Origin of the sequence: Desertivirga arenae (genome assembly GCF_017355785.1) — a bacterium.
Taxonomy (GTDB): Bacteria; Bacteroidota; Bacteroidia; order Sphingobacteriales; family Sphingobacteriaceae; genus Desertivirga; species Desertivirga arenae.
The window spans coordinates 1-57,671 of record NZ_JAFEWE010000007.1; the positions used below are offsets into that span (position 1 = coordinate 1).

49 protein-coding genes (1 of these 49 running past the window's edge) are annotated in these 57,671 nt (G+C 40.5%); 42 read left to right on the forward strand and 7 right to left on the reverse strand.

Going from position 1 to position 57,671, the window contains the following annotated elements:
• Nucleotides 1-111 precede the first annotated feature (111 nt).
• The 8 genes from J4N24_RS14785 to J4N24_RS14815 all read left to right on the forward strand — a co-directional run bounded on the left by J4N24_RS14785 (nt 112) and on the right by J4N24_RS14815 (nt 3,941).
• Nucleotides 112-414 (forward strand): hypothetical protein, encoded by a 303-nt coding sequence (locus J4N24_RS14785; RefSeq protein ID WP_207534481.1) that lies wholly within the window; start codon nt 112-114, stop codon nt 412-414.
• A 235-nt stretch (nt 415-649) separates the two neighbouring features.
• Nucleotides 650-784, forward strand: a complete 135-nt coding sequence (locus J4N24_RS25735) for a hypothetical protein (protein ID WP_256439379.1) — start codon at nt 650-652, stop codon at nt 782-784.
• A gap of 3 nt (nt 785-787) precedes the next feature.
• Nucleotides 788-1,309, forward strand: a complete 522-nt coding sequence (locus J4N24_RS14790; RefSeq protein ID WP_207534482.1) for a hypothetical protein — start codon at nt 788-790, stop codon at nt 1,307-1,309.
• A gap of 88 nt (nt 1,310-1,397) precedes the next feature.
• Nucleotides 1,398-1,613, forward strand: a complete 216-nt coding sequence (locus J4N24_RS14795) for a hypothetical protein (RefSeq protein WP_501981603.1) — start codon at nt 1,398-1,400, stop codon at nt 1,611-1,613.
• Between the two features lie 79 nt (nt 1,614-1,692).
• A complete protein-coding gene (locus tag J4N24_RS14800) occupies nt 1,693-2,157 on the forward strand; it encodes a hypothetical protein (protein ID WP_207534484.1) in 465 nt (154 codons plus the stop codon).
• 156 nt (nt 2,158-2,313) lie between these two features.
• Complete coding sequence (locus J4N24_RS14805) at nt 2,314-2,634, forward strand: hypothetical protein (protein WP_207534485.1); 321 nt, start codon at nt 2,314-2,316, stop codon at nt 2,632-2,634.
• 7 nt (nt 2,635-2,641) lie between these two features.
• On the forward strand, nt 2,642-3,367 hold the full coding sequence (locus J4N24_RS14810) for a hypothetical protein (RefSeq protein WP_207534486.1): 726 nt from the start codon (nt 2,642-2,644) through the stop codon (nt 3,365-3,367).
• Nucleotides 3,368-3,461: 94 nt separating this feature from the next.
• A complete protein-coding gene (locus J4N24_RS14815; protein WP_207534487.1) occupies nt 3,462-3,941 on the forward strand; it encodes a Riean_0653 family protein in 480 nt (159 codons plus the stop codon).
• A 17-nt stretch (nt 3,942-3,958) separates the two neighbouring features.
• Here the strand turns inward: J4N24_RS14815 and J4N24_RS14820 are convergent, their stop codons facing one another.
• Nucleotides 3,959-4,585 (reverse strand): hypothetical protein, encoded by a 627-nt coding sequence (locus tag J4N24_RS14820; RefSeq protein WP_207534488.1) that lies wholly within the window; start codon nt 4,583-4,585, stop codon nt 3,959-3,961.
• Between the two features lie 422 nt (nt 4,586-5,007).
• Between J4N24_RS14820 and J4N24_RS14825 the strand changes: the two genes are divergently transcribed.
• The 4 genes from J4N24_RS14825 to J4N24_RS25895 all read left to right on the forward strand — a co-directional run bounded on the left by J4N24_RS14825 (nt 5,008) and on the right by J4N24_RS25895 (nt 7,018).
• Nucleotides 5,008-5,367, forward strand: coding sequence for a hypothetical protein (locus J4N24_RS14825; RefSeq protein ID WP_207534489.1), 360 nt, complete (start codon nt 5,008-5,010; stop codon nt 5,365-5,367).
• A gap of 234 nt (nt 5,368-5,601) precedes the next feature.
• Nucleotides 5,602-6,228 carry a TetR/AcrR family transcriptional regulator gene (locus J4N24_RS14830; RefSeq protein WP_207534490.1) on the forward strand — a complete coding sequence of 209 codons (627 nt, stop codon included), beginning with the start codon at nt 5,602-5,604 and terminating at the stop codon, nt 6,226-6,228.
• A 191-nt stretch (nt 6,229-6,419) separates the two neighbouring features.
• On the forward strand, nt 6,420-6,845 hold the full coding sequence (locus tag J4N24_RS14835) for a hypothetical protein (protein WP_207534491.1): 426 nt from the start codon (nt 6,420-6,422) through the stop codon (nt 6,843-6,845).
• A 59-nt stretch (nt 6,846-6,904) separates the two neighbouring features.
• Nucleotides 6,905-7,018 (forward strand): hypothetical protein, encoded by a 114-nt coding sequence (locus J4N24_RS25895; RefSeq protein WP_369806235.1) that lies wholly within the window; start codon nt 6,905-6,907, stop codon nt 7,016-7,018.
• A gap of 129 nt (nt 7,019-7,147) precedes the next feature.
• Here J4N24_RS25895 and J4N24_RS14845 read toward each other — a convergent pair whose 3' ends face one another.
• A complete protein-coding gene (locus tag J4N24_RS14845) occupies nt 7,148-7,798 on the reverse strand; it encodes an HD domain-containing protein (protein WP_207534492.1) in 651 nt (216 codons plus the stop codon).
• 119 nt (nt 7,799-7,917) lie between these two features.
• On the opposite strand from J4N24_RS14845, the gene J4N24_RS14850 reads away from it, so the two are divergent.
• The gene (locus tag J4N24_RS14850) at nt 7,918-8,778 is read left to right on the forward strand and encodes a helix-turn-helix domain-containing protein (RefSeq protein WP_207534493.1); all 861 of its coding nucleotides are present in this window, start codon (nt 7,918-7,920) and stop codon (nt 8,776-8,778) included.
• Nucleotides 8,779-8,851: 73 nt separating this feature from the next.
• On the opposite strand, the gene J4N24_RS14855 is transcribed toward J4N24_RS14850, so the two are convergent.
• The gene (locus tag J4N24_RS14855; RefSeq protein WP_207534494.1) at nt 8,852-9,058 is read right to left on the reverse strand and encodes an ester cyclase; all 207 of its coding nucleotides are present in this window, start codon (nt 9,056-9,058) and stop codon (nt 8,852-8,854) included.
• Nucleotides 9,059-9,660: 602 nt separating this feature from the next.
• On the opposite strand from J4N24_RS14855, the gene J4N24_RS14860 reads away from it, so the two are divergent.
• The 3 genes from J4N24_RS14860 to J4N24_RS14870 all read left to right on the forward strand — a co-directional run bounded on the left by J4N24_RS14860 (nt 9,661) and on the right by J4N24_RS14870 (nt 14,085).
• The gene (locus tag J4N24_RS14860; RefSeq protein ID WP_207534495.1) at nt 9,661-10,752 is read left to right on the forward strand and encodes a substrate-binding domain-containing protein; all 1,092 of its coding nucleotides are present in this window, start codon (nt 9,661-9,663) and stop codon (nt 10,750-10,752) included.
• Nucleotides 10,753-10,965: 213 nt separating this feature from the next.
• The gene (galE, locus tag J4N24_RS14865) at nt 10,966-11,997 is read left to right on the forward strand and encodes a UDP-glucose 4-epimerase GalE (RefSeq protein WP_207534661.1); all 1,032 of its coding nucleotides are present in this window, start codon (nt 10,966-10,968) and stop codon (nt 11,995-11,997) included.
• Between the two features lie 75 nt (nt 11,998-12,072).
• Nucleotides 12,073-14,085, forward strand: coding sequence for a hypothetical protein (locus tag J4N24_RS14870; protein WP_207534496.1), 2,013 nt, complete (start codon nt 12,073-12,075; stop codon nt 14,083-14,085).
• A gap of 316 nt (nt 14,086-14,401) precedes the next feature.
• Here J4N24_RS14870 and J4N24_RS14875 read toward each other — a convergent pair whose 3' ends face one another.
• Genes J4N24_RS14875 through J4N24_RS14885 form a run of 3 tightly spaced genes read right to left on the reverse strand, consistent with a single transcriptional unit; the run spans nt 14,402 to nt 18,299 of the window.
• Nucleotides 14,402-15,709, reverse strand: a complete 1,308-nt coding sequence (locus J4N24_RS14875) for a sugar MFS transporter (protein WP_207534497.1) — start codon at nt 15,707-15,709, stop codon at nt 14,402-14,404.
• A 7-nt stretch (nt 15,710-15,716) separates the two neighbouring features.
• The gene (gene nagB / locus J4N24_RS14880; protein WP_207534498.1) at nt 15,717-17,636 is read right to left on the reverse strand and encodes a glucosamine-6-phosphate deaminase; all 1,920 of its coding nucleotides are present in this window, start codon (nt 17,634-17,636) and stop codon (nt 15,717-15,719) included.
• Between the two features lie 24 nt (nt 17,637-17,660).
• A complete protein-coding gene (locus J4N24_RS14885) occupies nt 17,661-18,299 on the reverse strand; it encodes a carbohydrate-binding family 9-like protein (RefSeq protein ID WP_207534499.1) in 639 nt (212 codons plus the stop codon).
• Between the two features lie 419 nt (nt 18,300-18,718).
• Here J4N24_RS14885 and J4N24_RS14890 point away from each other — a divergent pair, with 419 nt between their 5' ends.
• Together J4N24_RS14890 and glmM are read left to right on the forward strand one after the other, a co-directional pair.
• Nucleotides 18,719-19,855 (forward strand): phosphotransferase enzyme family protein, encoded by a 1,137-nt coding sequence (locus tag J4N24_RS14890; protein ID WP_242691638.1) that lies wholly within the window; start codon nt 18,719-18,721, stop codon nt 19,853-19,855.
• Between the two features lie 13 nt (nt 19,856-19,868).
• Nucleotides 19,869-21,266 carry a phosphoglucosamine mutase gene (gene glmM / locus J4N24_RS14895; protein ID WP_207534500.1) on the forward strand — a complete coding sequence of 466 codons (1,398 nt, stop codon included), beginning with the start codon at nt 19,869-19,871 and terminating at the stop codon, nt 21,264-21,266.
• A 68-nt stretch (nt 21,267-21,334) separates the two neighbouring features.
• Here glmM and J4N24_RS14900 read toward each other — a convergent pair whose 3' ends face one another.
• Nucleotides 21,335-22,363, reverse strand: a complete 1,029-nt coding sequence (locus J4N24_RS14900; RefSeq protein WP_207534501.1) for a LacI family DNA-binding transcriptional regulator — start codon at nt 22,361-22,363, stop codon at nt 21,335-21,337.
• Between the two features lie 862 nt (nt 22,364-23,225).
• On the opposite strand from J4N24_RS14900, the gene J4N24_RS14905 reads away from it, so the two are divergent.
• The 24 genes from J4N24_RS14905 to J4N24_RS15020 form a co-directional block, all read left to right on the forward strand.
• Complete coding sequence (locus tag J4N24_RS14905) at nt 23,226-24,371, forward strand: phosphotransferase enzyme family protein (protein WP_207534502.1); 1,146 nt, start codon at nt 23,226-23,228, stop codon at nt 24,369-24,371.
• A gap of 38 nt (nt 24,372-24,409) precedes the next feature.
• The gene (locus J4N24_RS14910) at nt 24,410-27,616 is read left to right on the forward strand and encodes a SusC/RagA family TonB-linked outer membrane protein (protein ID WP_207534503.1); all 3,207 of its coding nucleotides are present in this window, start codon (nt 24,410-24,412) and stop codon (nt 27,614-27,616) included.
• A 22-nt stretch (nt 27,617-27,638) separates the two neighbouring features.
• Complete coding sequence (locus tag J4N24_RS14915) at nt 27,639-29,102, forward strand: RagB/SusD family nutrient uptake outer membrane protein (RefSeq protein ID WP_207534504.1); 1,464 nt, start codon at nt 27,639-27,641, stop codon at nt 29,100-29,102.
• A 29-nt stretch (nt 29,103-29,131) separates the two neighbouring features.
• Complete coding sequence (locus J4N24_RS14920; RefSeq protein ID WP_207534505.1) at nt 29,132-30,517, forward strand: DUF4832 domain-containing protein; 1,386 nt, start codon at nt 29,132-29,134, stop codon at nt 30,515-30,517.
• A 23-nt stretch (nt 30,518-30,540) separates the two neighbouring features.
• A complete protein-coding gene (locus J4N24_RS14925) occupies nt 30,541-31,401 on the forward strand; it encodes a PKD domain-containing protein (RefSeq protein ID WP_207534506.1) in 861 nt (286 codons plus the stop codon).
• 212 nt (nt 31,402-31,613) lie between these two features.
• The gene (locus tag J4N24_RS14930) at nt 31,614-32,963 is read left to right on the forward strand and encodes a Gfo/Idh/MocA family protein (protein WP_207534507.1); all 1,350 of its coding nucleotides are present in this window, start codon (nt 31,614-31,616) and stop codon (nt 32,961-32,963) included.
• Complete coding sequence (locus J4N24_RS14935) at nt 32,947-33,099, forward strand: hypothetical protein (protein ID WP_207534508.1); 153 nt, start codon at nt 32,947-32,949, stop codon at nt 33,097-33,099. Before J4N24_RS14930 ends, J4N24_RS14935 begins: the two co-directional genes overlap by 17 nt.
• Nucleotides 33,100-33,106: 7 nt before the next feature.
• Nucleotides 33,107-34,651, forward strand: coding sequence for a DUF4832 domain-containing protein (locus J4N24_RS14940; RefSeq protein WP_207534509.1), 1,545 nt, complete (start codon nt 33,107-33,109; stop codon nt 34,649-34,651).
• Nucleotides 34,652-34,723: 72 nt separating this feature from the next.
• Nucleotides 34,724-35,842 (forward strand): acyltransferase family protein, encoded by a 1,119-nt coding sequence (locus tag J4N24_RS14945; protein WP_207534510.1) that lies wholly within the window; start codon nt 34,724-34,726, stop codon nt 35,840-35,842.
• A 500-nt stretch (nt 35,843-36,342) separates the two neighbouring features.
• The gene (locus tag J4N24_RS14950; protein WP_207534511.1) at nt 36,343-36,906 is read left to right on the forward strand and encodes a Crp/Fnr family transcriptional regulator; all 564 of its coding nucleotides are present in this window, start codon (nt 36,343-36,345) and stop codon (nt 36,904-36,906) included.
• Between the two features lie 65 nt (nt 36,907-36,971).
• A complete protein-coding gene (locus J4N24_RS14955; protein WP_242691640.1) occupies nt 36,972-37,898 on the forward strand; it encodes an alpha/beta fold hydrolase in 927 nt (308 codons plus the stop codon).
• A gap of 10 nt (nt 37,899-37,908) precedes the next feature.
• The gene (locus tag J4N24_RS14960) at nt 37,909-38,805 is read left to right on the forward strand and encodes an NmrA family NAD(P)-binding protein (protein ID WP_207534512.1); all 897 of its coding nucleotides are present in this window, start codon (nt 37,909-37,911) and stop codon (nt 38,803-38,805) included.
• Between the two features lie 113 nt (nt 38,806-38,918).
• Nucleotides 38,919-39,791 carry an SDR family NAD(P)-dependent oxidoreductase gene (locus tag J4N24_RS14965; RefSeq protein WP_207534513.1) on the forward strand — a complete coding sequence of 291 codons (873 nt, stop codon included), beginning with the start codon at nt 38,919-38,921 and terminating at the stop codon, nt 39,789-39,791.
• 34 nt (nt 39,792-39,825) lie between these two features.
• The gene (locus tag J4N24_RS14970) at nt 39,826-40,665 is read left to right on the forward strand and encodes an AraC family transcriptional regulator (protein WP_207534514.1); all 840 of its coding nucleotides are present in this window, start codon (nt 39,826-39,828) and stop codon (nt 40,663-40,665) included.
• 234 nt (nt 40,666-40,899) lie between these two features.
• Nucleotides 40,900-41,721, forward strand: a complete 822-nt coding sequence (locus J4N24_RS14975) for an SDR family NAD(P)-dependent oxidoreductase (protein ID WP_207534515.1) — start codon at nt 40,900-40,902, stop codon at nt 41,719-41,721.
• 83 nt (nt 41,722-41,804) lie between these two features.
• Entirely contained in the window at nt 41,805-42,347 is a 543-nt protein-coding gene (locus J4N24_RS14980) for a carboxymuconolactone decarboxylase family protein (RefSeq protein ID WP_207534516.1), read from the forward strand.
• 313 nt (nt 42,348-42,660) lie between these two features.
• Nucleotides 42,661-43,248 (forward strand): RNA polymerase sigma-70 factor, encoded by a 588-nt coding sequence (locus tag J4N24_RS14985; RefSeq protein WP_207534517.1) that lies wholly within the window; start codon nt 42,661-42,663, stop codon nt 43,246-43,248.
• Nucleotides 43,249-43,522: 274 nt separating this feature from the next.
• Nucleotides 43,523-44,659: a FecR family protein gene (locus J4N24_RS14990; RefSeq protein WP_207534518.1), complete on the forward strand. Its 1,137-nt coding sequence runs from the start codon at nt 43,523-43,525 to the stop codon at nt 44,657-44,659.
• Nucleotides 44,660-44,926: 267 nt separating this feature from the next.
• Nucleotides 44,927-48,286, forward strand: coding sequence for a TonB-dependent receptor (locus J4N24_RS14995; protein WP_242691642.1), 3,360 nt, complete (start codon nt 44,927-44,929; stop codon nt 48,284-48,286).
• A gap of 11 nt (nt 48,287-48,297) precedes the next feature.
• The gene (locus J4N24_RS15000; RefSeq protein WP_207534520.1) at nt 48,298-50,205 is read left to right on the forward strand and encodes a RagB/SusD family nutrient uptake outer membrane protein; all 1,908 of its coding nucleotides are present in this window, start codon (nt 48,298-48,300) and stop codon (nt 50,203-50,205) included.
• A gap of 20 nt (nt 50,206-50,225) precedes the next feature.
• Entirely contained in the window at nt 50,226-51,416 is a 1,191-nt protein-coding gene (locus J4N24_RS15005) for a DUF5000 domain-containing lipoprotein (protein ID WP_207534521.1), read from the forward strand.
• A gap of 29 nt (nt 51,417-51,445) precedes the next feature.
• Complete coding sequence (locus tag J4N24_RS15010) at nt 51,446-52,648, forward strand: DUF4998 domain-containing protein (protein WP_207534522.1); 1,203 nt, start codon at nt 51,446-51,448, stop codon at nt 52,646-52,648.
• Nucleotides 52,649-52,746: 98 nt separating this feature from the next.
• Entirely contained in the window at nt 52,747-55,713 is a 2,967-nt protein-coding gene (locus tag J4N24_RS15015) for a discoidin domain-containing protein (protein ID WP_207534523.1), read from the forward strand.
• Nucleotides 55,714-55,787: 74 nt separating this feature from the next.
• Nucleotides 55,788-57,671 carry the 5' portion of an alpha-galactosidase gene (locus J4N24_RS15020; RefSeq protein WP_242691643.1) on the forward strand. Its footprint extends 321 nt past the window's final position, so 1,884 of the gene's 2,205 nt are visible here — the first part of the coding sequence; its start codon is at nt 55,788-55,790; its stop codon lies off the right edge, out of view.

Consider the following 57,671-nt stretch of genomic DNA (forward strand, 5'->3'; position numbering starts at 1 on the left):
TACCAGTGGTTAAAATACGCCTTGGAGAATATCATGACGATCAACCATAAGAATATCAGAGATCTCTATCCACAAAACTTTAAGAAATTAGTGGAGCTTTAAAAGACGTGCTTGGTCGGGCGAATACAGCTAGTAGATAGATTAGGGCATAAGTATAAAATAAATAAAGCTTTTAAAGTTAAGTATCTTGGATTGTGGGGATTAAATCCCCTTTTAAAAGGACGACAAATTCTTATTGACTTTGAATACGATCCAGAAATACAAAGTGTGTCATTGGATGATTTTAAAGAAGAAATCATTAAAAGGCTGGAAAAGAAAAAGAGGTTTTGGGAGACAAGTTGGAATGTTGAAGAATTAAAGCAAAAAGTGTTTAATAGTCCAACCTTTAGTGGAATAGCAGAGCTTCTGAAATAGTTTTATACATTCATTAGAGTCTAGATCTAAAACGAACAAAGCCAATTTCTTAATTGAATCGGGCTTTGTTCGTTTTAGAAGCTTTCAAGAATCTTATATTAGGTTAATCTTACTAGCTTTAATAAAGTGGTCAACGGTAGTAAGGAGAAATTCTTTTTCTTGTTCAGGCAAAACGGCAATATCCTTAAAACGTTGGAGCATCTTAGGGTCTTTGAATAAATCAATTAGTTTAAATATGGCGCTTTTTGGGGCAGGTTTAAATCAGGTGTCAAGATGGGACGGAGGTATAGCAAATTTCAAAGGATGGTTTGATCAGAAACGTGATAATGAAATGATAATCAAGGGTTATAACATGAAGTTTAAATACTAGGAAATGAAATTTTGGAAACTTTTTGCATTTGTAACAATTCTTTCATCTATCTACTCCTGTTATAAAAATCCTCCGGAAAGAAATAAGATTGTTTTTGAAGATGAAATTAAGAATGTACAAGATTCTTTATTAATGATGAAAGCATTGTTAATAAAGCTTCCTAAAAGAAGTGATATTCTTAATATAAATTATAATATTAAAGATGGTAAATTGTACGTAAACGATAGTTTGTTAAATTTTGATTATAGAGATGCTCTGGGAAATCTAACTGCTTTTGAAAAACGACGCTTCATTATGCTTTCATTTTACTTAAATAAAAGACATATTTCATCTGGTTATTTTGATGAAGGATCTAATATATGGCGTTTTATATATCGGGATCTTCCGGATATTACCTATAATGATTCAAGGAATATTGTTTTACTTACAAATGAGCTAGCTAATTCTATTATATCAACAGATACTATTTTAGACCAGAAAGGTGAACTTTATTTATTAGCCCCAAAAGATGCCAAAATCCGATAGATAAAGGAGTGTCCCGATAGCGAGCGCCAAAAATATAATCAGTGATTGTGAAATACTAACGCCAGTTACTAAAGACGGATCATCCTACATCCAGATATCTAATTTGGGTATAAACTATTATACTAGTGAAAGTCTTCAACGAATTGCAAACAAATGGGCGGCGAAGGAATATAAGGCCTACGAACCCTCAGATAAGTTATACTTGATGAAAGCTCTGGATTTCTATAACAGCAAGGAGTTGAATAATTACATTGATTCAATAAGGAAGATTGAGTATGGTAAACTGTGGGAGGCTTCAGATTAATCTAGCTGCCTACGGGAATCAATATAGGCAAAAGCTTCGCGGCAGCAAGAAGTTTTAATGTAAGAAAATGATGCAAGTTATGAAACACAAAGCTCTAATTTTAATAGGCTTTTCAGTGCTGGTAGCAGTAAGGGGTATTTGCCAGGACAGGGTGCCTTATTACAAAAGACTTCCGAAAGCAAACTATTCAGTTGTGAATGAAGCTGGAGAAAAACTGGATGCTCTTGTTTTTCAAAATGATAAGACAATTAAGCAGGAAAAAGCAAAGGAGCTTTTTGTCTACTTTAAGACTGATCCTAAACCAATTGTAATAGTAATTGCAATTCCTCCTAGGTTGATCGGTATCCCGGAAAGAAGCAGCACGATGAAAATTGTTAAAGATCAATTGCTTATCCTGCGCGAGTCTCTAGTGTTTACACCTGTAAACGTGGGCATTGAAAAGATGCTTAATGAGTATACCATTGCGGATGACCTTATTTCCTTTGATGCTTTCGCTGAGTTAAAATCATTCGGAAGGAAAATTTTTGTCAAAAAAACTGGATAGGAATAATCATTTGCTATGTTTTTTAATATGGAGTACTATTCGGGGGATAAGTGCCATTTAGTTACTTACAACAGGCAGAATTTCCCAATTGCCACAAGTATAATTTGGGGTTATTGCTGCTTTTTCTTATACTTTTATGCTTTAAAATCAAAGCCGATGTCAGCAATTATTAAAAAGTTAAGTAATGCGGAGATAGTGTTTCTTATCTATTATATCCTCTGGTGGCTTTACCTGGTGTATTGGATTAATTCAGAAAAGTACGATAATAACCCAGCAGGGGGAATAGCTTCTGTGGGTATGGGTTTCCTAACCTTTTCTATTTTCCTTTTATACCTCATTTCCTTCTCCATTGCGGCCATTGTATCCAGGAAAAAGCGATTCTTATATCTATTGATCATCCTATTTCTTTTTTTGCCAATAGCAGTATCTTTTTTGATTGCTACTATAGCTAGTCCTAATATTTTATCTCTAAAGTGAAAGTAAGATGGATAAAATAATCGACTGGGAGGCGCAATATGATTTTGATTTTATTATCCCCCAAAGTTTCAATGAATATAAAGCTTGTAATATAATTAATCAGGGCAAAGAGCTCAGACCTTTAAAAAAGGAAGATTTAATTTTTTTGATAAAAAGTCTTCCTCAAGATCGAAATGAACTGGTAGCTAAACCTGACGAAGTTGTCAGTCTTTTTTTTGGAAGTGATAAACAGACTTTTATTCAAAATGAAGATTCTGATTTTGAATATACATACGAAATTCTCTCATCTGCATTGAAGGATTTGGAAAGTAACGAATTCCTCGATCCGTCTTCTGAAGTTTTTATAAGGGTTCTTTATTTTCGAAAATTAACCACCTTGTTTAGCCAGGGATGGTACCTTTCAAAGAGAGTTAATTTCTCCAGGGAAATACTTTCAGACCAATTGCGAAGGTTTGGAGAGATACTTTATAATGAAGAATATATCTCTACAAGTAAAACACTTTATAAGGTAGACATTATCAATCGGTTTGATGAATCATCGGTGTCGATTGAATCCCTGATTGGAAATGATTATTTACATTATGACTTTTATGCTTGTGAAAAAAAGCTTTTAGCTTCAATACTTTCTGAAGGAAACCATACTGCTCATTCTATCGATAATGAGTTTCGTTTAATTAGACCCTTACTCTCACAGGCCGAAGAGGGGAAGCTCCTTTTTTGTCTTTTTAAATAGATACGTCCTTTGTTGTAAATGGACGAAAAAATGCAATTTCTGGAATCAGGGACTTTAATAGCCCGCTAAACCTTTAAGGAAATAAACCAGCCAAGTGAAAAAAATAAAAAGTTGGATGCTCTTGATCGTAACATTCGCTTTTACCAATGTCCAATGTGAAAAAAGCAGTGTGGAAAAAAAAGATAAGCTACCCGCCCAAACGCAGGAAGGTAAAAATACTTTTGGATGTTTGGTAGATGGGAGAGTATGGATCCCGGAAGCTTCAACCATTTACCCTGCAGTATTTACTTCTGTAGTTGACAATCTAGTAAGTCTTGCCGCATTTAAAGATAAAGAATCCATTGTGTTGAGAATTGATAATTTAGCCAAACCTGGAATCTATCATTTAAGTGATGCTGCAAATGAATTCACTATTGGTGGGGTAGAATATTTGTTAAAAGAAGGAGAGCTAATCATTACCAATATAGATCGGCAACGGCGTATTATTTCAGGGCGATTTAATGCCACTGGAGAAAATGGTGGTAAGCAAGTTGTCTTAAGTGAAGGTCGTTTTGATTTAGCATATCATGAATAGTAATGGTTTTTTCCTTTCTATTCCTTTCCAGATTTATGAAAATTTATCTTTCGCTTATTTGAGTTGTAATTGTTTTCATAAAAATGGTAATGCGAATAAAATACATGGTCGAATAGGGTATGGCCATATTTTCGGAATTCAAAAGCGCCTGTAGTTTTTAACTTTCTATAAATATCAAGGAGTTTTTGGATGATTAATTCCTCATCTTTCTTTTCACAACGCAATCCAAATAGGAACATGTCGTTCTGGTCGGTGGGATCCTTATCCAGATCAAAATAAGCAAAAACCTGAATATCATTCGCACTATGAAAAACCTCTACATCCGAATTGTGGAGATCTTCAAATTGCTTTATTAAAAGCTCCCTGTCTGCAGTAATGCTAAGAAGCGCGAGGGTGTCGAAAATCTCATTCCCATTAAAATCGGTTTCCCAATCACTGTCTTCAATATTCAAAAGTTCCGGCAGGCAGGCGGCAAAAGTGAATTCTACATAACCAACATGCGATCGCGGAGCCCTAGTCTTCTGGGGAATATCTGGATTAATTTCAGACTGCGTAAATGCTTCTTTTTCCTCCCCGACAGCGTTTTCCTCTCGTTCCCTTTCTGAAGATTTTATACTGGAGAAGATCCTTCCAAAAATGTTCATAGGCCAGATTTTGGTTTTACCAAACAAGGTAAGAACTTTATGGAGCGATGCGAAAATCAAGGGCAGAATTTCCCAATTGCATAAGTATAATCTTGGGTTATCGCTGCTTTTTCTTATACTTATGTGCTTCAAAATCAAAGCCGATGTCAGCAATTATTAAAAAGTTAAGCATCTCTGTTCAATTTAATGCAAGAGGCCAAAATGATGGTAAAAAGGTTATATTAAGTGAAGGTCGTTTTAATCTTAAATATCATGAATAGTAGTGCCATACTTATTAAAGATCAACTCACATGAAAATCTTATCAATACTCTTAGTATTTCTGATAAACTTTTTTCTTCAAGTTACCAAGCCCTGTAAAGTAGAGACCATCTTTGAGTTAGGTGAAAAGTGTTATTCTACTACAGATTACAAATGGATTAGAATGACACATTTTAATCGTGGAAGCAAGGTTGCAACAATTCCTGCTGAATGGCAACAATCTACCTATGATGGCGACGCAGAAGCAGTTGTTGAGATTCAAAAACAAAACAAAGCTGGTAGGTATGAGAAATTGCAGCTTCAAGATATAGATGTCGACTATATGGTTGGAGATAGAAAATTAACGTCTTTGAAACCTGGAGATAAATCGAAGCAAGAATTAGACTTTGGGATGTTATATGACCTGACTGTCGCGGGGAATTATAAGGTTAGAGTCTGTATACCTATGCAGAAATTTAACGCTGATTGCTGCTCTAATTATTCTTCATGGATGTACTTTCGAATTTCAGATAATTGTAGATAGTGTGTTTGAGGTAGGCATTTAATAGTTCTTCCTCTACATGTCTGTGCTTCTTTTTTCTCATATACCTATGAGATGTACTAAATGGCTTATATTTATTTGATCTCTGAGATAACTTGTGGTGTTCTTTGTATTTAATATTTATTTTTTTTGTTAAAATAATTACAAAAAAGTGATTTAGGTCCTATTTTTTTCTTTCATGACTGTCTAAATTTAATAAAAACAAAAATTAAGACAATGGTTAATCAAGAAATTGCGAAAAAAACGATCTTGGAGGCTGCAAGGACTCTAATTAAAAAGTTTGGTTGGAAGAAATTAACGGTTGCGATGCTGTTAGCGGAGGCAAACGTTAGTGATTCAGCTTTTAAAACTTGTTTTGATGACTTGGATGAGCTTAAAATGGCATATATCCAAAGTCAGGATTTCTGGTTTAAGCAACTTGGAAAATTGAGTAAGCCTGAATTCAATATTAACTCAAGCAAAGAGGTAAAGGAATTCGTGAGATCATTGATGGTTGAACGGGTCAATTTTATTTTTGAAAGTGAAGAATGGCGCGACATTCTTCAGGAACAGTTACGTACTAATGACCCCTTATTTAGTATTGTTGATGAGACGAGAGAAAAAGCATTATCCATGCTGCTGAACATTGTAAACCCATTTTTTCCAAATTCGGATTGTGGAATTGGAGTTGCTATGGCTATACTATTTGGCTCAATAGATTACTTCAGCCTTCCAGGAGCTCCTCATAGTATTCTTGGTTTTGATCCCGACAGCCAGACGCCAGAACATCGGCAGCAATTAATAAAAACAATTGATTTAGTAATAGAAGGAGCGTTTTCACAAAGTCCGGAATTAGTTAATTGACCAAATCTAGTCTTAGAGTAAGCGATGCAAAGCTCAGCTAATAGTCGCTATAATAGGTCGAGATATATCTTTAATTAGGAGAGATGATAGATGAAAGCCGTTCTAATTAAGTTCGGCTTTTGTGTTTTAAATCATTTTTCTTGTTCTGTTTAGCCTTTAAATTAAGCTTCTATTATTTAAACCTTTGGAACATGGACAACCTACCCGAAAATGGAAATTTTGTCGATACTATTTTATCAGATCTTGAGGCTGAGCAATACGTCAAGGCTTTTTGGCGGGAGCCTACAGATGAGGAATTGAAAGAGTTGGCACTGCATATGGCTACAGATTACGTTAAAGGGATGAGTAATTATATGGAACCTGAGATGGACGATGTCGAAAAGATTCTAATGTTGGAAGAACAGAAGCAGAAGAACCTGAAAGAGCTCAAGGTCTTAACGAGAGTAATGGAGATGCCAGGGGTAAATGCTATAGTGTTTTATACCCTGGCCTTTTGTTTTTCTAGAACTCGAAAAGACAATAAGATCTGGTTTGGGGACGGTTTTATACGATATATTAAGCGAGATGGAGTTTTGTGGTGGCACGATGAAGAGAAGGATGTTTTGTTTGAGTTTTAAAAAGCATTTTAACCCAGCATGATGATGGCACATTTGAATATCAGTATCATCAGACATGGATAGAAGACAACTCGAAACCAGCTATCAGTTTAACTTTACCTAAAAGTATCGAGGCCTATAAATCACCATACCTATCCCCTTTTTTACAATATGTTACCAGAGGGGTCAAATAAATAGGTGGTCTGTAAAAATAAACGATTAGACGGAGACGATTATTTCGGTTTGTTACTCTCCATATTAAAATAGGAAGCCTGGCTAATCTAAGCCTGGCTTTGAACTTTTAAAGCTTCACCTATTATTTTTTACTCTGACCAGGGTGAATGGAGGATGCAATCGCAGAAGTTCTTTCTATGGAAGTTCGGTATCATGTAGGCGCAGACGTCGGCCTTGATGTTCCCGAAAGTTGTTTCGGTTTTATGTTCGAATCCGCCAAAAAAAGTTGGAATGATTTTCTTTTTGAAGTCATTACGCGGGAAGTAAGAAATGATCTCCTCCCGGTTTGCTGCACTTAAATTTTCGTATCCTTCTCCCATTACGTCGAGCCCGACTCCACTATACATTAATGCAACTTCATTCTCTTTGTGCTCAGCGATACCAATAGTAGTGTGCAGGGCGATAGTATCCCATACCAACTGCAGCTTATCTTTTGCTATTCCATGACTCTTAAGAAAATCACGGGCTGCATTTGCGCCGGCGACTTCAAACCTTAGGTCAGGACTGCTGTACTGCGGTACCAGGCCAAGGTCATGGAACACAGAGGCGACATAAAGTAGCTCGCTGTCGTGCTCGAGATCATTCCGTTTCGCATTCAGTGAGGAGAACAGAAAAACCCGCAGTGAGTGGTTAAAGATAAATTCTGTACCGTGTTCAAGCAAAAGCTCGGTTGCCTGACTTGCAATGGTACTATCTGGAATAAGGATTCCAGCTACTGATTTGAGACGATTAACTGACATAACGTAAAATTTTTATTAGGTCAAAATTAGTTTTGCTGGTATCGGCAGAGAATATCAATAATGGCCTTTCACATGTCAATATTGACAGGCGAAATTTTTACCTTTAAATTTCTTCGATTATGGGGGCGTCAAAAATTTTTGTAGAAACAGCTATCAAGGATTCATTTTCCATTTGTCGCTTGGATAAGGCTGGCTTGGATACAGATTTCGCAAACCGGCTTATTTACAACCGTGTTCTCCTAATCGAGAATGGTTCCGGCACGCTGACTGTTGATGATCATTCCTTCGAAGTTTCAAGCAATACCGCATTTCTACTGGCAAAGGGGCAGCTATATGTTTTTAAACAAGCATCGGTTGTTACTGGATATCTTTTATGCTTTGGGGATTGTTTTTGGGAAAAAGCCCCTTCTAGTGCCAGCAATTGCAAAGCAGTACTTTTTAATAATGCGGCTGCTAACCAGAAACTCCAACTTAGTGATACGGAACTGCGGGAGCTTTCTTCGCTGTTTAAGGCGATGCTTGAAGAATTTGAACAGGCTCCTTATAATAATCAGATGGATGCTCTGGCCGCCTACCTCAAAATTATTATGATAAAGCTGGCGAATATAAAGTTAACGGATGAAACGATGTTTGATAGTCAGGATTATATCTTGTACCGGCAATTTATGGAAATACTTACTTCGCACTTCAAAAGCTACCGGGAGGTAAGTGATTACGCTAAGCTGATGGGAATTACTGCCCGGCGTTTGAGCGATTTGTGCAGGCGATGCAGTAACAAAAGCGCTAAAGAGATCATAAACGGACAACTGGTTGCAGAAGCCAAACGTTCACTGCAATTCAGCTCCATTCCGGTAAAAGAACTAGCCTATGAGCTCAATTTCAATTCCCCCGAACAGTTCAGCCATTTCTTTAAGAAGAATACAAAATTCTCGCCGGCGAGTTACCGCGATCAATTTCTGAATATTGGCGTTAATGTTTAAGAAATAGGTCTGGCAGCTAAGTCAATAGGTTTATCGGTTGTTTTGCAACGTGCCACTTGTGTTTTATCTGATCTCAGCGAGTTCCTAGATTAGGCTTCGGTTCTTTAGATACAAAATTATTCTCACCCCAGTGATCGCAGATTTTGCCATTCTCCAGTGCAAGGATATCGATCACTTTTAAAGTGATAGTTTTGCCTGTGGCGGGAATGCCCATTAGTTCCCCGGTATGAGTTGCAGAGATTTCTTTCCTGGAAACTACCTTGTCGCCTTCGGCCAGCATTCTTTGATCCCAACATTACTTTTTCCCCTTCAGTGATCAGACTGATCATGTGTCTGTTCAGTGTTGCCCTGCCTTTAATAACCGCCGTTTCCGATACATAAGGTACGAAATCGACACCTCTATTAATGGGGGGGGTCTTTAAAAAAGAATCAGGAATAGGTACCGTCCCCATGATCGTAATTTTACCGCAAATATTTATTGTGCAAAACAGCACAATTGGGTGTATATTTCTTCCTGTTGAAGAAGTTATGGTATCAAAAAAAGTTACTTTAAAAACGACGAGCCCTGGTCTGACAGGAACAGTATCGAGTTGAAGGAGAGGTTTGGGAAGCTTTGATGTAAGAGGTATTTAATTAGGCACCCGATAACTATATATATTCATAGAACGAGGGCTATTTCGAGCCATGGTTGATTTACCTAAGTATGACGTTGATGAGTGTACAATCCCTTGCGTTGTTATTGTATGACTTAAAAAGATATGAATATCAGAGAAGGAATTATGAAAACGTTTTTATCAGCCAGCCTCGGCAAAGTTTAATTATCTGGATCCATAGGAAGCCTCGTATTTTAAAAATGCTTTTATTTGTATTTTAGGTCAGAAAATGAAGGATAAGAACGTCCGCATAAAAGATATTGCGAGTAAAGCGAATGTTTCCGCTGGAACAGTTGATCGTGTATTGCATAACCGGGGAAGAGTATCCGAGAAGGTCAAAGAAAAGATCCTGAAAATAATAAAGGAGATGGACTACGAACCTAATCTGATGGCTAGGGCTTTGGGCTCCAATAAAGTGTTCAGGTTTGCTACATTAATCCCCGATGAACAGTTCGATTCTTACTGGCACGCTCCTAGAATCGGAGTACTAAAGGCTAGCAAGGAAGTTAAACAGTTCGGAGTTCAGGTAACCGAATTTCTATTTAATCCCTACGATGTAAATTCTTTTATTGAACAAGCAAATCTGGTGACAGAACAACAGGTAGACGGCGTTTTATTGTCTCCTATATTCTATCGGGAGGTTCTTCCTTTTCTTGAGAAATGGAAGTCGGATAAAATACCCTTTGTGCTATTTAACACTCAAATAGCTGATTACGAACCACTAAGTTACATAGGTCAGGATTCTTACCAGAGCGGCTTGTTAGCAGGTAAATTGATGCATTACGGTTTACCCAATCCCTGTTCTATACTTATTGCTCATTTTGATGAAGATATAAGCAATGCAGCCCACCTTAAGAAGAAGGAGCAAGGGTTTAGAAATTACTTTGCGCAAGGGCAGATAGGGCAGAAGTATCGATTGGATAAGATAGAACTTAACAGCTCAAACTTTTCCTCTTTTATTAAACAACTGGAAGATGCCATCGAAAACATAAGCGATTTAGAGGGTATCTTTGTGACCACCTCCAAAGCTTTTGAAATTGCGTCCTACCTTAAACAAAGGCGAATAAAGAATATCAAAATAGTTGGATACGATCTGCTTCCAAAAAATGTTCACTTCCTGAACACTGGTGAGATTAGTTTTCTGATAAATCAAAATCCTAAAGGACAAGGCTATTGGGGAATACAACATCTTGCGAATCACCTTGTATTTAAAAAAGATGTTCAGAAGCTGAAATATCTTCCCCTGGATATTATTACGAAGGAAAATGTAAATTATTTCCTGGATGACGAAGATGAGTCTGCTTATCTGGGCTTCATTTAATCTATTATTCCTGCTACTTAGCTTATTATTCTGCTGTTTTACGAGCGTTGTTCCTTAAAAACCAACGCCCTTTTCCTATTATTCATTTTTTATTTGCTTTTGTGTGTGCGCGCACGCTATCTTTATATGGCGGTTTGAGCGGGGATGGTAATACCTTGGTGATCGCTAATTCCTGATGATATTAAAAAGGTGAAGCCTTAGAAAATAAGCATGATGAAAAAAAGATTATTAGTTACAGGCGGAGTAGGATATATCGGTTCGCACACAGTAGTAGAGCTGATGAACGCCGGATATGATGTAGTAATTGTAGATAACCTTAATAACTCAAGTATTTCTATACTTGATCAGATCTTTGAAATTGCTGGTCAAAAACCGGAGTTTCGTGAGCTTGACCTGTGTGAGGAAGCCAAAGTAGCCCAATTCGTGAAAGATAACCCTTCTATCTCCGGAGTTATCCATTTTGCAGCCCACAAAGCCGTAGGGGAATCTGTTCAAAACCCCTTGAAATACTATCGTAATAATTTTTTTTCCATACTTAATCTTCTAACGGCATTTGAAGGAAGAAAGGTGAACTTTGTTTTTTCATCTTCCTGCACCGTCTACGGTCAGCCTACTCAATTGCCGGTAACAGAAAATGCTCCGGTCCAAAAAGCAGAATCTCCCTATGGAAATACCAAGCAGGTTGCTGAAGAGATATTGGCAGAAGTGGCAGCCGCAAATACAAACTACAATATAATTTCCCTTAGATATTTTAATCCTGTTGGAGCTCACGAATCAGCTTTAATCGGTGAACTTCCTATTGGAGTTCCCCAGAATTTAGTTCCTTTTATTACTCAGAGCGCTATTGGAAAACGGGGCCCGATTACGGTATTTGGTGACGATTACAATACACCGGATGGAAGTTGTATCCGCGACTATATTCATGTAGTTGACTTGGCCAAGGCTCATATTGCAGCTTTGAAAAGACAAGAGCAGGATAAAATGATGAGCAAGTATGAAGTTTTTAACGTTGGAACAGGCAAGGGAAGCTCAGTATTAGAAGCGATAACAACATTTGAAGCTGCAACAGGGGTAAAGCTTAATTATGTAATCGGTCCACGTAGGCAGGGAGATATTGAGCAGGTTTGGGGAGATGTTGCGAAGGCAAGCTCGGAGTTAAATTGGGAAGCGCAGTTAGGGTTGCCGGAAATGATGAGATCTGCCTGGGCATGGGAAAATTATATATCCAATAAGAAATTCAACTAATTATTCTTACGAGTCTCCTTTTATTACAATCCCTATGATAGTAGCCAGGGAGATTAATAACCAAATTATAATAGCATGAAGAGACATCTCCTTTGCGGACTTTTACTAATTGCAGGATTAAATATCCCTGCAAAAGCTCAACTAACATATCCGGCAACAAGCCCTGGAAAACCAATAGTTAAAATATCAGATAAGACCTTAAGTTTAGGCAATGCGGCCCTAAATATTCAATTTCGCCTCACGGGAAACCGGCTTGATTTATCCAGATTTGAGGACAAAGGAAGAGGAGAAAGTCTTACCCTGAATACTTCCCTTTTTCAACTCACCTTAGACAATAGTAAAATCTTATCGTCAAACTCCTTCGTGCTGAAAGGAAAGGTTCGGCAAGCTGATGTTAACTCGAATATTCAAAGTACTGCTTACGCTGCCAGTCTGAACGGTAAAAAACTTATTGCTGAGATGGAAGAACCCCAAACCGGTATAAAGGTGGTTTGGGAAGCCATGTTGACCAATAACGCTAACTATGTAAGACAGAAAATTACTTTAAGTACCCCAACTCAAGCTTCAATAAAGGATATTCAAATGCTGAAGCTGCCTGTGGCAATAGGAGTGAAGAAAGTTGGAACGGTGGATGGTTCACCTCTGGTTCATAACAATATGTTTTTTGCACTGGAGCATCCTATGAGTCAGGTGAATCAAACCCGTTCTTCGATCGCCGCCTCTCTACCTCGTTTAAATCCTTTGGTAAAAGGGCAAACTATTACGGTATCATCAGTTTTAGGTGTAGTTCCTACAGGCCAGTTAAGAAGAGGTTTTTTATATTACGTAGAACGTGAGAGGGCGCAGCCTTACAGGCAGAAACTCCACTACAATTCCTGGTTCGATATTTCTTATGCTACTCTGAAACTTAACGATAGTGTATGTCTTGACCGCATAAAAATGTTTGGTGACAGCCTTGTGCAGAAAAGAAAGGTTAAGTTGAACGCTTATTTATTTGATGACGGCTGGGATGATAACCGAACCCTCTGGCAGTTTAATTCTGGCTTCCCTGCCGGATTTAAAAATGTAAAGAACCTGGCTCAAAAGTACGGGGCAGGCATCGGCGTTTGGGTTTCTCCCTGGGGTGGTTATGATGAGCCGAAACAGCAGCGATTGGATTACGGGAAGAAACAATCTCCTCCGTTTGAAACGAACGCAAACGGCTTCTCACTATCGGGCCCTGTATATCGAACAAGGTTCAAATCCGTAACGGACATGTTTATTAAAGATTATAGTGTAGAAATGTTCAAGTTCGATGGCGTTGGAGCTGGGAACGGTGCTAGTGGAGCGAGTATCTCCTTTCAAAGTGATATTGAGGCATTGTTAACCCTGATTACGGATATGCGCTCTGTAAAACCAGATCTATATTTCAGTCTTACCGTTGGCACCTGGCCCTCTGTTTATTGGTTGAACTATGGAGATGCGATATGGCGCGCAGGCGATGATACCGGTGTAAGCGGCACCGGAACTAAAAGGCAGCAATGGATGACTTACAGAGATGCGCAGGTTTTTAAAAATGTTGTCAAACGTGCTCCGCTTTACCCACTGAATTCGCTGATGAACCATGGAATTTGTATCGCAGATCATGGCCTTCCAGGCACCCTGGAATTGGATGACAAGAACATTGAAGATGAAATCTGGTCTTTCTTCGGTACCGGTACTAGTTTACAAGAACTTTATGTTAATCCTCACAAATTAAATACCCGTACCTGGGATTGTCTTCGAGATGCGGCAAGCTGGTCAGTAGCTCATAAAGATATTTTGAGAGATGTACATTGGGTAGGAGGAGATCCTGATAAAGGGGATATTTATGGCTTTGCAGGATGGGACAATAACAGGGGAGTACTTACTCTTAGAAATCCTTCGTCAGTACGAAAAGAATATAAGCTGAACGTGCAGGAAGCATTTGAACTCCCTACAGGATTAGAAAGTGAATATAGCTTCTACAATGCCAGGGCTGAAAAGGCAGATAAAGTATATTCTGGTAAAGTTATAACGATAGTATTAGAACCTTACGAAGTAAAAGTACTTGACGGAAAAAAAAACTAGGGTTATTCTTTTATATTCAGAACGGGTAAGGGGGTATATCATTCTTACCCGTTTTTTTGTTGTCTGTTTGTTAATTAGGGTCGTAATTGCTTCTAAATTTTCAATTATATCTGCCGGTTGGTGTATGTTTTAATTAGGCATACGGTAGTGGACCGGATAGAGTGAATGTTAGATGGGAGCTTCAAACCTCGACGACAGCTAGGACTTTAAAAATTAAAGGGATGAAAAGCTATCTCCTTTTCATCCCTTTAAAACTTACTTATAAATTTTAGCTAAAGATTTCTGCTCTCTAAAGCTTTGTCTTATTCATAAAAACCTACCTGACCGACTTCTGGCTAACCGAAAAATACCAGATAAACAAGTAGCAGGGCACCATAATAAGGTATGCTCTTGAAAAAGCAGTACTATAGTTGAACATAGTTTGCAAGTATTGAGCACAAGCACCGTATGCCAAAGGTAATATTGCCCCGCCTGCTATTGCCATCACCAACATAGCAGAACCAGTTTTTGTATGTACTCCCAGGCCTCGTATTGCCAGCGGAAATATAGCTGGCCACATAAGAGAATTTGACAAGCCTAAAAGCGCGAGAAAAATTATTGACGCATAACCGCTTGTAAGGGCGGTACCTAAGCTAAATAATACACCAGTGATAGCACAGATTTTTAGAGCGGTCTGTTGGGAGATGTATTTAGGAATGGTGATGATCCCAATAACATACCCCATAAGCATAAAAGCAAGAGTTCCTTGCGTAAAGAACCTGGCTGTTGATAAGGGAATGCCGAGAGCTTTTCCATAGCTTATGATTGTGTCTCCTGCCATTACTTCCACACCTACATATAAAAATAGGGCTACAACTCCCAGCATCAGGTTCGAAAAGCTGAATATGCTTCTTTTGGTAGTCGAGCTGTGACTACTCGTGCGCGACTGGTCATCTTCATCTTCATTTATATCAGGAAGAGATGATCTCAATACTGCAAAAGCAAGGGCAAGTAAGGAAATCCCGATGATGATGTAGGGAATAGTAACCCTGGACGCTAATGCGTCAAGAGTTGCTTGCCTGCTTGAAAAAGACATGTTTGCAAGCCGCTGCTCTATCCCATCAGAATCTTTTAAAGCTATATATCCGAAAATTAGACCGGCAATAATACCGGCTACCTTATTACAGATTCCCATAATGCTGATTCGTTTTGCTGCACTTTCTGGCGGGCCTAAAATTGCCGCATAAGGGTTGGAGGCAGTCTGCAGAAGGGCTAGGCCTGTTCCTATAATAAACAATCCTGTTAAAAATGTATTAAAGCTTCTGGTTTCTGCAGCGGGCACAAATACAAAAGCCCCCACAGCCATCGCCAGCAACCCTATTGCCATTCCTTTTTTGTAACCGATTTTATTTAAAACCCAGGAAGAGGGCAAGGCCATTACTGTATAAGCTATGAAGAATGCTGTAGCTACCAGGTACGATTCCGTTTCTGACTTTAGCTCACACGCTATTTTCAAGTAAGGAATTAATGTTCCGTTTACCCATGTAATAAAGCCAAATACAAAGAATAAAATACCGATGATAATAATAGGATTGAGGCCTTTTGGCGGAGTCAGGCTAGCCACAGAGGAACTTTCTTTTTGCATGATGTCTTCAATATGAGTATTTAATAAATGCTTCTATCGCTTCATATTCAGCTAAACCCAGCTGATTATAGCATTTTGCAGTTTCGCTTGTTCTGTGCTCTGCCCGAACCCAAAATTCCCGGGAGTCATCTCCAGGAAACACAGGACGGTCTTTTTGCGACTGATGTTTGAAGATGGCAAGGCGCTTACGTTCTACTTCCTCGGGAGACAAAGGAACTGCCATTTCAATTTCATGCACTTCAAACTCGTGCCATGCGCCCCTGTATAACCAAAGCCAGCAGTCTTTTACCCATTCTTCTGTCTCCTTTAGTCGCTTCAAAGCCTCAAGAATAATGTCAAAGCAAATCTTATGCGTACCATGAGGATCTGCAAAATCGCCGGCAGCGTAAACCTGATGAGGCTTTACTTTACGAAGAAGCTCGATCGTTTGGAGGATGTCATCCTCGTAACTAATACTCTTTTGCCTTTTAGTTCTATCATAGAAAGGCAAGTCCATGAAGTGGATGCGTTCATCACCTACGCCAGCAAAACGTGCTCCTGCAATCGCTTCTCCCTTTCTTATCAGTCCTTTAATTTTCTGGATCTCTTTCAGGTCTTCCTGGTTGGGTAACTTACCACCGAAAAATTCCTTCATGTTTAAATAATCCTTCTCCAGCTTTATTGTATCGTCGTTTTGAGATTTAGCAAAGTCTATCGCAAACTCTACAAACCTTAATACATCGTCATCCCATACTGCGGTATTGCCGGAGGTTTGATAGGCAACGTGTACCTCATGACCATGATCGGCTAGTCTGATAAAAGTTCCTCCCATTGAAATCACATCGTCATCCGGATGAGGAGAGAATAGTAGCACACGTTTTTTAGCCGGATTTCTTCTTTCCGGCCGCTGAGAGTCGTCTGCGTTAGGTTTTCCTCCTGGCCAACCGGTAATAGTGTGTTGAATACAATTGAAAATCCTGATATTTACGTCGTAGGCTGGCCCCATCTCTGTTACAATCTGCGCCATTCCATTGTTGTTATAATCCTCCTCTGTCAGTTTAAGGATAGGTTTTCCAAGCGTTTTTGCGAGCCAGATAACTGCTTTTTTGATGGTCTTTTCGTCCCATTGAACATCCTTCACCAACCACGGGGTATTGAAGCGTGTAAGGTCTGCTGCGGCCTCCTGGTCCAAAACAAATTCAACATTATCAGAAAGCTGAAGGTAAGTAGCAGGTACTTCTGATGATATTTCACCTTCAACAGCTTTTTTAATTATCGACGCTTTCTTGCCGCTCCAGGCCATTAAAATAATCTCTTTAGCCTTAAAGATCGTCCCGATTCCCATGGTAACAGCTTTGGTTGGAACATAAGCTTTCCCTCCAAAATCATGAGCAGCATCTCTCCTGGTTAAGTCATGAAGGGTTACAATACGAGTACCGGAATTCGGTGCTGAACCTGGCTCGTTAAAACCGATGTGTCCCGTTCTGCCAATGCCCAAAATCTGTACATCTAAACCCCCAAGATCATTAATTTTGCTCTCGTAGGCTAAACAATAATCGTTAATTTCCTCCTGACTGATAGTGCCGTTTGGAATATTGATGTTCTCCGGATCTATGTCAATGTGGTTGAAGAGGTTTTCGTGCATAAATCGCACGTAGCTTTGTTCTGCGTCTGGCTGCATAGGATAATACTCATCCAGGTTGAAAGTAATCACGTTTCTAAAACTTAATCCTTCTTCTTTATGCAACCGAACCAGTTCCCGGTAAACATCCAGCGGAGTAACCCCTGTGGCCAGGCCTAGTACCGCCTGCTGGTTATTTTTTTGTTTTGTTTGAATTATTTCGGCAATCCTTGCTGCAACGGTTTTTGATGCAAGCTTTTTATTTGGATAAATAGAGACAGGTAACTTTTCAAACCGTGTCTCTTCTAAAAGATTCAATCTGGCCATATGCTGTTTATCTTATGATTCTTATTAATTAAAATGAGCGAGCCCAAAGTATTCGGGCATGTGAAAATTCGGTGTAGGATTATTGATTCGTGTCCAGCTTAGAAAATGGGGTTCAGGAAGATGATCGCCACATTTGTAGAAGTTAACCTTGCATTTGCTATTAAGAAGGTTTCCCAGAGTATGGAATTGAAAAACAGAGAGTGGAATAAGCACTGTTAGTTCCCAATAAATATCTCCCTCTAAGATTCCTTTTGATCTAATCCAGGTTTCATGCCTTATCTTTTCAATATTACGATCTGAAATCTTTTTTCTTGAATTCTTTTCCTTTCCAAAACCTGCACAACATGTTCCTGTGCAGTTAAATTCGATATTATAGTATTCCAACTCATCGTTAAAAGCTATAAAAAACTCTACGCAACTATCTTCATACACCGGCTGGTTTGAATAAATATTAAGGGCCTTTATTGCCTTCTCCTGCACATAATACTTTAATGCTATTGCGTTTTTAGTATAAGCTACACTAAAAGAAGTGTTGGGAGAATATGGATATTCCTGCCATGACACTTCTTTAATCTCATTCTTCTCAAGCGTGTCGAGATAATTGGAAGTTTCTTTTAAAGTAATCAAGTGCTCTGGCAAAAGTGAAATATTGATTTTTTTCATGGATCAAAAACCGTTTCTGTGAGATTCTAAATCGAAGGTATTTAATTATAGGATGATAAAATCGGGATGGCGAAGCGCAAACGTTTGCAAGTAATCTTATAAGTGATGTAACTAGGATTATTGTAGGAATAAAGCTTGAAAAAAGAGAAAGGTTGCGCTTAGAACAGAGAGAAATTGGGGGGAGATATCAATCAATTGCGCTCATTTCTTCTATGCTTATAAGTCTTGAGGAGATGAAGCTCGTTTAGCCCGCCTTTTTTTGCTCATTTAAGACTTGTATTTCTATTTTAAATCAAAAGCTCCCTCCTTCTTACGCAACCGCTTGCTCAGTGCATTTTGCCGTCAACGCAAATTTTAATTTCAATAATTGCATCAGATTCCACTTGAATGATGGAAAAACTAAGAATATAATTAAGATTATGATGCAAGCAGGCGTTTATGTGAAATATGATTTCCAGGAAATTTTATCGAATTTTTGGATCGAGGATACCTGTAGAACGGTTGTCCCGCTTGGGTCGGGACTTATTAATGATACATACTCAGTAAAATATAGCCCCTCAGATTCTCCCCTGTATTTATTGCAGAAAATTAACAGTCGGATATTTAAGGATGTACCGGCTTTAATGCAAAATATAGTGAACGTAACGTCTCATATCTGGCAGAAGCTTGGTGCCCATGAAGAGGCTCGTGGTAAAGTATTGCAAGTGGTTATGACGAAAAATGGCGCCAGTTATTACCAAGATATTACAGGCGACTATTGGCGGATTTTTCATTATATCCCGAATACCATGAGCTTCGACAAAGTAGAAACGGAGCAACAGGCATTTGAGGGCGGACTTGCATTCGGACAATTCCAGTTTTTACTATCAGATCTCGAGGTTTCGGAAATTGTAGATAGTATTCCGAACTTTCATAACATCAGTGTTCGCCTGGAACAGCTTTACGCAGCGTTTACTAAAGATCCTGTGCAGCGAGCTAAAGAGATTTCCACTGAACTTCTTTTTATAAGCGAAAGAGAAGAGAGAATGAAAAAAATACTATTGCTGGGAAATGCTGGTAGAATCCCTAAACGAGTTATTCATAGCGATACCAAGTTTAATAATATTCTATTCAGTAAAGACGGCAGGGTTCAATGCGTAGTGGATCTGGATACAGTAATGGCAGGCTACTCGGCTTACGATTTTGGCGACGCAATTCGTACCATAATCAATTCAGCTGGAGAAGATGAAAGGGACCTGGAGAAGATCAGGTTAAACTCTCCACTGTTCCGCGCTTATACCCGCGGATATCTTTCTCAGGCGATACACTTTCTGGAGGAAGAAGAACTAAAGTCGCTGATGGATGGTGTTTTGCTGTTGCCATATATGCAAGCTGTTCGCTTTCTTACCGATTATCTTGATGGAGATTGCTACTACAAAGTCCGGTCAGAAAAGCATAACCTCGAACGGACGCTGGCGCAGATCCAGCTGGTGAAGAAGCTGGAAGAAAGTTACGATTACCTCGCCGGAATAATCGAGGAAGAAGCTGAAATATTAATGAAAGAAAAAGCAGTCTAAAACTCGAATAAATATGACTTTGATTAAATCGATCTCCGGCATCAGGGGAACAATAGGAGGTGAGTCGGGTAACGCACTAACTCCCATAGACGTTGTCAAATTTGCAGCAGCATTCGGACAATGGGTATTGAATAAAACAGGAAACAAAAAAATTGTAATTGGCAGAGATGCAAGAATTTCCGGTCCCATGGTCCGTGATCTGATTGTCAATACCTTAGTTGGGATGGGGATTGATGTTGTCGATCTAGGTCTTTCAGCTACACCGACAGTCGAGATTGCAGTGCCGGATGAAAAAGCTGGAGGAGGCATTATAATAACTGCTAGTCACAATCCAAAGCAGTGGAATGCGCTGAAGTTGCTCAACTCTGCAGGAGAATTTATAAGTGATGCGGATGGAAAAGAGCTTCTGGCAATAGCAGAGAGCGAGCAATTTACTTTTGCAGAGGTTGATGAATTAGGAAAGGTGATTACCGATGATTTTTATTTAGAAAAACATATCCAAAAGATACTTGCTCTGCCCCTTGTAGATGTAGATGCTATAAAAGCGGCGGGTTTTAGAATAACTGTGGATAGTGTGAATTCTGTTGGAGGAATTTTTGTGCCGCCGCTACTACAAGCACTGGGGGTGAAGGAAACCCATCAAATTCATTGCACGCCTGATGGTAACTTCCCTCACAATCCCGAACCATTACCAGAACATCTCGTAGATCTTTCGAAAAAAGTTGTAGAAACCGGGTCTGCTTTGGGAATAGCTGTTGATCCCGACGTGGATCGCCTGTGCTTTGTTTGCGAGGACGGGTCGATGTTTGGAGAAGAGTACACGCTTGTGGCAATCTCAGATTATGTTTTAGGTAAAACTCCGGGTAGTACCGTTTCTAATCTTTCATCTACACAAGCTCTCGAAGACATTACCTCTAAAAAAAATTGTACTTATGCAGCAGCTGCAGTAGGAGAGGTGAATGTGGTGGCAAAAATGAAAGAAGTAAATGCTATTATAGGAGGGGAAGGTAATGGTGGTGTCATTTATCCCGAACTACACTATGGAAGAGATGCTTTGGTTGGAATAGCATTATTTTTAAGTCACCTTGCTACACAAAATACAAGTATTTCAAAATTAAGGGATTCCTACCCGCGATATTATATGGCAAAGCGGAAAATAGTATTACAGGAAGGGCTTGACCCGGAACTTCTTCTCACCGAGATGCATCTGAAATATCTTCATCTCAACCCTTCTACTATCGATGGTTTAAAAATTCAATTCGGGAAAAAGTGGGTTCATTTAAGGAAGTCTAATACGGAGCCGATTATCAGGCTTTACGCCGAATCCGACACTAAGGAGGGGCTTGATAGCTTTGTAGATTCTTTCTATGAAGAACTTATGAAGGTTAATAATCAAATAGAGATCGTTTAGCTTCTAATATAGTCAATATAATGGGAGCCGGAGAGAAGAAATTCCTCCGGTTTTGTTTTTACAAGAACCTAGTTGTTCTTTGTATTCTCTACCAGTTGTGATTCAATAATTACTTTATAAAACGCTTGTATCTCCTGGCTATCACTCCGTTGACTTATTAGATCCAGCAAAGTATCAGTAGCTTTTTGGGCCTGAAGTGTCGGGAACTGCTCCACAGACGCGACCGGTTTATAATCCATATAATCTATCAGTGGAAGATTTGCATAACTTACAAACTCCACATCTTTCCCAATTTCAAGTTTTTTCAAACGAGCGTATTTAATAGCATAAAGGGCTACATAATCGTTAAAAGTTACAATTGCAGTAGGTTTCCTTTTATTTTTTAGGAGGTACTCCATCGCCTCTACCGTGCCTTGTTCAGTAAGGTCGCAATTTACTACCAGTGTTGGGTCAAACTTAAGCCGGTTTTTCGACATGGCTTTTATAAAACCTTCTTTCCGTTCTTTACTTGCCAGTAGTGTTGTTGGCCCGTTTATCAACCCGATAGTCCGGTGTCCTTTTTTTAAAAGATAGTTCACTGCCTCCACTGTTCCTGTTTCCATGTTACAAGCTACATAATGAATGTTTTGAATCTGGGGAATACGGTCAAAAAACACAATTGGAATATTGTATTTTTTCAATGATTCGAAATGCTCAAATGATTTTGTGTTTTTAGAAATAGAAACAAGAAGTCCGTCTACCCGATGGTTCTTCATCTTTTCAACCAATTGTTTTTCTTTAATCTCATTGTCGTGCGATTGTGCAAGTAATACGGTATAGTTTCTGTTATAAGCGGCTTCCTCAATTGCACTGATGGCCGAGGAGAAAAATACTTCCGAAAGCTCGGGTAGTATTACACCAATCGTATAAGTTTTGCCCTTTTGAAAGAAAATGGCTGTTTGATTTGGTTCGTAATTCAGGTCTTTCGCCAGCTTCTTAACTTTTGCCCTAGTTTCTTTTCCAATGCTGGGATGATCATGCAAAGCTCTGGATACCGTAGAAGTGGAAATTTTAAGGATTTGCGCAATTTCTTTGATCGTTGTTGGTTTCTCTGACATGATAAAGGGTGTTGAAGAAGACAGGAATGCCCCGTGTAGTTATTAATAAAGCTTGAAAGTAATCTATTTGGAGTAATATCGGAACATCTTTGAAAAATCAATCGTTTGCGCTAGTATTTAGAGGCAATAAGGGCTTGTTTGAGACCATGCGTGCCGAATCTTTTTATTGATCCACTTTAAACTATTTCCGGTAGTTATAAAGCTCCTTCTGAGGCTCGCCCACCTTATCTATCCATCAGTCTGCTTAGCATTCTCCTTTTCTGATGCGAAACTTCAGTAAGTTTTCTCAAACGTTTGCGCAATCTTACAGCGCTGAATTTCATAGCTTCTCCTGAGTAAAATGCTAGATTTACAATAAGAATAACTAACCAAGGTAGGGCATGCAATTGCCTTAATATAAACTAACATAATTAATGAAGTGCTATAAAATGAATGATTTCTTAGCTCAAGTATTTTTCAGCTGATCTTTTAACTTTAATGATTTTGTGCAGTGGCATTGGCTTTTTGCATTTTTTAAGGTTTTCAATACTGATTCTGACCCCTTGAGTGCAATGTTTTTTTATTTCTTTATCTATTTGTTGTTGAAACTGGAGTTGGATTCATTTTGGAGGTGAATTCTTATTTAAATATTTACTGGTTTTGATAAAACGCTCGATTATCTATCTGATGCCTGGTTGTTTTATATCAGAATGTTGTTTTTATCCTATTAATATTCGGGTTTGTCTGTATTTTTTGGGTTAAATAAAAAAAATATCAAAAATAGTTTTAAAAGTGTGTGCGCAAACACTATCTTTACGATAGGAGGTTTAAATAAATCCTAAGATAAAGAGTGTGCGTGCACAAAGTTTATAAATATTATAAAATGGGGTCAAAGGAATTAAGTAATTTAAAAGTAGAGTCAATACTCGAGCAGTTCCAGATTGATGGGCAGGCGGCCGAGATACATCCTTATGGCTCTGGTCTTATTAATGATACTTTTTTTGTAAAAAATAAAAGTGTCGGTTATGATGATTACCTGCTGCAGCGTATCAATCACCATGTATTTAAGGATGTTTCAGGATTAATGAAAAATGTCGATCTTATTATCGCTCATCTTAAAAAGAAGACAGCATCTGATCGTAAAGTTCTTACTCTAGTTCCCACTAAAAGTGATGAACTTTTTCATATGGAAGCGGACGGTTCCTTCTGGCGCTTGTATGTTTTCATTCCGGGAACTAAGAGTTATGATTTGGTAACAACCGAGAAGCAGGCCTATGAGGGAGGTCGGGCTTTTGGAAACTTCCAGCTGCTACTTTCGGATATGGATGTTGCCTTATTAAAGGAAACAATCATAGATTTTCATAACATTAAAAAGAGGCTGCGCGATTACTACACGGCTTTGAAAGAAGACGTAGCCGGCCGTGCTGGCAGTATTACCCAGGAAGCCCTTTTTATTAAAGATCGTGAAGATGCGATGTCAATAATTTTTAATTGGGGAGAGTATGGCCTTATACCTCAACGGGTAACGCACAATGATACGAAATTCAATAATGTGCTATTTGATGAAAATAACAAGGTTCAATGCGTAATAGACTTTGATACCGTTATGCCTGGTCTAGTAGCGTATGACTTTGGGGATGCCATCAGAACAATAATCAATACCGCTAATGAGGATGAAGCAGATCTTGATAAAATTCAAATTAATATACCTCTTTTCGCAGCCTATGCAGAAGGATATTTAGAAGAAGCAGGAGAATTTCTCTCTCCAAAGGAAGTAGAATCTCTTTCTCTCGGCGTATTGCTTTTGCCTTACATGCAGGGAGTGAGGTTTCTTACGGATTATTTAGACGGGGATAAGTATTTCAAAACAACCTATCCCGAGCATAACCTGATAAGGGCCCGGACCCAGTTTCAGCTCTTAAGAAAACTTGAAGAGCAACAAGCAACACTGGAGCAAATATTAACCACTGCGGCGGCTAATAATGTAGGAAAGAAAAATATCGGGACAGTGAGTGTAGGTACAAATTAAATATTCATGAATTAAGAATTCGCCAAATAAAAAATATTATGGACTGTAGTTATTTACTCAACAAAAAACTCTTTTACGCTTTCTTACTGCTTGCGAGTTTGCAGTATTCAGATGCAGCTGCAAAAAGTGGCGTAAGAAATACTGTTGGCATCAGTCAACAAGTTACAATTACTGGAACTGTCCTTGACCCTAATGGGATGACGCTGCCTGGCGTTTCTGTATCTGTTAAAAATTCCAAGGTTGCTACTTCAACTAACAACCAGGGTAAATTCTCAATTACTGCTAAAGAAGGAGATGTGTTGGTATTTAAAATGGTGGGATTTGAGGCGAAGGAAGTTACAATAGGCAGTGAGGCAGCGTTAACCATTCGTTTGCAGGAGTCTAATACAAATTTAAATGAGGTAGTAGTAGTAGGTTATGGAACCCAGAAGAAAAGGGACCTTACTGCAGCAATTTCTTCGGTTAAAACAAGTGATCTGGTGATGTCTTCAGGGCCAGAAATTGGCAATATGCTAAAAGGTAAAGTACCGGGATTAACAATCCGCCAAAATAGTGCACAGCCAGGAGGAGGGCTCGATATTCTTGTACGGGGCGCCGGCTCTATTAACGCTAGCAATCAGCCATTATTTGTTGTAGATGGATTTCCAATATCAGATTTGCAGCAACCAGGAAGCGGGAATCGTTACAACGGCGGTACTCAAAGTATTCTGAACTCTTTTAATCCTAATGATATTGAGTCTATTGAAGTATTAAAAGACGCCAGTGCAACAGCTATTTACGGATCAAGAGCAGCAAACGGGGTAATTTTAATTACTACGAAACGGGGAGCAGAAGGAAAGCCGAAAATTGATTACATGAATAACTTTTCCTTCCAAAAGTATAATAACTCCTTCGATGTATTGCCTCTGAATGAATGGATGCAGGTAAGAAACGAGGCGAAATACGAAAAATGGATGTGGGATAACAAGGTTTTTCCATACGGAACTGAAACTGTAGCGTCATTAGCGTCGAGAAGTGAGCCTGTAGTATATCCTGGAAATCCCTATACTCAAAAAGCGATTGATAATGTTGGTGAAGGAACGAATTGGATGGATCTGGTAATGCGAAACGGTTCAACTAAGCAGCACAACCTTACCGCTTCCGGCGGAACTAAAAGTACACGTTACCTCCTGTCAGGGAACTATTATAATCAGGATGGGGTGGTTAAAAATTCCGGATTTAAACGCTATTCATTTCGCGCTAACGTAGATCAGGAGATCAATAAATACCTGAAGCTGGGTGTAAATATGACAGCTAGCCGCATAGACAATAATAATAGTCAGCTAGGCGGAGATCAATTTGAAAACTCAGGTGTTATTCGTGCTTCAATTCAGCAGGGGCCTCATATTCCTGCCCTGGACGAAAACGGTAATTATCCGATTAATCCGGACCTTGCTTTACAGCCAAATCCTTATTCGCTGCTTACTATAGCAGACCAGGGAAGAATTGAACGGATGCTGTTAAACTCCTACGTTGATATTACTCCGTTCAAGGGTATGGTAGTTAAGCTTAAAGCTGGAGTGGACCGCGGATACTCAAAACGTGAGACTTATATTCCAACCACTACTGTAGCTGGTAAGCTCGAAAATGGAAGAGCTTCTGTTTCAAATCTTGATAAGGATGATTACTTGTTGGAGGCAACAGCGAATTATTCAAAAGTGCTGGGAGGCCATAAAATAGATTTATTGGGAGGTGTTTCGCAACAAAAATTCATCAATCGCTTTAGTTCGACTGGCAGTACCGGATTTATCACCGATGCTTTTCTTTGGAACAACCTTGGGGCTGGAAGCAATCTTCAAACACCATCATCTTACGGGCCTGAGAATGTTATTGCCTCTTATTTCGGCCGGGTTAATTATAACTACAAAAGCAAATATCTGCTTACGTTCACCCTTCGTACAGACGGAGCCAGCGTATTTGCAAGAAATAATAAGTGGGGAACGTTCCCATCGGCAGCCGTTGCCTGGAACGTGGTGGAAGAACCATTTTTTAGCGGTATAAAGAACGTAGTATCTCAATTAAAACTTAGGTTAAGTTATGGCCAGACAGGTAATGCTCAGATAAACAGTAATGCTTTTGCTGCTTATAGTGCGTTTCCAGCGTGGTTAAGCGGAGAAGAAACCCGCCAGATTGGAGTAGCCCTTTCCCGACTTGAAAATCCTGACTTGAAATGGGAAACGACTACTGGTGCCAACCTCGGAGTCGACTATTCTTTATTTAATGGCCGTGTGGAAGGATCTTTCGAGCTCTTTAATAATGTAATTTCTGATTTGCTTGATACCAAGCCTCTTAATTCCTATCAGGAAGTTAGCTCTATTATAGCAAATGTTGGTAAAACAAGAAGCCGAGGAGTTGAATTTAGCATCAATACAAGGAACATTCAAAGGAGGAATTTCTCCTGGCGGACGATGTTAAATCTTTCAAGGTACAAAGACACCTGGTTGGAAAGAGCCCCAGACTGGAAGCCGTTAGTTTACCAGAGTGAGAAAGATCCGATAAGAGCAAGATATACTTACATTGCTGATGGAATACTTCAGACAGGTGATCCCGTTCCTGCTTCTCAACCGGGTCTCATGCCTGGTATGATTAAGATCAAAGACTTGGATGGCTATGTTCGGGATGCAAATGGAAACCCTGCTGTAGATGGAAATGGAAGATTTCTGAGAACGGGTTCTCCTGACGGAATTATTGATGCTGCGGACCAACGGATGGAAGGAACAACAGATCCAAGTTTAATGGCTGGTTTAACAAATATTCTGACGTACAAAAATTTCAGTTTAAACTTTGATTTCAATGGACTTTTTGGACGAAAAATGGCCGATCCTAATTATGTAACGTATGGTTTTAGTGCTTATGGCATTGAAGCACAGGGATATGGTGGCTTAAGGTCAATAAAAGACCGTTGGACACCAACGAACCCATCTACAACCAATCCAAGTTCATTCTGGGGCTTTTCTCCAACTGGTGCCGTTGGCGACTTTTTCATGCAGGATGCCTGGTTTGTTCGTTTGCAAAATGTTTCGCTGGGATACAATTTACCTACAAGGTTATTGAAAGGAGTATTTAGTTCAGCCAGAGTACATGTTGATGCACAAAATTTATTTGTCATTACGCCTTATAAAGGTGTTGATCCGGAAACAGATTCTTACACTGCAGCTTATCCGAACATTCGTACATATACAGTAGGTCTTAACTTAAGTTTTTAGTCCTATCCATAATAAAAAGAAAATGAAAAAATTTCTATTTGCACTAACGTCTATAGTGTTGTTACTGGGTAGCTGCACAGAAGACCTTGTTTCGATTGATTACTCCGAGATAAATCCAGCTATATTCCCTAAGTCAGAGTCTGATATTCAGGCCATGGTTAATGCAGCTTATTATCCTCTTAGGGGCGCCTATAGTGATGGTATTTTTTCTACATCAGAAAAAGGAGTGATGTTCATTTCAGATGCTACCACTGAAATTCTTTACGGCCCCTATGGAGACCAGCAAAAGGCCACCCTCCATAATTACAGGCCCGAAGATGCCCCTTTCACCCGGTATTATGATGATTTTTACAATAAGATAAGCCGTATGACTGTTACTATCGATCAAATCGAGAAGTCAACAGTTTCTGAGTCTCTAAAGAAAAGAGCTATTGCAGAAGTACGCTGTGCCCGGGGGCTTCTGGCCTATACCCTATTTGATCTTTACGGTCCGCTGGTAATAGCACCTTTAGAGCTTTTACAAAATCCATTAAAAGAGGAGCCACTTGCCCGATTGACAAGCCAGGAAACCGTAGATTTTATTGAAGCTGATCTCATTGCTGCTGCTGATGGACTTCCAGCACCCTCGGAAGCTGAATATGGGCGCTTCAATAAGGCTTTAGCGAAAATGATTCAAATCCGTTTAAACCTGCACGAGAAGAAATGGGATAAGGTTTTAGCCTTAAGCAATGACATCATCGCATATCAGTATTATAGCCTTGACGCCGATTATGCAGGAATGTGGAATCTTGATGGCGCTAAAAATAGCAAGGAAGTGATTTGGGCCATTCCTTGCGACTATGCCGGCACTAGCGAAAATCAATGGCAACTGATGGTGCTTCCTGCGGTGTTTGCTCCTAAAGGTGGTTTCGGAACCATCCAAAGTACCTGGTATTTCTACGATAGTTTTGAAAGTAACGACAAACGAAAGACAAGGCTGATTGCAGAGTTTACTGGTACGGATGGTATTACTTACAGCAGGACAAATCCTGGAAGTTTAATGAATTATGGTCCTATTCCGCTAAAAATTCATCCGGATGCGGAGCGTACCACCGGACTTACAACGGTAGATATCATTATGTATCGCTATGCAGACGTCTTATTGTCAAAAGCTGAGGCGATTGCTAACATTTCAGGTCCTAATCAAGAGGCTATGAATCTGGTGAACATGGTGAGAAAAAGAGCCGACCTTGGAGATAAGCAGCTTGCTAATTATAGTGCACTTCCAGCCTTCAATGATTTGATATTACTGGAAAGAAGCCATGAGTTCTGGTGTGAGAATGGCCAATATCGAGCTGACCTAATCAGACATGGAAAGTTTGTTTCCCGCACTCAGCAAGTAAAAGGTTCAAATTTTACAGCTCCTCATAAAGTCCTTTTCCCGTTTTCACCCGCAAGAATTGCGGAGGGTAAAGGGAAATTTATTCAAAATCCAGGTTATAACTAGTATTTTATTGCGAATTTAATATAAAAGCAATGGCAACGGATTCAAATTATTATAAAAGGTTACTTCTGGGAGTAGTGACAATGTGCATAATGGGATGGGTAACCTCCTGTAAGAAAAATAGTCCCGCGCAGAAAGAGGAAGAAGAGACTAAATTGAATTATGAGATCTCTTATGATATTTTTCCCAATCCAGAGAGAGGATTTACAAAAACAATTCCTACCTATTCTGACGGTACCGGTTTAAATCTCACTCAGCTAAAAACTTTTAGAAGCCAGAATATCACTTTGGTTGTTCGTGTCTTTTATTTAAATCTGTACAAAAACAAGCAACTCGATCAGCCAATACTTAATTTGATTCAAACCGACCTTGATAAACTTCGCGAGGCGGGACTTAAGGGTGTGATTAGATTTGCTTACACGGATGATATTAACGGCACTGATGCTCCGCTTTCTATAGTAGAACAGCACATTGATCAGCTAAAAAGCATCGTCGATATAAATAAAGATGTGATCGCATTTGTACAGGCTGGCTTTATCGGCGCCTGGGGAGAATGGCACAGCTCTAGTAATGGTTTGGCTACAACCGAGAATGAACGCGCTGTATTAACCAAATTACTATCAGCGTTTCCAAAGGAGATCCTTCTTCAGGTGCGTACTCCTCGTTATAAACAGCAGGTATATAACACCACCTCCGCTTTAACAAAAGAGCAGGGGTTTGGGGGAACAGATATCGCGCGTGTTGGGCATCACAACGACTGTTTTTTATCAAGCACCGATGATTATGGAACTTATAGCAATGTAGGGGCTGAGAAGCAGTATATCAGTAGTGAAGGATTGTACGTGCCGGTTGGCGGTGAGACTTGTCCTCCGCTTGGGGGCTTTTCACCTAACTGCCTGGAGGGGCGTAATCAGATGAAGCTTCTGAGATGGACTTATATCAACACGGATTACTACCAGCCAACGCTAAGCGCATGGAAAGCGTCAGGTTGCTTTGAGGAATTCGAAAGAGGACTGGGATATCGCCTTGCTTTGGTAAATTCCAAATTACCCACCACTGCCACTGTAAATAGCTCATATCCTTTCGCTGTTGATATAACAAACAACGGATATGCTCCTGCATATAATAAGAAGGTTACGAGCCTTGTATTGAAAAATAAAACTACAGGAAGTTATTCTGAGATTAAATTAAACTATGACATAAGGGACTGTAAGCCTTTAGCCACAGCCTCTATTGTGGAAAATCTAAGTCTGGCTGGAATACCTGCAGGTGAGTATGCGCTATATCTAAAAATTGCTGATCAATCTGATCGATTAAAAGCCAGGGCAGAGTATTCTGTTAGAATGGCAAATAAAAATACATGGACGGAAGAGAATGGAGGAATGAACAATCTTTTGTCAAGCTTACAAATTAAGTAGTGTTTACGATTTACAACAATTAAATGAGAACGAACTTTATTTTATCAATCTGTGCGGTAGTCATCGTGCTTATTGCTGGCTCTTGTAAAAAGGAAGAAACAGGTAGTGATACAAAGGCTGTTTTTAGCTATGTGGCTGACGGTTTTCAGGTGAATTTTACAAATTTCTCGAGAAATGCAACGGAATATATCTGGGAATTTAACGATGGTTCTAACGAGACCTCAACAAAAAAATATCCGCAGCACGTATTCAAGAGCAAAGGCAAGTTTCTTGTCACACTAACTGCTAAAAACGGGAATGAATCTAGTGTATTTTCCGATACAGTTACCATCCTCGGTCCCAACATTAAAATTGATGGAGATTTCAAAGATTGGGAAAATGTGAGCTATTCTCATACTAATGCTGCCAGTGCCGGTGGTAATCTCTTGGCAATGAAAACCTTTGCTACGGATAATAGCATCAATTTCTACCTCGAAGGAACCACTGACATGAAAATGGAGATTTTCGATTTATATCTCGATGTAGACAATAATACAGCAACTGGTTTTAATACCTGGCAATATCCAATGGGTTCCGGTTCTGAATTTCTGTTGGAAGGAAGCTTTAAAGACGGCTGGGGAGATATGTTCAAACATACTGGTGCGCCAACCGAGTTTGCTTTTACTCCGGTTGCTTCTTTTTCCGATGTCCTAAGTTACTCCCAGATCAAAACAGTGGGAGGAAAGAATATAATTGAATTCTCCGTGAAGCGGTCGAAATTAGGTACAAATCTTAAGGGCTTCGTAAATTATTCGATAACAGAACTTACTTCAGGTTGGGCTGCTGTAGGAAGCCTTCCTACTTTCCAAACACCAACGTCTGCCTTTGGAAAGATTGCGTTGTAATAAACGTTGCAGATTAAAAGAGGCTATACATTTGGTTGTTTTTTGAACAGAGGTGATAAGAGATAATGAACAGAGATAAGAGTCACAATAGTTTAAGGCGTAATTGTCAACGAGTTCCTGTTCATCCTTATCACTCAATTTAGTTAACGGTTCATTTCTTTAACGATCAGCGGATTACAATCAATCGCCCGAAAATTACAATTTTAGAATCAATGCACAGAAGAAGTTTTATAAAAAATAGCACGATGGCGGCAGCCGGATTTGCTATTCTTCCTTCCATTACTTTCGGCATGAGTAAATCGAAAGTAAAACTGGGATACATAGGAGTAGGCCTTAGAGGGCGAAATCATATTTCGGAAGGCCTTTTAAGGGATGATGTGGAAATTGTAGCCATCTGCGATACACAGGAAAGCTCATTGAAGTTATGCAGAGAGCAATTTCAGCAGGCGGGTAAAAAACTGCCCAAGGAATTTACTGGAGGGGTAGATGCTTATAAGAGAATGCTTGAAATGAAGGAAATAGAAGGAGTTATCATTGCTACTCCCTGGACTTTTCATCATGATCAGGCGGTAGATGCGATGCAAGCAGGAAAATACGTAGGCTGCGAGGTGCTTGCAGGCTTAACTTTAGAGGATCACTGGAATATCGTCAATGTTTCAGAAAAGACAGGTATGTCTTATATGACGCTGGAGAATGTTTGCTATCGTCGGGATGTTATGGCTGTGCTAAATATGGCCCGTCAAAATCTTTTTGGCGAGCTAGTACACTTAGAGGGAGGATATCAGCATGATTTAAGACCGGTTCTTTTTAACGACGGAGCGCATTTTTATGGACATGGGGTGGAATTTGGTCCGGATAAATCTATAGGTGAAGCGCAATGGAGAACCCAGCATAATATTGATATGGTAGGAGATATTTATCCTACACACGGCTTAGGGCCATTAATGCCTTTTATCAACATTAACCGGGGAAATCGGATTACAAACCTCGTTTCCTTTTCCTCCAAAGCTAAGGGCTTGTCAAGTTATGTGAATAAGCTATCACCTGGTCATAAGAACGCAAGCGTCAATTTTAAGAATGGTGACATTACCACTACGTTATTAAATTGTGCTAATGGTGAAACTTTAAGTATCCAACATGATACCCATCTACCCCGGCCATATTCCCTCGGTTTTCGAGTCCAGGGTACAGAAGGTTTGTGGACTGACGCAAATCAATCAATCTACATTGAAGGAAAGTCAAAAAATGAAGATGTTTGGGATCCTGCGGAAGAATGGCTTAAAAAGTACGACCATCCTCTATGGAAAAAGTATGAGAAACAAGCCGAAGGAGCGGGACATGGGGGAATGGATTGGTTTGTTTTTAATGGATTTGTGGAAGCGATAAAACAAAAAAGACAAACCCCTATCGATGTTTATGACTCGGTGACAATGAGTGCCATACTTCCTTTATCGGCTAAGTCCATCACGGAAGGAAACATGCCCCAAGACTTTCCTGACTTTACAAGAGGCAAATGGAAGACAATGAAGAACACTTTTGCTTTAAATGACAGCGGTTTTTAGCCGGAGGACAATAAAAAAATTTTCTTTTACAACAGCTTTGGGCGAACTGGATATTGACGGAGGAACAAGATTGTTAAATAACCGGGTAGAAAAAGGTGCTGATGAAGTTTCATCCACAAATGCTCCAACACCATAAAAAAATCATGAAAGAGGAACGCTGCAAAAATATTGAGAAAGGGAACAGGATGATCAATCGAAAAGCAATTCTTATTTCGATAGTTTTTATGGCGTTCTTCTTTCACCTTACGGGATTCGCACAGGTTAAGACATTAATCTACAGTGAGAGCAGAGATGACATTCCAAATCCGGAACGGGGTTTTTATTTTCCTGCAGCAGAGCCAGTCGGAGAGCTGTCCGTAGAAAAGCTTAAAAAACTACGCACAGTTTATTCTGCAAAAGCCAGTGCTGATTATTCTACCTGGATAAGTTTAGTTTATCGGGGATATCTTCTAACTGATTTCAGAGACAAGCCAATCTCATCACAGTTTCTGGAAAAGTTACAAAAGGATTTTGATGCGGTAAGGTCGGCCGGCCTGAAAATCGTACTCAGGTTTTCTTATACGGATAAGAGCAAAAATGGTGATTGTCCTGATAAAGCGATATGCCCGCCATATGGTGATGCGCCGAAGGAGGTTGTCCTGAATCACATTGCTCAACTAAAACCTTTAATCCAACAGAATTCAGACGTCATAGCAGTCGTTCAGGAAGGATTTATCGGTATCTGGGGCGAAAACTTCTATACAGATTATTTTGGAGATCCATCTGCAAATGGGCGGGGATTTGTTCCGGATAGTAGCTGGAATGACAGAAATGAAGTTTTAATGGCTTTGCTGGACGCAGTTCCTCAGCAGCGAATGGTACAGGTTCGAACCCCGCAAATCAGACAACGTTTTTTGTCTGGCCCTAATGCTCCGGTTAGTAAAAAACCTTCTGCCTTAAAAAAGGCATTTGATAGGAGTAGTACCTCAAGAATTGCCTTTCATAATGATTGTTTCCTTGCTAGCTCAGATGATTATGGAACTTATACCGACTACGGTAATTCTTCTGGTAGACTACAATCAACAAACCTCATCTTGAGAAAATATCTCGAGGCAGAAAGCAAATATTTAGCAGTAGGCGGAGAAACATGCGACGACACGTTCAGTCCTCAGAACGACTGTGAACCTTATGGACATGCAATGAAGGAAATGGCGGCAATGCACTACAGTTTCTTAAATGTAAGTTATAATAATTTGGTGAATAACGATTGGGAAGGGCAGGGATGTATGATAGAGATAAAAAAACGCCTTGGCTATCGCATCGTCCTTAAACAAGCCAAACTTCCAACTGCAGTGAAAGCAGGAAAGAAAGTGAAGATTGACGTTCAGTTAAAAAATACAGGTTTTGCTTCTCCTTATAATCCCCGGCCGGTTCAATTAGTTCTCAGAGATAGTAAGGATGGAAGTATTTACAGAATAGAGCTACAAACTCGTATCCAGAAATGGTATCCGGGCGAAGTTTTTCTGCGAGAATCTGTGAGGTTGCCAAAGGAGATAAAGAACGGCGATTATGATTTGTTTTTAGGAATGCCAGATGGCTATACGAGTTTGCAGAATCGTCCGGAGTATAGTGTTCGTTTGGCTAATGAAGGTTTGTGGGAGGAAAGCTCGGGACTGAACAGGCTGAACCACGCAATGAAAGTAAAGTAGTAGGGTTATCGAGAAATTTTTTTCTAGTATTTGATATAATATTCCTGATGATATATTTCCTAGTTTTTTGGTATGGTTAAACCGGATTCAGCGACAATTCCTAGAGTTTCGAGAATTGCTTCTATTGATGTGTTGCGGGGCGGCATTATGATTTTGCTGGCAGCAGAAAGCTGCTTATTATACACCTCACTTAAAGATCAAATTACATCTACTTTAGCCACCGGCATCATTGATCAGTTTTTTCATCATCCCTGGCATGGCTTAAGGCTTTGGGATCTGGTTCAACCGGGCTTCATGCTGATAGCAGGGGTAGCGTTGTATGCTTCCTGGAAAGCAAAATCCGAAAAAGGCCTGAGTTGGACTGCAAACGGCAAAACGGTTTTTCTTCGGTGCCTTAAACTATTTTTCTTCGGCGTAGCTCTACATTGTGTGTATGCGGGAAAATTAGTTTGGGAGCTTTGGAACGTACTCACACAGCTATCAGTTACCACTCTGATTGCTTTTCTGATAATTCGAGAATCTCACGCCGTTCAACTTTCGATTTCAATGCTTCTCCTGGTTTCAACGGAATTTCTATATAGATGGTGCGGGCCTACCGGCTTTGATGAGCCCTTCCAGCCTCAACATAATTTTGGTACGTATTTCGATCTTCTGTTGATGGGCAAGGTTAATTCTGATGGATGGGTTGCTATAAATTTTATTCCAACTGCAGCTCATACTATCTGGGGAGCGCTTTGTGGGCGAATACTGCTGTCGGAAAAAAGATCGAAAGAAAAAATTCAAGTATTACTAGTAGGCAGTATTACGGGGCTTATTTTAGGTTATGGACTCGATTTTTTCTCAATTACCCCCATTATTAAGCGAATAAGTACAAGTTCTTTTGTGCTTGTTTCTGGTGGCTGGGTTTTAATTGCTGTTGCTTTTTGTTACTGGTTTGTGGATGTCTGTGACTACAGAAAGTATTCCTGGATATTTTCTGTAATGGGGATGAACGCACTTTTTATCTATCTCTTCTTTGAAACAGTTGGTATACAATGGCTCAATCGCATTGTCAGAATTTTTGTGGGAGGCTTAGCCTTTCTTTCTATTTCTAGTTTCAGCATCGCTTTGATCTCCTCAATTCTCACTCTTTTTATTGAATGGTATCTATGCTATTGGCTACACAAGAAGAAAATCTTTTTTAAGGTATAAGTTAGGATGCTATTACTCACCATTTGGAGAAGTTGAAAGGTAATATCAGAGATTATGATCAGATTTTCATTCGGACAAAACTCGATGAAAATATTCAGCCTCCTGTAAAGGTTTTAAAGGTTGAAAATGGTTTAAATTCTAGGTTCCTGAGAAAATCAGTTATAAACTTTCTGTGGAGTTGCGGATAGAAACTCAGTTGAATCGTCTGCAGCTGAACGTGACCAATTATAGGATTGAAAAAGTGTCGAATAGAAAAGTTCGATTACTAAATCTGAATAATGGAGGTAGATATGAATTTGTTAATACAGCGCCGTAGGCAGGTCTGCAAATTTGACTAACTTAAGGAGCAAGTCTTACGTGAAGGACGTTTCGATTTGAGATATCATGAATAATAGGAAATCAAATTAAAATAATTAAGATCTTTGACTGCTTAACTACTTCGCAGAAATAACAAGCCCGGAATCGCGCAATACCAGGGAATTCCGTACATAACAATTCAAATGAAAGACTTTTCTGATTTCATAAGAGCCAGAGTACTTATTAGTGATAATGATCTAACAAATGTTCTCGTGAAGTTCAAGGAGAAAGTGATCAAAAAAGGAACGCTTGTATTGAGAAAGGGGCAAATTGCAAATCAATATTTTTATATAAGGTCAGGTGGCCTGCGCCTTTATTATGGAGAGTTTGATGAGCAGCATACATCCTGGGCCTTTTTTAAAAATGACTTTTTTACCGAGATTTCAAGCTTACACCACCAGGTTCCATCCCGCTTTAATATCGAGGCGATAGAGGAAACCGAGCTTCTGGTGATCAGCAAAATTGAAATGGATCAGCTTTATAAACTATTTCCTGTATGGCAGGAGTTCGGTAGGAAGATCTGGGAGGAAATGTGCATCAGGCAAGTCGATCAAAATCTGCAATACCAAACCTTAACTGCCGAACAGATCTATCTGGAGCTTTCAAAAAACCAGGACTTTATTAGGAAAATACCGGTTAAGCAACTGGCTACCATCCTTGGCATTACCCCTAATGCACTTAGCAGGATCCGCAGAAATATCAGGTGATCCATTATCTACCTTATGGTAGTTTTTTCGCCTTTCTACCGCTCTACATTTGTAAAAAGATACAAATGATGGAGAATATCGATCAATTTTCAGATGAAGAACTAATTAAAAGATGGCCAGGCTTTGTTAATAAAACGGCTGCGGTGAATGGTGTTAAACTTCATTACGTAGAAGGAGGCTCAGGAGAACCGCTTATTTGTTTACCGGGCTGGCCGCAAACTTGGTTTTCCTACCATCCTATTGCCATTGAACTTGCGAAATCATTTAAGGTGATCGTGGTCGACATCCGTGGAATGGGAAGTTCGGATAAGCCAGGATCAGGTTACGATAAAAAAAACATGGCTACAGATATCTTAGAACTGGTAAAGCAGCTTGAATTGGAAACGGTGAATATGATGGGGCATGATATTGGGGGAATGGTGGCTATGAGCTTCGCTTTCAACTATCCTGAATTCGTAGAAAAGCTTATAGTATTAGACGGTTCTCATCCTGGTGAAGGTATGTTGCAAATGCCATTAATACCATCCTCAGGTACATTTGGCGGGAAAATGGACGCTAATATGCCATACGCTTGGTGGATGGGTTTTAATCAGGTGAAAGGATTACCAGAGCAACTGCTGGCAGGCCGTTATGAAATGCTGCTCGACTACCTTTTTAAATATGTAATGATTGACGAAAACAAGATGAGCGCATTTGACAGGGCTGTCTACGCCGCAGCGTATAATGACACTGATAGTATAAGGGCTTCTAATGCCTGGTATCAGGCATTTGCCCAGGATATAGAAGATTCAAAACATTATAACCAACTTACTATTCCTGTACTTGGGATTGCCAGCTATGTGAGTTACAATTACATGAAAATGGGATTGCCTTACGTTGCGAAAAACTTAAGCGTAATAGGAATATTAGACAGTGGACATTATTTGTACGAAGAGAAGCCGGCTGAGGTGATTGATGCCGTGATGAACTTCTTGTCAAAGGATAAAAATTAAACATATTAATATGGAAAAAATGGTATTAGTAGCGGGTGCTACGGGAAACTTGGGAAGGAGAATATGCAGGGAACCGCTACAAAGAGAGGCCTCTGTCTCTGCTATTGTAAGAAAATCGTCTGACCCAGCGAAAAGAGAAGCGCTTTCTAAATTGGGGGTTAGAGTTCTAGAGATCGATTTGAACAGTACTGAGGAAATTGTGCAGGCTTGTGAAGGCATGGACGTAGTGGTTTCGGCACTGGCAGGCTTAGCTGATGTGATTGTGGATTTGCAAAAAAGGGTTTTAGACGGAGCGCTAAAGGCTGGTGTTCCAAGGTTTATTCCTTCGGATTTTTGTACGGATTACAATGATCTCGTCCCAGGTGAAAACAGGAACTTCGATTTGAGAAGAACTTTTAAAGCTTATCTGGATAGTACTTCCATCAAAGCATCTTCTGTATTCAATGGAGCTTTTGCTGACATACTAAAATATAACACTCCTTTACTGAACTTAAAGGAGAGGAGTATCGGTTACTGGGGAGACAAGGCCGGTTGGAAGTTAGACTTTACTACCATGGACAACACGGCTGCCTTTACTGCAGAGGTGGCCCTTGACGATGATGCTCCAAGAGATTTGCAAATTGCAGGTTTTCAGATCAGTCCTAACATGCTATGGGCTGAAGTGAAGGAAATAACTGGAGAAGAATTTAGCTTACGGCAGATATCAGACATGGCATCTTTTGCAGAACTCATAAAAAAACAAAGAGCAGATAACCCTGCTGGAGAACATGAATTGTATGCAAAATGGCAGCAGAGCCAGTATATGTATTCGATGTTTTCAACTCAGCATCATAACTTGTCTAACAACCGTTACCAAAACTTGGATTGGACCCCATCATTAGCGTTTCTACAATCATTTGTGAAATGACAGGAGTATTGCGGATTAAGATTGTAAATGATATTTGGAACAAAGCAAAATTGATATCCTGAACAAAACGTGCCAGTTGTTGCCTCTCTAACTTTGCTTAAAATGATTTAATTATGAATACAGAAAACAAAGTGTGGCTTGTAACCGGAAGCGGTAATGGCCTTGGCCGCAGCATAACCGAAGCTGCATTAACTGTGGGACATACTGTAATTGCCACGGCAAGGAACATAGGCCAATTAAGCGGCCTTAAAGCTAAATATGCTGATCGGCTACTGGTTGCCGAACTCGACGTTAACAATGAGCAACAGGCAGCCGATGTAGTACAAGTCGCAGTTAGTCAGTTTGGCCGTATAGATGTGCTGGTGAATAACGCAGGCTATGGTGATAACCGTCCGTTTGAACAGGTACCTGCAGATGAGTTTCGAAAACTGGTGGAAACCTGCTTTTTCGGTGTAGTAACGCTTACCCGGGAGGTATTACCCTACATGCGCAAACAGAAAAGCGGTCATATTATACAGATATCTTCTGCAGGTGGCAGGATGGCTACACCTGGCAATGCGGCTTACCATGCCGCCAAATGGGCAGTAGGCGGCTTTACAGAAAGCCTCGCACAGGAAACTGCTGCCTTTGGCGTAAAAGTAACGGCCCTGGAACCCGGTGGGATCCGGACAAACTGGGGAAAAAAGGCTTTTGCCGATCCTATTGATTTACTGCCGGAATACGAATCTACAGTAGGCGCTACGACAAAGTTTCTGGAGAATTACTGGGGTAACGAAAACAGCGATCCCGAAAAAGTGGCACAAATCGTTTTGAAGGTGAGTGAATCTGACCAGCTTCCGCCGCATCTTTTGGTGGGGAGCGACGCCTTTCACCTGGTGAAGGAGAACTCCGATAAAGCCTGGAAGGAAGCTGAGAAATGGAAAGAGCTTACCGCATATGCTGATTTCGCGGGCCAGACGCTTATCCCGGATTTTATGAAAAGCTAAACAAAGCAGCGGTGCGATGCTATAAATTTGAACAATGACGGAAAGGAAGCAAAATACGCATGCAGAAATACTCTTATCATGTGTAGATGAGAAGTATTACAAGACAGAGGTAGTATCGGAATTCCATGTACTGATGAAGGTATTCTCGGGCGAAATGAAAATTGTGCAGGCAGACCGTACCTACACACTAGAGGCAGGGGATATCCTGATGATGCCACGTAACCAGCTATGCTCTGTGATCAAGAAGGGTAAAGTTGGACAACCGTATCGATCGATAGTAGTTATGTTTAAACCTGACCGGCTGGCCGCTTATTATGCGGACAGATCTTTCAAATTGGGGGCATCCGCAAATACTAAACTCAGAACATTTGATCCGCATCCTTTGCTTGAAAGTTATTTTGCTTCCTTACTACCCTATTTTGAACTGAATGAGGACCTTCCTGAAGAGATCATCGCATTGAAAGTTGAGGAAGGTATCAGTATCCTGCGCGCGCTGGACAACGATATTGACACTTTGCTCTCAGATTTTTCAGAACCTGGGAAGATCAATCTGGCAGCATTTATGGAAAAGAACTTCATGTTTAATATGCCGCTCGAGAAGTTCAGCTACCTGACGGGGCGAAGCATCGCTACTTTTAACCGTGATTTCAGGAAAACTTTCCGCACCACGCCTCAAAAATGGCTTACCGAAAAGCGGCTTCAACATGCCCATTACGAATTATCAGTAAAAAACCGAAAGCCGATTGAAGTTTATCTGGAGGCAGGATTTGAAAATATTTCCCACTTCTCTTTCGCTTTCAAAAAACACTTTGGGTATGCACCGACAAAGCTTCCGGCACCCGAAGTGGAAGTTCCAGGCAGACCAGGTAATTAATTCATCAAATACCTGCTACGGTTGCCTGATTCATTAAGGCTCATTTTTGAATTCCCTTGTAGGTTGCCCGGAACAGACCTTTGGGTTGCCGTCCTATGCTAAAACTTAGAAAGAAAGAACATAATTAAGGCTTTCGTAATTCTGTGCTATTCTTCCCGACAAACGGGTTATTTATCCCGTGTAAATCAGCCCACCTTTGAACTATCAAAAACAACAAAAAAAAATATTACCATCATGAGCAAGACAATTTTTATTACAGGAGCATCAAGAGGATTTGGAAAACTTTGGGCAGAAGCCTTATTAAAACGCGGCGATAAGGTAGCTGCTACCTCACGCAACATCAGCGGACTACAGGATCTTAGCGATACATACGGCGACAGCTTTTTACCAATTGCCTTAGACATTACCAACCGTGAAGCAGCCATTGAGGCCGTAAATAAAGCGCATCGTCATTTTGGAAGTCTGGATGTGGTCATTAACAATGCAGGATATGGTGTATTTGGTGCAGTGGAAGAAGCAAGTGAGAATGAAACCAAAGACGTCTTTAATGCCAATGTATTCGGCACATTATGGATTACACAAGCAGCCTTACCCATCTTCCGTGAACAGCGTCATGGACATATTATTCAGTTGTCTAGTGTATTAGGAGTATGGTCATTACCAACATTAGGTATATACAATGCTACCAAATTTGCGGTAGAAGGCTTTAGCGAAGCACTGGCTGCCGAAGTAGCTGGATTTGGCATTAATGTAACGCTTGTAGAGCCTAACGGTTATACGACTGATTTTGGTGGTGCATCAGCTGTGCAGAGCAAAGCTATTGCTGCATATGACACTATCAAAGCCGGCCTGGCTACAGCGGAGGGCCTGCAGCCTGATGACTATGGCAAGCCTGAAGCTACGGTACCTGCCATTCTAAAATTGATTGATGCAGAAAATCCGCCCTTACGTCTTTTCTTAGGCAAAATTGGTTACAGTAAAACAAAACGTGTATACCAGGAAAAACTGGACACCTGGAAAGCATGGGAAGATGTTGCTGTAGCTGCACATGGTTGATTGCCTTGAAATTCTTCACGGTCTACCTTAACCGTCACCCTCGTATCTAACTTAGTTTATTACTGTTAATATCTATATATATCATGAAAACTATCACAGTACCTGCCAAAGAGCAGCTAAGCACCGATTCGCAGACAATTTTTGACCAGATACAGAAAAAATTGGGGAAAGTTCCTAACCTGTACCGAACTATCGGCTATTCTGCCCCGGCGTTGAAAGGCATGCTGGATTACGAAGCAACTCTAACAAGCAGCAGCATTTTTACAGCTAAGGAGCGTGAGGCCATTAATCTAGTCGTTTCGCAGGTAAATGCTTGTAATTATTGTCTCGCTGCTCATACCGCCATTGCTCAAATGAAAGGCTTCACCAAGGAAGAAACCATTCAGATCAGGAAAGGCATTTCGAAAGACATAAAATTGGATGCGATTATCCTCTTGGCGAAATCAATTGCAGAGAATAAAGGCCAAGCAGATGTTACGCTTACCGACAATTTTTTTGCTGCAGGTTATGATGAGCCCGCCTTAATCGAGCTGATCGGACTGATCACTTTGAGAACATTTACTAATTATGTTTACGCTGCAACTGAAATTCCGATCGATTTTCCTGCAGCAGATCCAATCGATTAAGAACGGGTTACTCTTAAGTTTATTGACAACAGCATAAGTGCTCAGAGGTGCTTATGCTGTTTTTTTTGCCAAAAATCAGACTATTTCCAATTTTGCTGTACGGCATTAAGGAAGTTTTTATAAGTAAATCCTGACTTCTTTCATCGAGCTTTCTCTCAGAAACCAATGCTATTGAATTTGAAAAAGAAAGTTTTATATTTGTTATAAGTACTGATTTTAAACCAAAATTCAATATCTCTTTTTAAGGGGCATTTTATATAATTCTTTCTTTAACAAAGAAGTGAGATAGTAAATAAGTTGTGATCTTGTAGAAATGAGTGATTATAATCGTGTGTCTGATTCTTCTTTGCTAAGCTGTATTGCAATCGATGATCATCGTGCATTTGAGGAGATTTATAGGAGATATTGGAAGAAGATGCTTAAGATATCCTGGAATCACACTAAAGATACTGATGCTTCGAAAGATATCGTTCACGAAGTATTTCTATCATTATGGCAAAGAAGAGCAAGTCTTGAAATCAAAGACCTGCCAGCTTTTCTCGCCACGTCTGTCAAATTCTCTGTCTTTAAGCATTATCAGAGGGAGCAGAGACGTTCTGCTCTTGCCCGGGAAAACTACCAGCCAGAAACCCTAACCCAGGATGAAAGTAAGCTTGACGCCCTTTTTCTCGAGGAATTTATCAATGGAATTGTAGAGCAATTGCCCGAACGATGCCAGCTGGTATTTAAGTACAGTCGTATTTACGGGATGAAAAATTCTGAAATTGCAGAAAAATTATCGATTTCTGAAAAAGGAGTAGAAGCCAATCTCACCAGGGCATTAAAGATCATCAGACATGAGTTGAAAAATGCCGGGCTTCTCGGCCTGGCCATTTATTATATCTCAGACCTTTTTAACTAGCCTTTCATTTAAATCCTAAATTTAATGTTGAGCAATTTGTAACCATATTTGGCCTGGCTGCAATATTTTATTTTTTAGCTTATAAGATGGTCTAACCCACAATTGATTTCTTATAAAAGAGGCCAAGCCATGTATTCTATTAAAAAAAATATCTTTTGATGTAGGGTAAGGGCCGAGGTGTAGTACAAGGTAGTATAAAACAACCAGTAGGCTTAAAGAGAATAATCAATTAATCTGGCGGTGACAAAGCTTCACTACCATAAATATAAACCACTTGAAGATTGATTTCATTAATAGTTTAATTGAGAAATACAAGAATAGAACGGCTACAAAGGAAGAGAGGGATACCTTGCTTGACTGGTACCGGAAGACTGCGGAACAGGATGCTGAATTTCCGGAAGAGGAGGAGATTGTTCAAACAGCCATTTGGGAACGCCTTAAAAAGGATATTGGCGTTCAGGAGAAAAAGAGAGTGGTTTTATGGCCAAGATTAGCAGCAGCTGCAGCAATAGTAGTAGCCTTAACAGCAGGATTGTTATTTAAGCAGGGGTTGTTTGGTGGGAAAGATAAGGCTGCAAATACGGCGGTGCTGCAGGAGATCGGGCCCGGGGGTAATAAAGCTGTTCTGATTCTTGCCGACGGCTCAAGAATTTCTTTAAATGATGTTAAAAACGGAGAAATAGCCGATCAGGGTTCAATTAAGATCAGGAAGACGGCAGATGGACAACTAATCTATATAGTGGAAGACCAAAAGCAAGGATCATCCGCACAGCTTGCATACAATACTATTGAAACTCCACGGGGCGGACAGTATCAGCTGCAATTACCAGATGGATCAAAGGTTTGGTTGAACGCTGCTTCTTCGTTAAGATTCCCGGTTAATTTTTCCTCTTCAAATGAACGTCGTGTTGCTTTAAATGGTGAAGCTTATTTTGAAGTTGCTAAAGATAAGTTACATCCTTTTAAAGTGAATACTGATCAGCAGGAGGTCGAAGTTCTTGGTACTCATTTTAATATTAATAGTTTCAGGGATGAAGGTGGTATTAAAACAACCCTGCTTGAAGGATCTGTAAAAGTTTTATCGGGCAGTAAGTCGGCAACTTTAGTGCCGGGTCAGCAGGCTGAAGTAGCAGGAAACATCACGGTTAAGAACGTCAATACAGAGGATGCAATGGCTTGGCGGAACGGCTATTTCAGGTTCGATGATGAATCGCTGGAGAATATAATGAAAAAGATTTCCAGGTGGTACGATGTGGATGTAGTTTATATCGATGAAGGGGTAAAAGACGAACAATTTGCAGCTGTTGCTAAGCGTACCTCCAACGCTTCTGCTTTGTTGAAAATGATGGAGCAGACCGGGAATGTAAGGTTTGAAATAAAAGGCTCCCAGATCCTGGTCAGGAAAAGGTAGTTTGTAGGGAAAGTAATTTTATGTATTCAATTATAACCAATTAAAACTTAGGCATTATATGATAGAAAATTCTAGCTAAAAACCTGACAGGTTCTTCCGGAAAGCAAATCAGGAACACGGCAATGTTCCTGATTCTAAGGCTGATCGAACCTCAAATGAATTAGACGATACCATTTCAGAATTCTAAAACAACCTTAACAAATGTATAAATTTTTTACTAGAAACATTTGTACGCCTTTCGGCTACGTCAAGAAATTCCTGCTCATAATGAAGATTTCATTTTTCCTGGTTCTATTGGCCTTTATGCAGGCAAGCGGGTCAGTCCTTGCCCAGAAAATTACATACAAGGAAAGTGAGGTGTCTCTTAAAGAGATCTTTAACGTTATTAACCGGCAAACAGAATACAATATCTTTTGGTCGCCGAAAAACATTAATAATAAGCCTCGGATAACGGTAAATTTTAAGGAAGCTTCCATAGAGGAGGTCTTAAGGATCTGCCTTAAGAACCTTCCCTTAACCTATGCGATAGAGGGGAAGAATATTATCATAAAGGAAGACAAAGTAGCAGCGGCAACCGAAGAAAGAAGAGACATCGAAGTTAGCGGTACAGTAAGAGATGAAAAAGGGGAAACCCTGCCCGGAGTTAGTGTTAAAGTTAAAGGTACCACTATCGTGAAACTTACCGACGCAGGCGGAAAGTTCTCGATAACAGTTCCAGGGCCCGAATCAGTACTGGAAATAACTTTTGTAGGTTTTGTGAAGCAGGAATTACCGGTTAAAGACAGGAAAATATTCGACATTGTATTAAAAGAGCAGGTTAATACATTGGAAGAAGTTGCTGTTGTGGCATTCGGAACCCAAAAGAAATCGAGTATGGTAAGCTCAATTGAAACCATTAACCCTAAAGAGTTAAAAGTACCATCCAGTAATTTAACTACAGCACTGGCTGGTAGATTATCCGGAGTTATTGCTTACCAGAGAAGCGGAGAACCTGGAAGGGACAACGCGGATTTTTTCATTCGTGGTGTTACCACTTTTGGTTATAAAAAAGATCCCTTGATCCTGATTGATGGAATTGAAACTTCCAGCACAGAATTAGCGCGGTTACAACCCGACGATATCGCTGCATTTTCAATTCTGAAAGATGCCACTGCCACTTCCTTATATGGGGCGCGGGGAGCGAATGGTGTTATTCAGGTAACAACGAAGCAGGGTGCGGTTGGTGCGGCGCAGGTATCAGTTAGGTTTGAGAATTCTTTTTCCTCTAATACTAGAAATCTGCAGCTGGCCGATCCGGTTACCTACATGACAATGGCTAATGATGCGGTCTTAACCCGTGATCCTTTGTCGCCACCCCTATATTCCCAGGAAAAAATAGCGAAGACCGTTCCTGGAGCAGACCCTTATTTATACCCTCAAAATGATTGGAGAAGCTTATTAATGAAGGACGTGGTGAGTAACCAGAGACTTAACTTCAATATAAGCGGCGGAGGAGACGTAGCCCGGTATTACATTGCTGGTACGGCCAACCAGGATAATGGGAATCTAAAGGTGGCGAAGATCAATAATTTCAACAATAACATCAACCTTAAATCCTATCAGCTTAGAAGTAACGTTAATATTAACCTTTCAAAAACTACCGAAGCGATTGTTCGCCTCTCAGGAAGTTTCGACGATTATCGTGGCCCACTTGATGGTGGAGAAGAGATGTACAAGAGGATAATGAGGACGAACCCAGTGCTTTTCCCGGCGTACTATCCCGCAAGCTTTATGCCTAAAACAAAACATATTCTGTTTGGAAATGCCAGGAGGGAGGATGCGACTCAGGGCGCAAGTTATATTAATCCCTATGCAGATATGGTTCGAGGATACAGGGATGGGGCTAAATCGCTAATGTATGCCCAGTTCGAGATGAAGCAGGATCTAAAGGCTATTGCTCCGGGACTTACAGCACGTGGTATGTTCAATACTTCCAGGTACTCTTATTTTGATGTCTCACGTTTTTATAAGCCATTCTACTATAACGCGGGTTATTATGATGAAGCTTCAGGTACTTACCCTTTAAGCTTGCTGAATCCTAACGATGGCGCTGATTACCTGGATTATAATGAAGGAGCCAAAGACGTTAGTTCAACCTTGTATATGGAAGCGTCAGTTGCCTATAACCGGCAACTTAACAAAGTTCATGATATAAGCGGAATGCTGGTTTATCAGCGCCGGCAGCAGTTGTTTGCTAATCAGGGTACCTTACAAAAATCTTTACCTTATCGCAACCAGGGCGTTTCCGGACGTTTTACTTATGGCTATAACAGTCGTTACTTGCTGGAGGCAAACTTTGGTTATAACGGTTCTGAACGTTTTTATAAATCCAAGCGATATGGCTTCTTTCCTGCGGTTGGAGCGGGCTGGGTAGTATCAAACGAGAAGTTTTGGAATGGCTTAAAGAACGTACTTACCAACTTTAAGATCCGGGGAACTTATGGGCTGGTAGGAAATGATGCGATAGGAAATGAGAACGATAGGTTCTTCTACCTCTCAGATGTTAACATGAACGACGGCGGGAAGTCCTATTCATTCGGCGAAAACAATACTGAAGGAAAAAATGGAATAACCATTAACAGGTATGAAAATCAGGATATCTCCTGGGAAATAGCAACCAAAACAAATCTGGGAGTAGAGCTCGGATTATTCAAGGATATAAATATCCAGGCAGACTATTTCACGGAGCACCGAAGAAATATCCTGATGGATCGCAACATACCTTTAAACGTAGGTCTGGCTGCAACTGTAAGGGCAAATGTAGGTGAAGCAAAGGCAAACGGTATTGATATGTCTTTAGATTATAACAAAAGCTTATCACGAAATGCATGGATACAGGCCCGTGGAAACTTTACTTATGCGCACAGTGAGATCCTTAAATTCGAAGAACCATCATACAACGAACGATACTTATCCCGGATTGGAACTACATTGAATCAGGTATATGGTTTGATTGCTGAACGTCTCTTTGTGGATGAGTACGACGTCAGCAACTCGCCGCTGCAAAGCTATGGCAAGTATGGAGCCGGGGACATCAAATATCGTGATGTTAACAACGACGGACAGATCACCGATCTGGATAAGGTACCTATTGGCCATCCTACAGTCCCTGAGATAGTTTACGGTTTCGGATTTTCTTATGGATACAAAAATCTCGACTTCTCTGCATTTTTTCAGGGATCGGCCAGATCTTCTTTCTGGATAGATGCTTCAAATACTTCGCCTTTTCAAAATAATATTCCCCTTCTGGCTGCATATGCGCAGGATCACTGGTCGGAAGAGAACAGGGATTTGTATGCAATGTGGCCGCGCTTTAGTCCCGACTACAGCAATAATAACTTCCAGAACTATTCTACCTGGTTTATGCGTAACGGAGCTTTTTTACGGATGAAGACTGTAGAACTGGGTTATAAGTTACCGAAGAAGCTTCTGAACAATTGGAAGATTTCCTCAGCCCGGATCTATGCTACCGGAAATAACTTATTCCTTCTGAGTGGCTTCAATTTATGGGACATTGAAATGGGAGGAAATGGCCTCGGCTATCCTGTACAGAAAGTAGTTAACCTGGGCGTTCAACTTAGATTTTAATGAATTTTACGATGAGACTAAAGAGAATATATATTATCCTCCTGTTATTTAGCTGTGCCTGTTTGCAGGCTTGTAAGGATTATCTGGACCTTGTTCCAGACAACGTGCCGACCCTGGAAAATGCTTTCCGCAACCGTATTGAAGCAGAAAAATATCTGTACACCTGTTACTCTTATCTGCCCTCCCATCACACGGCCAACGGAAATGTGGGACTACTGGGTGCAGACGAATTTTGGACACCTACATTTTCCACTTATGATCCCTGGCAGATTGCAAAGGGGTTTCAAAATGTAAACGATCCCTATATGAATTTTTGGGAGGGAACAAGAGGTGCTAGTGCTTTATATAAGGGCATCAGGGATTGTAATATATTCCTTGAAAATGTGAGCAACCGGGAAAATGTGATCGACCTTAACGAGGCTATGAGAAGAAGATGGCTGGGGGAAGTAATGTTCCTTAAGGCTTACTATCACTTCTACCTTTTTAGAATGTATGGGCCGATCGTTATTGCCGACAATAATTTGGCAATAACAGCTCCTCGCGATGATTTCAAGCAAAAACGTGCACCTGTTGACTCGGTAGTGAATTATATCTCAAGGCTGTTGGATAGTGCGGCTGTTAATCTGCCGGGCGAGATAACAGACAGAACAACCGAATTGGGGCGGGTCACCCGGCCGGCAGCATTAAGCCTGAAGGCGAAAGTGTTGGTTACGGCTGCAAGTCCCCTTTTCAATGGAAATCCTGATTATGTGAACTTTAGGGATAAGGATGGAACGCATCTTTTTAACCCTGCGTATAGTGCAGCGAAATGGGAGCTGGCAGCTGAAGCCTGTAAAGAAGCTATAGAGATGTGTGAGGAAAATGGTGCCCGCCTGTATTCCTTTGCCACTTTCTATAATTTGAATGATACAACAAAACGTCAGATGAGTATCAGGAACAGTGTTTCTGAAAGATGGAACAGTGAATTGATCTGGGGTTTATCCGGAAGGCAGGTTTCAGATCTGCAGGGCGACCTGTTGGCGCGGATCGACCAAAGATACCCCACAAATATCTGGGGACCAAGAGAGCGTCTTACACCTACGCTCGAGATCGCGAATCTCTTTTATTCTGACAGGGGCATTCCTATCAATGAGGATCCTAACTGGAAATACTCAACAAGGTATTCCATTGCCACAGCAAGCCGCAAGGATAGGTTCAATATCATCGAGGGTTACGAAACTGCCCGGTTTAACTTTGACCGGGAGCCCAGGTATTATGCAAATATTGCTTTTGACGGCGGGATCTGGTATATGGAGAATGGTAATGGAGACAAGTCGGATGTTAACACCTTTACCGTTAGAGCCAAGAAAGGTCAGGCCCAGGCTCAGGTAGGGGCTTACAATTACTCGGTTACCGGCCTCTGGGCCAAGAAGCTTGTTAACTGGAAGCTTGTCGTTACAGAATCAAGTTACCGGACAGAGACCTTTCCATGGCCTGAAATCCGTCTGGCCGATCTTTACCTTCTTTACGCAGAGGCATTGAATGAAGCAGGCAGGGGCGACGAAGCCATTCTCTGGATCGATAAAGTAAGGGAAAGGGCCGGTCTCCAAGGAGTTAAATATTCCTGGAGCAACTATTCAACCAATAAAAATAAGTTCGCTTCTAAAGCCGGTCTCAGGGATATCATTCAACAGGAAAGAGGTATTGAGCTTGCTTTCGAGGGGCATCGCTTCTGGGATTTGCGTAGGTGGAAGATTGCCGACCGGGTACTAAACCAGGGCATTCATGGCTGGAATATAGACCAGGAAGGCGCAGTAGGGTATTACCGTCCCCGCTTATTGTTCACTCAGCAATTTGTTGCTCCCAGAGACTACTTATGGCCACTCAGACAGCTCGATCTGAGTATAAATACTAATCTCGTTCAAAACCCAGGCTGGTAGTAATCTAAAGAAATTTTAAAATGAGAACTAAGAATTTAATCATACTATTCTTTGCGCTTGCGCTTACCTTTTTTGCCTGCAAGGAAGATCAGATGGAGCCTATCGAAGGCGACAGTAGTGCTCCTGGCGCTCTAACAAATCCCAAAGTGGAAAATTTGCCAGGTGGAGCAAAGATCACCTATACACTTCCACCGGATCCTGACCTATTATATGCCGAGGCCGTTTATCTCGATGCTAAAGGTACACCTGTAAAGTTTAAGTCGTCTTACTATACAAATAACATTATTGTAGAGGGCTTTGCCGACTCGCTGGAGCACCAAGTGGAAATCTACGCTGTCGATAGAAGTGGAAATCGTTCAAATGCAACCAGGGTGGCAGTGCAGCCAAAAACGCCTCCCTATATGGCAGCATTGAGATCTATTGAAGTGAAACCTGATTTCGGTGGTATCAGTGTAAGCTTTGTTAATGAAACAAAGGCGCAATTGGCAATAGAAGTGCTTACACCGGATTCTTCAGGTACCCTTAAAACTGCTTATACTTTTTATACCCAAAGAGACCGTGCAAGTTTTTCAGTGAGGGGTTTCGCTTCAGAGCCGCGTAAATTTCTAGTGCAGGTGTCTGACAAATGGAAACACCGTTCAGATACGAAGGAGACACAACTAACTCCCATATATGAGCAAATGCTTGACAAAAGCAAGTTTAGGGAAGTTAAACTCCCAGGAGATGCAAGAACTGATGCATGGGGAGGAAAAATGCAGAATATTTGGGATGGTAAAGCTTTGGGTGACGTAGATAATTCAGCAGCACACACTGGTAATACAGGTACCGGGGTTCCTATGTACTTCACTTTTGACCTGGGAGTAGAAGCTAAATTAAGCCGGTTCAATCTGAAGATGGTTCAGGATGATAAGCACTGGTTCAACGATGTTAGTCCCAAAAAGTATGAGGTGTGGGGTACACTGAATCCTAACCCTGATGGCAGCTTTAACGGCTGGACAAAATTGGCATCCATTGAAAATAAAAAGCCCTCCGGTTTACCGGTAGGAATGATAACAGAAGATGACCGGATTGCTGGCAGAATAGGAGATGAAGTAGTATTTGCTTCTGACCTTCCTAAAGTCAGATACATCCGGCTGCGTTGCCTTGACAACTGGTCGGGAAATACCAATATGGTGATGACCGAATTAACCTTCTGGGGAAATGACAAATAGTACAATTAATTCTTTAAAATTTGATTAAAATGAAGTACTCCAAATATAAATTACTGATAGTACTATCACTGATCTTTTCAGGCTTAGTATCCTGTTCAAAGATGGATGATTACCTGAAATATACAGACGGCAAGGACAAGTTGTATACAGGTAAGCTCGACTCTGTTAAGATACGTTCAGGGCGGGAAAGAGTAGTGGTAACCGGCTTACTGACTTCTGATCCTAAGGTCAGCCGTTTAAAGATCGCGTATAATTCTTCAAAAGATTCTGTGGTAATGAATATATACAGAAGTGCAGGTGTGGATACTATAAAGGTGCCTATAGCATTAGCTGAAGGGACACATAGTTTTGAAATTACCACTTACGATAATCAGGGAAATTCTTCAGTAACTGTCAGAACAACAGGTAGATCGTATGGCAATGTTTATCAGCAGACGCTTTTTAACAGGGCAGTTAAGCATATTGAGAAAACCGGAGGTGATATTGCTATAGACTTTTATTCTGCTGACATCAATTCTCCCTTCTCTCGATTAACCTATACAGATATTAATAATCAGGTTCGTAATATTAAAGTTTCGAACGACGATACGAGAGTTACCCTAAAGGATTTTAAGAGCCTGACAGAGGTTAAGCTACAATCCCTCTTTTTACCTGATAGTATCGCAATTGATACTTTTTACGCAGAACCCCAGTTCTTCCGGGTATCGGAGGACGTAACATCCATCTATCTCAAGAATGCAGGAAACCCATTCCAAAGAGCAGGCAATGGAAGTGGAAAATGGGATATGCCTAAAGATTGGTTGTATAACAGTAACGTCCTGAACCAGGATGGCAGCCGGCTTGGTGGATGGTCATGGGATAATAACGGCGTTATTCATTTTGAATCTAAAGATTGGGGAGGGGATGGAGTGAATAACGGTAAACTGTACCAAACATTTACCCTTCCTGCAGGAAAATATGCCTTCGAAGTTAATAAAGATGCTGGCGGTGGTTCTATAAACGCGAATTTCGTGGTATCAAAAGGGGCAGTGATTCCGGATATAGATAAATTGAACGATCAAACTGTTGTGTTGGGCAAATATCACTGGGATGAAAATAATACGGGAGGGAATCCAACTGTGCAGATCATTCTGAATGAACCTACCCAGATAGCGGCAGGATTTGTAGTAAGCACAGGATCCTATACCTGGCTGCGCATTAAGGGACTAAAACTCCGATTGGTGGTGGATTAACCTATTTAGATTAACTCTTAAGTAATCAGGCTTTTATTAATTTTTCACTGGCTGCATTGATACTAAAATCAGTGCGGCCTCTATAAACACGCACTTATATGATCAAAAAACACACAAACCTATTAACGTTCTTTTATCTCACCTGGGCTATTATTACTTCAGCTAGCCTGTTTTCCTCATTAAAGGCCCAGAATAGGGTTTCCCTGGGAAGTGACGCAGGCTTGATATGGAAGGTAAAACCACAAGCAGTAGCCGGAAATGAGGTAAATAGTTTTTTCGAAACAGCAGCACAGCAAAATGGCTGGGTGAAAGCTACGATCCCGGGAACAGCTTATGCTGCTTATGTTGATCAGGGATTGGAGAAGGACCCTAACTTCGGTGATAATATTTGGAATGCTGACAAAGCAAAGTTCGACCAGCAGTTCTGGTATATCACCACCTTTAAGGTCCCTGCATCTTTTAACAAGGAAAAGATCTGGCTGAACTTTAATGGAGTGAACAGGAAGGCAAATGTCTACCTGAATGGCCAGAAAATGGGAACAGTAGAGAACTTTATGGATAAGAAAAAGTTCGACATCACTAAGGTTGTTTCAAAAAATGGAGATAATAGATTAGCTGTATTGGTAGACATTCCACGAAAACCAATGGCTAATTATGCAAGTCCTACTTACGTTTCAAGTGCTGGCTGGGACTGGATGCCTTATGTTCCAGGCTTAAATTCGGGAATTACTGATAAGGTATTTCTAACTAATTCAGGAAGTCTCAGTATTGAAAATCCCTGGATTCAAACAAAGCTTCCTACCAATGCCCGTGCAGATCTCATCGTTTCTTTTGATATCAAAAATACAACAGGGGAGAACCGTACAGCTTATGTTAAAGGCCTGATCACTCCTGGTAATATTGAGTTTACCCAAAAGATAGCAGTAGAAGCGGATGTACCGGCAACGGTAAAACTGGATAAGAAGCAGCTATCGCAGCTTGTGATCCACAGTCCCAAGCTATGGTGGCCTAATGGCTACGGCGACCCGAATCTTTACACCTGTAAATTGACCCTCCTCGACGGGAACCAGGAGTCAGACCAGGCAACGGTGAAATTCGGCGTTAAGCAATACAGTTATGATACGGTTGGCAATGTCTTACATATTTCGATAAACGGAAAAAGGGTTTTTGTGAAGGGAGGAAATTGGGGGATGTCTGAATATATGCTTAGGTGCCGGGGGGAGGAGTATGATACCAAGGTTCGTTTACATAAAGAAATGAACTTTAATATGATCAGGAATTGGATAGGCTCTACTACTGATGAAGAATTCTATGAAGCATGTGATAAATATGGAATTATGGTTTGGGATGACTTCTGGATCAATTCTAATCCCAACTTACCACGTGATCTTGGCGAGTTCAATAATGCTGTTATCGAAAAAATAAAGCGCTTTAGAAATCACCCTTCAATAGCCGTTTGGTGTGGAGATAATGAAGGCTGGCCAGAGGCACCATTAAATAATTGGATCAAGGAAGATATCAGGAATTTTGACGGCAACGAACGATATTACCAGGCGAACTCGCATGATGATAATTTATCTGGCAGCGGCCCCTGGGCAAATAAGGATCCCCGCTATTATTTCACGCCCTTTCCCACCGGTTTAGGTGGAAGAGATGGCTGGGGATTCAGGTCTGAGATAGGAACTGCTGTGTTTACGAACGTAGAGAGCTTCAGGAAATTTATGCCCAAAGAGAACCTGTGGCCCAGGAACAGCATGTGGGAGAAGCACTTTTTTGGCCAATGGGCTTTTAATGCCGGAGCAGATAAGTATGAGTCGGATATTAATACCAGGTACGGCAAGGCTAATACTATTGAAGATTTTTGTCGCAAGGCCCAGCTCTTGAACCTTGAAACAAATAAGGCAATGTATGAAGGTTGGCTGGATCATATATGGGAAGACGCTTCAGGAGTGATGACCTGGATGAGCAACGCTTCTCTTCCGTCCCTTATCTGGCAGACCTATGATTATTACTACGATTTGACAGGAGCGTATTTTGGAATAAGAACTGCCTGCGAACCCCTGCATATTCAGTGGAACCCTGTTTCAAATGCGATCAAGGTAGTAAATACTACAGCAAGTGATGCTTCTGATCTGGTAGCTGAAGCCAACGTATTCAACCTTGATGGAAAACTGGTAAAAAGATACAGTTCATCTGCAAGGATCACAGCCCCTTCAAATAGTGCTGTAGAAGCGTTTGCTTTGGGCTTAAATCCAGAAAAAATTAACCTGGCGCTGAACAAACCAGTACTGGCATCGTCCACAGATAATGGACAGCCTGCTTTAGTTACAGATGGAAAGGATGATACAAGGTGGGCGAGTAAATCAACTGATAACGAATGGATCTATGTCGACTTAGGGAAAGAGGAAGTAGTTAGTGGTGTTAGTTTGAATTGGGAGGATGGGTATGCAAAATCTTATAAGATCCAAGTATCAAATGATGCAGTGAAATGGAGGGATGTGTATTCGACCGATAAAGGCAGAATTGGTGTTCAGGAGGCTTTCTTCCCAGAAGAGGCGACTGCAAGGTATGTACGTATGTTAGGCGTAGAACGCGGCTCCTGGTGGGGGTATTCACTGTGGGATTTCAAGGTGTATGCCGGCAATGTGAAAGAAAAAGATGTCGATCCGGTACATTTTATTAAACTGCAACTAAAGGATAAGGCTGGAAAAGTTGTTTCTGATAACTTTTATTGGAGAGGAAGTAAGCGGAAGGATTTTACTGCCCTAAACCAGCTGCAGGAAGTTAAGCTTAAGATCAACTCTACCACCCGGAAAGAAAACGGTAAATATATTATCAATGCCCAGGTTACCAACCCATCCTCTTCTCCATCGGTGGCTTTCGCCATTCGCGTACAAGCGGTAAAAGCGAAGTCTGGTGAGCAGATCCTTCCTGCTATCATTAGCGATAGTTATTTCTCGCTGGTGAAAGGTGAGAGTAAAAAAGTTCGTATTGAGTTTGATGAGGACGCCCTGGGTAATGATACCCCTGAATTAAAAATAGAACCTTTTAACAATACAAAGTAAATGACAAAATGCATAGAGATACATGTATTTGTATTTCTATGCTCTTTCGCATTCAAGTTAATCTTAAGATTCAAATGAAAATTCCTCCTCCTATTAAGAGCATGGTAGCCATGTTCGCGTTGCTTTGGGTGTATCTCCAAACTTCAGTTTTAAAAGCTCAGGCCGTTATCGCGATTGAGACGCAAAACAACGCTTTGGTGCTTGAAGTTGAAAAAGATAAAGACCTTGGGATAATCTATTTTGGTAAGAAGCTCGCAAGGGTTGACGAATATCAGTTGGTGCCCAAAGTGTTTAAGCAGCCTGAAGATTACACTGGTCTTTTGAACTCAGCATATACTCCATCAGGCTCCAGGAATCTTATGGAGCCAGCACTTTCGGTTACTCACGCTGATGGAAATAATAGTCTGGACCTTCGTTATGTAGATCATAAGCAGAGCAACGTTGCAGACGGCGTTTCTCTGCTCTCCATAACCTTAAAAGATCCAGTTTATGATTTCGAGGTCATGCTTTTCTATAAGTCGTATTTCAAACAGGATGTGGTTGAACAATGGAGCGTTATTAAACACCGGGAGAAAGGAGAGGTAATACTACAGAAATATGCTTCTGCAAATTTACACCTTAAGGCGGGTAGTTATTGGTTGAACCAGTATCATGGCGATTGGGCTAAGGAGATGCAGCCTGAAGAAGCAAAGCTCACGCATGGAATAAAAACGCTGGACTCAAAATTGGGAACCCGGGCAAATTTATTCCAGCCTTCTGTATTTATGATCTCCTTAGACAAGCCTGCCACTGAGGATGAAGGAAGTGTTTTATATGGAGCGTTACAGTATAGCGGAAACTTTAAAATTGATCTGGAAGTTGACCTTCAGGATAATCTTAGGATCATCGGCGGGATAAATAACTATGCATCCTCATATTCTTTGAAACCGGGTGAGGAGTTTATTACTCCAGCCTTTTTGTACACCTTCTCGGATAAAGGAAAAGGTGATGCAAGTAGGAAATTGCAGAGCTGGGCACGCAACTACAAGTTGCTGGATGGAAATGGAAATCGTTTAACCCTGCTTAATAATTGGGAAGCAACCTATTTCGATTTTAATGAAAATAAGCTTGCAGAACTACTAAAAGATACTAAGAAACTAGGTGTAGATATGTTCCTGCTCGATGATGGATGGTTTGCAAATAAGTACCCCAGGAATGATGATCGGGCTGGATTGGGAGATTGGCAGGAAAATAAACAGAAGCTCCCTAATGGTATAGCTTCCCTTGTGAAAGAAGCAGAGGCCAACGGTGTGAAATTCGGCATATGGATAGAACCCGAAATGGTGAATCCTAAAAGCGAACTTTACGAGAAACATCCGGACTGGGTAGTGAAGCAGGCAAAGAGGGATGAATATTACTTCAGGAATCAATTAGTACTTGACCTTGCTAATCCAAAGGTGCAGAACTTTGTATATGGCGTTGTGGATGACCTTTTTACTAAAAATCCAGACCTTGCCTACATTAAATGGGACTGCAACGCAGTTATTTATAATGCTCATTCTGCATACCTGAAAAACCAGTCGCATTTTTATATCGAGTATATGCGTGGCCTGAACAATGTTTTGAAGAAAATCAGGGCGAAATACCCGAAAGTGCCGATGATGCTCTGCTCAGGAGGTGGAGGCCGGGTAGATTACGGGGCACTGCAATACTTTACCGAGTATTGGCCAAGTGATAATACAGATCCGCTGGAGCGCATTTTTATCCAATGGGAATATTCATATTTCTATCCTGCTATCGCATCTTCCAATCACGTAACCGACTGGGGTAAACAGCCGATAAAATTTCGTACCGACGTGGCTATGATGGGAAAGCTGGGATTTGATATTGTAGTGAGCAAGTTGCCTGAAAATGACTTAAAGTTCTGCCAGGAGGCCATTAAAACTTACAATGATTTCAAAGACGTCATTTGGCACGGA

Excerpts from the sequence above, each read along its gene's own strand:
- J4N24_RS14900 (WP_207534501.1), bottom strand. The coding sequence starts at position 22,363 with ATGTCAGAGAAACCAACAACGATCAAAGAAATTGCGCAAATCCTTAAA.
- J4N24_RS14920 (WP_207534505.1), top strand. The coding sequence starts at position 29,132 with ATGGCAACGGATTCAAATTATTATAAAAGGTTACTTCTGGGAGTAGTG.
- J4N24_RS14905 (WP_207534502.1), top strand. The coding sequence starts at position 23,226 with ATGGGGTCAAAGGAATTAAGTAATTTAAAAGTAGAGTCAATACTCGAG.
- J4N24_RS14845 (WP_207534492.1), bottom strand. The coding sequence starts at position 7,798 with ATGTCAGTTAATCGTCTCAAATCAGTAGCTGGAATCCTTATTCCAGAT.
- J4N24_RS14850 (WP_207534493.1), top strand. The coding sequence starts at position 7,918 with ATGGGGGCGTCAAAAATTTTTGTAGAAACAGCTATCAAGGATTCATTT.
- J4N24_RS14945 (WP_207534510.1), top strand. The coding sequence starts at position 34,724 with ATGGTTAAACCGGATTCAGCGACAATTCCTAGAGTTTCGAGAATTGCT.
- J4N24_RS14825 (WP_207534489.1), top strand. The coding sequence starts at position 5,008 with ATGACACATTTTAATCGTGGAAGCAAGGTTGCAACAATTCCTGCTGAA.
- nagB (WP_207534498.1), bottom strand. The coding sequence starts at position 17,636 with ATGGCCAGATTGAATCTTTTAGAAGAGACACGGTTTGAAAAGTTACCT.
- J4N24_RS14855 (WP_207534494.1), bottom strand. The coding sequence starts at position 9,058 with ATGCTGGCCGAAGGCGACAAGGTAGTTTCCAGGAAAGAAATCTCTGCA.
- J4N24_RS15010 (WP_207534522.1), top strand. The coding sequence starts at position 51,446 with ATGAAGTACTCCAAATATAAATTACTGATAGTACTATCACTGATCTTT.
- J4N24_RS14830 (WP_207534490.1), top strand. The coding sequence starts at position 5,602 with ATGGTTAATCAAGAAATTGCGAAAAAAACGATCTTGGAGGCTGCAAGG.
- J4N24_RS14885 (WP_207534499.1), bottom strand. The coding sequence starts at position 18,299 with ATGAAAAAAATCAATATTTCACTTTTGCCAGAGCACTTGATTACTTTA.
- J4N24_RS14930 (WP_207534507.1), top strand. The coding sequence starts at position 31,614 with ATGCACAGAAGAAGTTTTATAAAAAATAGCACGATGGCGGCAGCCGGA.
- J4N24_RS14970 (WP_207534514.1), top strand. The coding sequence starts at position 39,826 with ATGACGGAAAGGAAGCAAAATACGCATGCAGAAATACTCTTATCATGT.
- J4N24_RS14820 (WP_207534488.1), bottom strand. The coding sequence starts at position 4,585 with ATGAACATTTTTGGAAGGATCTTCTCCAGTATAAAATCTTCAGAAAGG.
- glmM (WP_207534500.1), top strand. The coding sequence starts at position 19,869 with ATGACTTTGATTAAATCGATCTCCGGCATCAGGGGAACAATAGGAGGT.
- J4N24_RS14935 (WP_207534508.1), top strand. The coding sequence starts at position 32,947 with ATGACAGCGGTTTTTAGCCGGAGGACAATAAAAAAATTTTCTTTTACA.
- J4N24_RS14965 (WP_207534513.1), top strand. The coding sequence starts at position 38,919 with ATGAATACAGAAAACAAAGTGTGGCTTGTAACCGGAAGCGGTAATGGC.
- J4N24_RS14810 (WP_207534486.1), top strand. The coding sequence starts at position 2,642 with ATGGATAAAATAATCGACTGGGAGGCGCAATATGATTTTGATTTTATT.
- J4N24_RS14875 (WP_207534497.1), bottom strand. The coding sequence starts at position 15,709 with ATGCAAAAAGAAAGTTCCTCTGTGGCTAGCCTGACTCCGCCAAAAGGC.
- J4N24_RS14995 (WP_242691642.1), top strand. The coding sequence starts at position 44,927 with ATGAAGATTTCATTTTTCCTGGTTCTATTGGCCTTTATGCAGGCAAGC.
- J4N24_RS14950 (WP_207534511.1), top strand. The coding sequence starts at position 36,343 with ATGAAAGACTTTTCTGATTTCATAAGAGCCAGAGTACTTATTAGTGAT.
- J4N24_RS25735 (WP_256439379.1), top strand. The coding sequence starts at position 650 with ATGGCGCTTTTTGGGGCAGGTTTAAATCAGGTGTCAAGATGGGACGGA.
- J4N24_RS15005 (WP_207534521.1), top strand. The coding sequence starts at position 50,226 with ATGAGAACTAAGAATTTAATCATACTATTCTTTGCGCTTGCGCTTACC.
- J4N24_RS14870 (WP_207534496.1), top strand. The coding sequence starts at position 12,073 with ATGAAGAGACATCTCCTTTGCGGACTTTTACTAATTGCAGGATTAAAT.
- J4N24_RS15015 (WP_207534523.1), top strand. The coding sequence starts at position 52,747 with ATGATCAAAAAACACACAAACCTATTAACGTTCTTTTATCTCACCTGG.
- J4N24_RS14805 (WP_207534485.1), top strand. The coding sequence starts at position 2,314 with ATGTCAGCAATTATTAAAAAGTTAAGTAATGCGGAGATAGTGTTTCTT.
- J4N24_RS14800 (WP_207534484.1), top strand. The coding sequence starts at position 1,693 with ATGAAACACAAAGCTCTAATTTTAATAGGCTTTTCAGTGCTGGTAGCA.
- J4N24_RS15000 (WP_207534520.1), top strand. The coding sequence starts at position 48,298 with ATGAGACTAAAGAGAATATATATTATCCTCCTGTTATTTAGCTGTGCC.
- J4N24_RS14790 (WP_207534482.1), top strand. The coding sequence starts at position 788 with ATGAAATTTTGGAAACTTTTTGCATTTGTAACAATTCTTTCATCTATC.
- J4N24_RS14955 (WP_242691640.1), top strand. The coding sequence starts at position 36,972 with ATGATGGAGAATATCGATCAATTTTCAGATGAAGAACTAATTAAAAGA.
- J4N24_RS14925 (WP_207534506.1), top strand. The coding sequence starts at position 30,541 with ATGAGAACGAACTTTATTTTATCAATCTGTGCGGTAGTCATCGTGCTT.
- J4N24_RS14960 (WP_207534512.1), top strand. The coding sequence starts at position 37,909 with ATGGAAAAAATGGTATTAGTAGCGGGTGCTACGGGAAACTTGGGAAGG.
- J4N24_RS14890 (WP_242691638.1), top strand. The coding sequence starts at position 18,719 with ATGATGCAAGCAGGCGTTTATGTGAAATATGATTTCCAGGAAATTTTA.
- galE (WP_207534661.1), top strand. The coding sequence starts at position 10,966 with ATGAAAAAAAGATTATTAGTTACAGGCGGAGTAGGATATATCGGTTCG.
- J4N24_RS14915 (WP_207534504.1), top strand. The coding sequence starts at position 27,639 with ATGAAAAAATTTCTATTTGCACTAACGTCTATAGTGTTGTTACTGGGT.
- J4N24_RS14910 (WP_207534503.1), top strand. The coding sequence starts at position 24,410 with ATGGACTGTAGTTATTTACTCAACAAAAAACTCTTTTACGCTTTCTTA.
- J4N24_RS14860 (WP_207534495.1), top strand. The coding sequence starts at position 9,661 with ATGAAGGATAAGAACGTCCGCATAAAAGATATTGCGAGTAAAGCGAAT.
- J4N24_RS14975 (WP_207534515.1), top strand. The coding sequence starts at position 40,900 with ATGAGCAAGACAATTTTTATTACAGGAGCATCAAGAGGATTTGGAAAA.
- J4N24_RS14980 (WP_207534516.1), top strand. The coding sequence starts at position 41,805 with ATGAAAACTATCACAGTACCTGCCAAAGAGCAGCTAAGCACCGATTCG.
- J4N24_RS14835 (WP_207534491.1), top strand. The coding sequence starts at position 6,420 with ATGGACAACCTACCCGAAAATGGAAATTTTGTCGATACTATTTTATCA.
- J4N24_RS14940 (WP_207534509.1), top strand. The coding sequence starts at position 33,107 with ATGAAAGAGGAACGCTGCAAAAATATTGAGAAAGGGAACAGGATGATC.
- J4N24_RS14985 (WP_207534517.1), top strand. The coding sequence starts at position 42,661 with ATGAGTGATTATAATCGTGTGTCTGATTCTTCTTTGCTAAGCTGTATT.